The 54,129-nt window shown below is 66.7% G+C and carries 46 protein-coding genes, 1 tRNA gene and 3 pseudogenes; 23 read left to right on the top strand and 27 right to left on the bottom strand.

What is annotated here, in order from left to right:
- The 8 genes from A5692_RS26270 to A5692_RS26305 all read left to right on the top strand — a co-directional run.
- Window positions 1–1,348: MCE family protein (locus A5692_RS26270; RefSeq protein ID WP_067918336.1), on the top strand; the 1,348-nt coding region annotated here is incomplete at its 5' end.
- Window positions 1,349–1,388: 40 nt separating this feature from the next.
- Window positions 1,389–2,417 carry an MCE family protein gene (locus tag A5692_RS26275; protein WP_067918338.1) on the top strand — a complete coding sequence of 343 codons (1,029 nt, stop codon included), beginning with the start codon at window positions 1,389–1,391 and terminating at the stop codon, window positions 2,415–2,417.
- The gene (locus A5692_RS26280; RefSeq protein ID WP_067918352.1) at window positions 2,414–3,811 is read left to right on the top strand and encodes an MCE family protein; all 1,398 of its coding nucleotides are present in this window, start codon (window positions 2,414–2,416) and stop codon (window positions 3,809–3,811) included. Before A5692_RS26275 ends, A5692_RS26280 begins: the two co-directional genes overlap by 4 nt.
- Window positions 3,808–5,142, top strand: coding sequence for a virulence factor Mce family protein (locus tag A5692_RS26285; RefSeq protein ID WP_156764221.1), 1,335 nt, complete (start codon window positions 3,808–3,810; stop codon window positions 5,140–5,142). The genes A5692_RS26280 and A5692_RS26285 overlap by 4 nt, the downstream gene beginning before the upstream one ends.
- A complete protein-coding gene (locus tag A5692_RS26290) occupies window positions 5,139–6,296 on the top strand; it encodes a virulence factor Mce family protein (protein ID WP_156766297.1) in 1,158 nt (385 codons plus the stop codon). Before A5692_RS26285 ends, A5692_RS26290 begins: the two co-directional genes overlap by 4 nt.
- Window positions 6,297–6,300: 4 nt before the next feature.
- Window positions 6,301–7,779, top strand: a complete 1,479-nt coding sequence (locus tag A5692_RS26295; protein WP_067918342.1) for an MCE family protein — start codon at window positions 6,301–6,303, stop codon at window positions 7,777–7,779.
- Window positions 7,743–8,471: an Mce protein gene (locus A5692_RS26300; protein WP_067918356.1), complete on the top strand. Its 729-nt coding sequence runs from the start codon at window positions 7,743–7,745 to the stop codon at window positions 8,469–8,471. Before A5692_RS26295 ends, A5692_RS26300 begins: the two co-directional genes overlap by 37 nt.
- A 236-nt stretch (window positions 8,472–8,707) precedes the next feature.
- Window positions 8,708–9,310, top strand: coding sequence for a hypothetical protein (locus A5692_RS26305; protein ID WP_369830328.1), 603 nt, complete (start codon window positions 8,708–8,710; stop codon window positions 9,308–9,310).
- A gap of 1,270 nt (window positions 9,311–10,580) precedes the next feature.
- On the opposite strand, the gene A5692_RS26310 is transcribed toward A5692_RS26305, so the two are convergent.
- On the bottom strand, window positions 10,581–11,156 hold the full coding sequence (locus A5692_RS26310; protein WP_068062085.1) for a DUF6036 family nucleotidyltransferase: 576 nt from the start codon (window positions 11,154–11,156) through the stop codon (window positions 10,581–10,583).
- Window positions 11,156–11,644: a helix-turn-helix domain-containing protein gene (locus tag A5692_RS26315; protein ID WP_231984470.1), complete on the bottom strand. Its 489-nt coding sequence runs from the start codon at window positions 11,642–11,644 to the stop codon at window positions 11,156–11,158. The genes A5692_RS26310 and A5692_RS26315 overlap by 1 nt, the downstream gene beginning before the upstream one ends.
- Window positions 11,645–11,729: 85 nt before the next feature.
- Between A5692_RS26315 and A5692_RS28700 the strand changes: the two are divergent.
- Window positions 11,730–11,840, top strand: a pseudogene (locus A5692_RS28700) (GNAT family N-acetyltransferase); the annotation flags it as partial.
- A 136-nt stretch (window positions 11,841–11,976) separates the two neighbouring features.
- Here A5692_RS28700 and A5692_RS26320 read toward each other — a convergent pair.
- The 7 genes and pseudogenes from A5692_RS26320 to A5692_RS26350 form a co-directional block, all read right to left on the bottom strand.
- Window positions 11,977–12,049: transfer RNA gene (locus A5692_RS26320), tRNA-Arg, on the bottom strand.
- A 260-nt stretch (window positions 12,050–12,309) separates the two neighbouring features.
- Window positions 12,310–13,875 (bottom strand): annotated as a pseudogene (locus A5692_RS26325) (APC family permease); the annotation flags it as partial.
- 75 nt (window positions 13,876–13,950) lie between these two features.
- Window positions 13,951–14,172 carry a hypothetical protein gene (locus A5692_RS26330; RefSeq protein ID WP_067919022.1) on the bottom strand — a complete coding sequence of 74 codons (222 nt, stop codon included), beginning with the start codon at window positions 14,170–14,172 and terminating at the stop codon, window positions 13,951–13,953.
- Window positions 14,173–14,243: 71 nt separating this feature from the next.
- Window positions 14,244–14,696, bottom strand: coding sequence for a DUF5709 domain-containing protein (locus tag A5692_RS26335; RefSeq protein ID WP_068062178.1), 453 nt, complete (start codon window positions 14,694–14,696; stop codon window positions 14,244–14,246).
- A gap of 210 nt (window positions 14,697–14,906) precedes the next feature.
- A complete protein-coding gene (locus A5692_RS26340) occupies window positions 14,907–15,332 on the bottom strand; it encodes a hypothetical protein (RefSeq protein WP_067919023.1) in 426 nt (141 codons plus the stop codon).
- A 184-nt stretch (window positions 15,333–15,516) separates the two neighbouring features.
- A complete protein-coding gene (locus A5692_RS26345; RefSeq protein WP_142393493.1) occupies window positions 15,517–15,825 on the bottom strand; it encodes a hypothetical protein in 309 nt (102 codons plus the stop codon).
- A gap of 10 nt (window positions 15,826–15,835) precedes the next feature.
- The gene (locus tag A5692_RS26350) at window positions 15,836–17,248 is read right to left on the bottom strand and encodes a phosphoribosyltransferase family protein (RefSeq protein WP_082963103.1); all 1,413 of its coding nucleotides are present in this window, start codon (window positions 17,246–17,248) and stop codon (window positions 15,836–15,838) included.
- Window positions 17,249–17,362: 114 nt separating this feature from the next.
- Here A5692_RS26350 and A5692_RS26355 point away from each other — a divergent pair, with 114 nt between their 5' ends.
- Window positions 17,363–18,529 (top strand): CapA family protein, encoded by a 1,167-nt coding sequence (locus A5692_RS26355; protein ID WP_068062182.1) that lies wholly within the window; start codon window positions 17,363–17,365, stop codon window positions 18,527–18,529.
- On the opposite strand, the gene A5692_RS26360 is transcribed toward A5692_RS26355, so the two are convergent.
- The 5 genes from A5692_RS26360 to A5692_RS26380 are packed head-to-tail and all read right to left on the bottom strand — an operon-like array spanning window position 18,510 to window position 23,604.
- Window positions 18,510–19,334: an LLM class F420-dependent oxidoreductase gene (locus A5692_RS26360; protein ID WP_082963116.1), complete on the bottom strand. Its 825-nt coding sequence runs from the start codon at window positions 19,332–19,334 to the stop codon at window positions 18,510–18,512. The genes A5692_RS26355 and A5692_RS26360 overlap by 20 nt on opposite strands.
- 23 nt (window positions 19,335–19,357) lie before the next feature.
- The gene (locus A5692_RS26365) at window positions 19,358–20,413 is read right to left on the bottom strand and encodes a poly-gamma-glutamate hydrolase family protein (RefSeq protein ID WP_068062091.1); all 1,056 of its coding nucleotides are present in this window, start codon (window positions 20,411–20,413) and stop codon (window positions 19,358–19,360) included.
- On the bottom strand, window positions 20,414–21,661 hold the full coding sequence (locus A5692_RS26370; protein ID WP_156766298.1) for an Nramp family divalent metal transporter: 1,248 nt from the start codon (window positions 21,659–21,661) through the stop codon (window positions 20,414–20,416).
- Between the two features lie 50 nt (window positions 21,662–21,711).
- Window positions 21,712–22,788, bottom strand: coding sequence for a diacylglycerol kinase (locus A5692_RS26375; RefSeq protein ID WP_068062094.1), 1,077 nt, complete (start codon window positions 22,786–22,788; stop codon window positions 21,712–21,714).
- A 24-nt stretch (window positions 22,789–22,812) separates the two neighbouring features.
- Window positions 22,813–23,604: an SDR family oxidoreductase gene (locus A5692_RS26380; RefSeq protein ID WP_067919029.1), complete on the bottom strand. Its 792-nt coding sequence runs from the start codon at window positions 23,602–23,604 to the stop codon at window positions 22,813–22,815.
- 262 nt (window positions 23,605–23,866) lie between these two features.
- Between A5692_RS26380 and pstS (A5692_RS26385) the strand changes: the two genes are divergently transcribed.
- From pstS (A5692_RS26385) to pstA, 4 genes are all read left to right on the top strand, one after another.
- Complete coding sequence (pstS, locus tag A5692_RS26385) at window positions 23,867–24,979, top strand: phosphate ABC transporter substrate-binding protein PstS (protein WP_068062097.1); 1,113 nt, start codon at window positions 23,867–23,869, stop codon at window positions 24,977–24,979.
- Window positions 24,980–25,164: 185 nt separating this feature from the next.
- The gene (pstS, locus tag A5692_RS26390) at window positions 25,165–26,277 is read left to right on the top strand and encodes a phosphate ABC transporter substrate-binding protein PstS (RefSeq protein WP_068062100.1); all 1,113 of its coding nucleotides are present in this window, start codon (window positions 25,165–25,167) and stop codon (window positions 26,275–26,277) included.
- 60 nt (window positions 26,278–26,337) lie between these two features.
- Complete coding sequence (gene pstC, locus A5692_RS26395) at window positions 26,338–27,282, top strand: phosphate ABC transporter permease subunit PstC (protein WP_068062189.1); 945 nt, start codon at window positions 26,338–26,340, stop codon at window positions 27,280–27,282.
- On the top strand, window positions 27,279–28,187 hold the full coding sequence (pstA, locus tag A5692_RS26400) for a phosphate ABC transporter permease PstA (RefSeq protein WP_068062103.1): 909 nt from the start codon (window positions 27,279–27,281) through the stop codon (window positions 28,185–28,187). The genes pstC and pstA overlap by 4 nt, the downstream gene beginning before the upstream one ends.
- 20 nt (window positions 28,188–28,207) lie before the next feature.
- On the opposite strand, the gene A5692_RS26405 is transcribed toward pstA, so the two are convergent.
- The 5 genes from A5692_RS26405 to A5692_RS26425 form a co-directional block, all read right to left on the bottom strand.
- Window positions 28,208–29,116 carry a Ku protein gene (locus tag A5692_RS26405; protein ID WP_068062191.1) on the bottom strand — a complete coding sequence of 303 codons (909 nt, stop codon included), beginning with the start codon at window positions 29,114–29,116 and terminating at the stop codon, window positions 28,208–28,210.
- A 124-nt stretch (window positions 29,117–29,240) separates the two neighbouring features.
- Complete coding sequence (locus tag A5692_RS26410) at window positions 29,241–30,167, bottom strand: carbohydrate kinase (protein WP_068062112.1); 927 nt, start codon at window positions 30,165–30,167, stop codon at window positions 29,241–29,243.
- Window positions 30,164–31,576, bottom strand: coding sequence for a mannitol dehydrogenase family protein (locus tag A5692_RS26415; RefSeq protein ID WP_068062119.1), 1,413 nt, complete (start codon window positions 31,574–31,576; stop codon window positions 30,164–30,166). Before A5692_RS26415 ends, A5692_RS26410 begins: the two co-directional genes overlap by 4 nt.
- A gap of 109 nt (window positions 31,577–31,685) precedes the next feature.
- The gene (locus tag A5692_RS26420) at window positions 31,686–32,552 is read right to left on the bottom strand and encodes an HAD family phosphatase (RefSeq protein WP_068062121.1); all 867 of its coding nucleotides are present in this window, start codon (window positions 32,550–32,552) and stop codon (window positions 31,686–31,688) included.
- Window positions 32,549–34,066, bottom strand: a complete 1,518-nt coding sequence (locus A5692_RS26425) for a mannitol dehydrogenase family protein (protein ID WP_068062124.1) — start codon at window positions 34,064–34,066, stop codon at window positions 32,549–32,551. Before A5692_RS26425 ends, A5692_RS26420 begins: the two co-directional genes overlap by 4 nt.
- A 127-nt stretch (window positions 34,067–34,193) precedes the next feature.
- On the opposite strand from A5692_RS26425, the gene A5692_RS26430 reads away from it, so the two are divergent.
- Window positions 34,194–36,452 (top strand): ATP-dependent DNA ligase, encoded by a 2,259-nt coding sequence (locus A5692_RS26430; protein WP_068062127.1) that lies wholly within the window; start codon window positions 34,194–34,196, stop codon window positions 36,450–36,452.
- Entirely contained in the window at window positions 36,449–38,386 is a 1,938-nt protein-coding gene (locus A5692_RS26435; protein ID WP_068062130.1) for a fumarylacetoacetate hydrolase family protein, read from the top strand. Before A5692_RS26430 ends, A5692_RS26435 begins: the two co-directional genes overlap by 4 nt.
- Here A5692_RS26435 and A5692_RS26440 read toward each other — a convergent pair.
- The gene (locus A5692_RS26440) at window positions 38,383–39,300 is read right to left on the bottom strand and encodes an SAM-dependent methyltransferase (protein WP_068062133.1); all 918 of its coding nucleotides are present in this window, start codon (window positions 39,298–39,300) and stop codon (window positions 38,383–38,385) included. The two genes, A5692_RS26435 and A5692_RS26440, sit on opposite strands and share 4 nt — an antisense overlap.
- Window positions 39,301–39,375: 75 nt before the next feature.
- Here A5692_RS26440 and A5692_RS26445 point away from each other — a divergent pair, with 75 nt between their 5' ends.
- Window positions 39,376–40,182 (top strand): enoyl-CoA hydratase/isomerase family protein, encoded by an 807-nt coding sequence (locus tag A5692_RS26445; RefSeq protein ID WP_068062136.1) that lies wholly within the window; start codon window positions 39,376–39,378, stop codon window positions 40,180–40,182.
- Between the two features lie 79 nt (window positions 40,183–40,261).
- On the opposite strand, the gene A5692_RS26450 is transcribed toward A5692_RS26445, so the two are convergent.
- The 4 genes from A5692_RS26450 to A5692_RS26465 all read right to left on the bottom strand — a co-directional run bounded on the left by A5692_RS26450 (window position 40,262) and on the right by A5692_RS26465 (window position 44,567).
- Window positions 40,262–41,128, bottom strand: coding sequence for an LLM class flavin-dependent oxidoreductase (locus tag A5692_RS26450; RefSeq protein WP_068062139.1), 867 nt, complete (start codon window positions 41,126–41,128; stop codon window positions 40,262–40,264).
- 89 nt (window positions 41,129–41,217) lie between these two features.
- Window positions 41,218–41,982 carry an STAS domain-containing protein gene (locus A5692_RS26455; protein ID WP_068062142.1) on the bottom strand — a complete coding sequence of 255 codons (765 nt, stop codon included), beginning with the start codon at window positions 41,980–41,982 and terminating at the stop codon, window positions 41,218–41,220.
- A gap of 447 nt (window positions 41,983–42,429) precedes the next feature.
- Complete coding sequence (locus A5692_RS26460) at window positions 42,430–43,425, bottom strand: DUF4873 domain-containing protein (RefSeq protein ID WP_369830329.1); 996 nt, start codon at window positions 43,423–43,425, stop codon at window positions 42,430–42,432.
- 233 nt (window positions 43,426–43,658) lie between these two features.
- The gene (locus A5692_RS26465; protein ID WP_068062145.1) at window positions 43,659–44,567 is read right to left on the bottom strand and encodes a diiron oxygenase; all 909 of its coding nucleotides are present in this window, start codon (window positions 44,565–44,567) and stop codon (window positions 43,659–43,661) included.
- A 116-nt stretch (window positions 44,568–44,683) separates the two neighbouring features.
- Here A5692_RS26465 and cobF point away from each other — a divergent pair, with 116 nt between their 5' ends.
- From cobF to A5692_RS26480, 4 genes and pseudogenes are all read left to right on the top strand, one after another.
- Window positions 44,684–45,439, top strand: a complete 756-nt coding sequence (gene cobF / locus A5692_RS26470; RefSeq protein WP_068062151.1) for a precorrin-6A synthase (deacetylating) — start codon at window positions 44,684–44,686, stop codon at window positions 45,437–45,439.
- A gap of 5 nt (window positions 45,440–45,444) precedes the next feature.
- Window positions 45,445–45,687 (top strand): annotated as a pseudogene (locus A5692_RS30090) (DNA-formamidopyrimidine glycosylase family protein); the annotation flags it as partial.
- A gap of 153 nt (window positions 45,688–45,840) precedes the next feature.
- On the top strand, window positions 45,841–46,308 hold the full coding sequence (locus A5692_RS30095) for a zinc finger domain-containing protein (RefSeq protein WP_231984472.1): 468 nt from the start codon (window positions 45,841–45,843) through the stop codon (window positions 46,306–46,308).
- Window positions 46,309–46,360: 52 nt separating this feature from the next.
- On the top strand, window positions 46,361–47,110 hold the full coding sequence (locus A5692_RS26480; RefSeq protein ID WP_068062157.1) for an SDR family oxidoreductase: 750 nt from the start codon (window positions 46,361–46,363) through the stop codon (window positions 47,108–47,110).
- A 1-nt stretch (window position 47,111) separates the two neighbouring features.
- Here A5692_RS26480 and A5692_RS26485 read toward each other — a convergent pair whose 3' ends face one another.
- Entirely contained in the window at window positions 47,112–48,431 is a 1,320-nt protein-coding gene (locus A5692_RS26485) for an oxygenase MpaB family protein (RefSeq protein ID WP_068062160.1), read from the bottom strand.
- 92 nt (window positions 48,432–48,523) lie between these two features.
- On the opposite strand from A5692_RS26485, the gene A5692_RS26490 reads away from it, so the two are divergent.
- Window positions 48,524–49,099: a TetR/AcrR family transcriptional regulator gene (locus A5692_RS26490; protein ID WP_068062164.1), complete on the top strand. Its 576-nt coding sequence runs from the start codon at window positions 48,524–48,526 to the stop codon at window positions 49,097–49,099.
- A 6-nt stretch (window positions 49,100–49,105) separates the two neighbouring features.
- Here A5692_RS26490 and pgi read toward each other — a convergent pair whose 3' ends face one another.
- Window positions 49,106–50,770 carry a glucose-6-phosphate isomerase gene (gene pgi, locus A5692_RS26495; RefSeq protein WP_068062168.1) on the bottom strand — a complete coding sequence of 555 codons (1,665 nt, stop codon included), beginning with the start codon at window positions 50,768–50,770 and terminating at the stop codon, window positions 49,106–49,108.
- Window positions 50,771–50,833: 63 nt separating this feature from the next.
- Window positions 50,834–51,166, bottom strand: coding sequence for a chorismate mutase (locus tag A5692_RS26500; RefSeq protein ID WP_082963111.1), 333 nt, complete (start codon window positions 51,164–51,166; stop codon window positions 50,834–50,836).
- A 551-nt stretch (window positions 51,167–51,717) separates the two neighbouring features.
- Here A5692_RS26500 and pcrA point away from each other — a divergent pair.
- Complete coding sequence (gene pcrA / locus A5692_RS26505; RefSeq protein WP_068062176.1) at window positions 51,718–54,051, top strand: DNA helicase PcrA; 2,334 nt, start codon at window positions 51,718–51,720, stop codon at window positions 54,049–54,051.
- Window positions 54,052–54,129: the final 78 nt, after the last annotated feature.

Here is a 54,129-nt window from a genome sequence, read left to right on the forward strand (position 1 = left end):
CCTGATGTCGGATCGCTCAGGCCTGGTGATGGAACCCGGCGCGGCGGTGAAATTGCGCGGCGTCCAGGTTGGCCGGGTGTCGTCGATCCAGCCAGGTGATCCGGTGAGACTTCACCTGGAGCTCTACCCGGAGCAGCTCAGGTACATCCCGGCCAACGTGGGCGCCAAAATCACCGCCACCACGGCATTCGGTGCCAAGTATGTCGACCTGACCACGCCCGCGCACCCGACCGCTAAACGGCTCGCGGCCGGCGCGGTGGTCGAAGCAAGCAACGTGACCGTCGAGGTGAACACCGTCTTTCAGAACCTCGTGGGCGTGCTCGACCAGGTCGACGTCCCCAAACTGAACGCGGTGCTCACCGCGGTGGCCGACGGGTTTCGCGGGAAGGGCGAGGCGATCGGCGAAGCCACCACCGACCTCAACCAGGTCCTGCTGACGATCAATCCGCGCAGCGAGACCATCCGGGCCGACTACCGCGCCCTGAAGGGATTCAGCGACGCCTACGGCGCGGCCGCACACGACATCCTCACGACGCTGGACGCCGCCAGCACGACCGCCACCACCGTCACCAAGGACGCCAAGGAACTTGACGCACTGTTGCTCAACGTCAGTGGACTCTCCCGCGCGGGCACCAACCTGATCGGCCCGAACAAGGACAACCTCGTGCACGGCATCAACCTGCTGGAGTCCACAACGCGGCTGCTGATGAAGTACAACCCTGAGCTCACCTGCACGCTGGTCGGCGCCAAGACCGCCGCCGACAGGTTCACCGGCCCGGCCGGCGGCGACAACGGGTATTCGGTGATCCTGGACTCTGGCCTGCTCTTCGGGGAAGACGCGTACAAGTTCCCCGACAACCTGCCGATCAACGGCGCCAAGGGCGGCCCCGGTGGTCAGCCCGGGTGCGGATCGTTGCCCGACGTCGCCAAGAATTTCCCGCAGCGCTACCTCGTCACCAACACCGGGTGGGGCACCGGACTGGACATGCGGCCCAACCCCGGCATCGGCTTCCCGGGGTATGTCGACTATCTCCCCGTCACCCGGGGGACACCGCAACCGCCTAGCATTCGGCACCCCGGCGGCCCGGCGCCCGGCCCCGTTCAAGGAACGGATGGATACAACAGTCCGGCACCCTATGGGGCGCCGCGATACGCCCCGGACGGCACCCCGCTGTATCCCGGTCTGCCGCCGGCTCCCCCGCCGGGCAGGCCACGCGAACCGGGTCCTCCGCCGGCGGGTTCGGAACCGTTCGTGCCGCCGGTGCGCTCCGGGCAGCAACAAACCTGCGGCCTGGTCAACAACGACTGCGCACCGTTGCCACCGCCGCCTTATAGCCCGGCGCCGTGACCACCGAATGAGACACCAGCAGCGATAGAGGAAGGCAGACATGCGAGAGAATTTGGCCGGTGCCCTGTGGCGCCTGTCCATCTACTTGGTCGTATGCCTGCTCGGCGCGTTTGCGCTCATCGCAGTGTTCGCCCAGTTGCGCTTTCAGTCGGAGAAGACCTACAAGGCCCAGTTCGCGAACGTGTCGGGCCTGCAGGAGGGAAACTTCATCCGCGTCGCCGGGGTCGAGGTCGGCAAGGTCAAAAGCATCACCGTCCAGCCCGACTCCACCGTGCTCGTCGAGTTCACCGCGGCCGACTCGGTGGTGCTCACCGAGGGCACCAGGGCCGCCATCCGCTTCGCGGACCTTATCGGCGGCAGGTACATGGCCCTGGAGGAGGGCGCCGGGGGAGTCAAGCGGCTTAATCCGGGCACGACCATCCCGCTGGCGCGGACCGAGCCGGCGCTGGACCTCGACGCATTGATCGGCGGCTTCCGGCCGCTGTTCCGCGCGCTGGACCCGGACCAGGTCAACAAGCTCACCGGCCAACTCGTGGCGGCGTTCCAGGGGCAGGGAGGCACGATCGGCTCTTTTCTCACCCAGGCCGCGGCCCTGACCAACACGCTGGCCGACCGCGATCAACTGATCGGTCAGGTCATCACCAACCTGAATACCCTGCTCGGTTCACTGAGCGGCCAGAGCAAGCAGTTCGCCCAGGCGGTCGACTCACTGGCCGAATTGGTGCGAGGGCTCAAGGGCCGCAAGCAAGACATCAGCAACGGAGTTGCATACGCCAACGCGGCCGCCGGGTCGATCGCCGATCTCCTGTCACAGGCCCGTCCGCCGGTCAGGAAGGTGGTACACGAGCTCGATCGGACCGCCGCAAACGTGCTGGCAGACCACGACTATTTCGACAACTTCCTCAACACCTGGGCCGACGCGACGCAAATACTGAACAGGCAGGGCATGTACGGAGACTTCTTCAGCTTCTATCTGTGCGACATCCTGATCAAGGTCAACGGTAAGGGCGGCCAGCCGGTGTACATCAAGATGGCCGGCCAGGCCACCGGCAGGTGCACGCCGCGATGAAACCCTTCTCCGAACGCAATCCGTTGATCATCGGCCTCATCGGCGTCGGCGCCACCCTGGCTGTCGTGTTGATCTCCCTGAACTATGACAAGCTGCCGTTCTTCAGCAGGGGCAAGACCTATTCGGCGTACTTCGCCGAGGCCGGCGGCTTGGCACCGGGTGACCACGTCCAGGTATCGGGTTACCGGGTCGGGCAGGTCTTGGACGTTGCCCTGGACGGACCGCGGGTACTGGTCAAGTTCAGCGTCGCCAACAACGTCCGCCTCGGTGACCGCACCGAGGCGGCGATCAAGCTGAAGAGCGTTCTCGGCAGCAAACTCTTGGAGGTAACCCCGCGCGGCGATGGGCAGCTGGGCGGCCCGATACCGCTCGACCGAACCAGGCCGGCCTATCAACTGCCAGACGCGCTGAGCGATCTCAGCAATACCATCAGCGGGTTGGACACCCAGCAGTTGTCCACCTCGCTGGCCGTGCTGTCCGACACCTTCGCCGACACACCGCCCGACTTGAAGCAGGCGGTGCAGGGGGTGGCGCGCTTCTCTCAGACACTGAACGAGCGCGACGCGCAGCTGCGAAACCTGTTGAGCAGCGCCAACAAAGCAACCAAGGTGTTGGCCGAGCGCAGCGACGAAGTGGTCAACCTCGTCGCCAACACCAACGCGCTACTGGTTCAACTGAGAAGCCAAAGCAGTGCGCTGGGCCAGATCTCGAGCAATTTGTCCGCCGTGGCGCAGCAAATCAAGGGCTTCATCGCCGAGAACCGCAACACACTCAAGCCGGCGCTGGACAAGCTCAACGGGGTATTGGCCATCCTGGACAACCGCAAAGAACGCGTCCAGAAAGCGATCGTCGGCCTCAACAGATACGCCTTAGGGCTCGGTGAAGCCGTCAGCTCGGGACCGTTCTTCAAGGCGTATCTGGTCAACCTGCTGCCCGGGCAGTTCGTGGAGCCCTTCATCGACGCGGCCTTCTCCGATCTGGGCCTGGACCCCAATGTGCTGCTGCCCTCACAGCGCACGGACCCGCAGCGCGGGCAGCCGGGCACGCCGCCGCTGCCGATTCCGTTCCCGCGCACCGGCCAAGGCGGGGAACCACGCATGACCATTCCAGATGCCATAACCGGCAACCCGAGCGACCATCCATGCGGTGTGCCCGGCGTGGCGTTGCCCGGCCCTGGCTGCTATCCGTATCGGGAGCCGCTGCCCGCGCCGCCACCCGGCGGCCCGCCGCCGGGACCTCCCGCGCCGCCGGGCCCCGGCGAAGGACAGTCCATCCCGCCAGGGGGGCCCGTCGAACTACCAGCACCTGGTCAGATACCGCCGAGCCAACCGCCCGTGCTGAACGGACCCGGACCCATCGGCCCGTCCCAGCCGGCCGGAGGTGGTGGCCAGTGAGGTCCCGTTACGTCAAGCTCGGCGTGGCCATCGCCCTGGCGGTCGTCCTCGTCGGCGGCATCGTCACCGTCGTGGGGTTGGCGACCGGCATAGGCCACACGCAAGTCGTCGGCTATTTTGCGGACAGCACCGGCCTCTACACCGGGGACGACGTCGTTATCCTCGGCGTGCGCGTCGGCAGGGTCGAGAAGATCGAACCGCAACCCGGCCGCGTCAAGATCACCTTCTGGTACGACGACAAATACAAAGTACCCGCCGACGCTAAAGCCGTGATTATCTCGCCGTCACTGGTGACACCCCGAGCCATCCAGCTGACGCCCGCCTACACGGGCGGGCCGACCATGGCCGATCACGCGACAATTCCGCAGGACCGCACCGCCGTTCCGGTCGAATACGACGACTTTCGCCAGCAGCTAGAAAAACTGACTGAGACACTGCAGCCCACCAAGCCAGGCGGAACCAGCACGTTGGGGGCGTTCGTCGACACCGCGGCCGACAACCTGCGCGGCCAGGGGCCGGATATCCGTAACGCGATCATCAAGCTGTCACAGGCGATTTCCGCGCTCGGCGACCACAGCGACGACCTGTTCAGCAGCTTCAAAAACCTGTCCCTCCTGGTCTCCGCCCTGCACGACAGCAGCGACCTGCTGCGGCAACTGAACCAAAACCTGGCCGGGGTGACCGGCTTGTTGGCCAGCGACCCCGACGCGGTCGGCAACGCGGTCCGCGACCTCAACGACGTGGCCGGCGACGTCACGGACTTCGTCGCCGACAACCGTGAGACCCTGGGCGCCACGTCGGACAAGCTGGCATCGGTGACCACGGCGGTGAACCAGAGCCTCGACGACATCAAACAGGTGTTGCATGTCGCCCCGACCGCGTTCCAGAACTTCCTGAACATCTACAACCCCGCGCAGGGCTCGTTGACCGGCATCCTGGGCGTCAACCAATTCGCCAACACGATCCAATTCCTGTGCGCCGCGGTCGAAGCCGCGTCGCGCAAAAACTCCAAGGAGTCGGCCAAGCTGTGCGTGCAATACCTGGCGCCCATCATCAAAAACCGCCAGATCAACTTCCTCCCGCTGGGGGAAAACCTCTTCGTCGGCGCCACCGCGCGGCCGAACGAAATCACCTACAGCGAGGACTGGCTGCGGCCCGACTACGTTCCCCCGCCACCTCCGGGAGCGCCCGCACCGGCCGCCGCGCCGCCGCAGGAAAGCGCAACGGCGCCAGACGCGCCGGCCGCGCCACCGCCGGCCGCGCCGGTGCAGACCCCAGATCCGGCCGCCGGCTTGCGCGGAATGATGGTGCCGTCCGGGGGTGGACAATGAGCCGGGCACCACGCTGGTATCGCATGGCCGCGGGCCTGGTGACGGCACTTGCGCTGGTGCTATCGGGCTGCGGCTTCCACGGGGCGAACTCGTTCAAGCTGCCGGGAACCAAGGGCGGCGGGCCCGGTTCGTACACCGTTAAAGCAGAGATGTCCGACATTCAAAACCTGCAGCGGAACTCCCGCGTCCGGGTCAATGACGTCACCGTCGGCACCGTGAGCGACATCGAACTGCAGGGCTGGCACGCGTTGGTCACGATGAGCATCGAAGGGGGCGTGGACCTCCCGGCCAACGCGACGGCCACGATCGGCCAGACCAGCCTGCTGGGCTCGGTACACCTCGAATTGGCGCCACCCACGGGGGCGCCGCCTGTGGGCAAGCTCAAAAATGGGTCGTTGATACCGCTGTCTTCGGCGGGCGGCTATCCGTCAACCGAACGCACGCTGGCGGCGCTTTCCCTGGTGCTCAACGGCGGCGGCCTAGGGCAGGTCCAGGACATCACCAAGGCGCTGAGCACCGCGTTCACCGGTCGCGAGCAGGACCTGAGAAGCCTGCTGGGCCAGCTCGACAACTTCGTCGGCTACCTCAACGACCAAAAGGACGACATCATCGCCGCGACGAACAGCCTGAACAACCTGGCCGGTCAGTTCGCCGACGAAAAACCGGTGATCGATAAGGCGCTGAAGACGATCCCGGACGCCTTGGCGGTGCTAAAAGACGATCGAGAGGACCTTGCCAACGCGCTGGGTGACCTGAGCAGATTCGGCGCGCTCGCCGCCGACTCGGTCAACAAGACCAAGCAAAGCCTCGTGCAGGAACTTAACGACCTCGGCCCCGTGCTGCAGTCACTGGGCGACGCGGGGGTGTCGTTGACCCGCTCGCTGGGCCTCTTCGGCACCTTCCCGTTCCCCAAGGACACGTTGAGCAAATGGCTGCGCGGTGACTACGCAAATCTGACCGGCATCTTCGACTTGACCCTGAGCCGGCTGGACTCGGGGTTGTTCACCGGCACCCGGTTTGAGTGCAACCTGAGCGAGCTGGAGCTTCAGTGGGGCCGCACCATCGGCCAGCTGCCGAGCCCCTGCATGGCGGGAAGCCAGTACAACCCCGGTAACCCGTTGGTCGTGCCCTACCACTTCAACCAGGGGCCGTGACATCATGCTGAACCGACTCCCCCGACGCATCAAAATCCAGCTGGCGGTTTTCGCGACGGTCAGCAGCGCGGCGGCCGCCATCATGTTTTTCGCCTACATGCAGATACCGACCTTCTTTTTCGGGATCGACCGGTATGAGGTCACGGTCAAACTGCCGCAGGCGGGTGGCCTGTATGCCGGCGGGAATGTCACCTACCACGGCGTCGAAGTCGGTCGGGTGCAGGCGGTGCGCCTGACCGATGCCGGCGCCGAGGCGGTACTGCGGATGAACTCGGATTTCCATATCCCGGCCGATTCCGGCGCCCAGGTGCATAGCGTGTCGGCGGTCGGCGAGCAGTACGTCGAACTGCTGCCGCGCAGCACGACCGGGCCGCCACTGAAAGACGGCGACGTGATACCGGTCGACCGCACGTATGTCCCGCCGGACATCAACTCGCTGTTGGCGGCCACCAACCGCGGACTGAACGCGATCCCACGGGACAACCTGAAAACGGTGGTCGACGAATCGTATGTCGCAGTCGGCGGGCTCGGGCCGGAACTTTCCCGGCTGGTGAAAGGGACGACTGCGGTGTCGATCGACGCCCGAAAGAACCTGGACGCACTGGTCAACCTGATCGACAACTCCAAGCCACTGCTCGACAGCCAGATCGACTCATCGGCCGGGATCCAGGCCTGGGCCTCACACCTGGCGGCGATCACCTCGCAGTTGCGCAACAACGACTCCTCGGTTGCGGGCCTGCTACGCAAGGGCGGACCAGCCACCGCCGAGGCTCGCCAATTGTTCGACCAACTGAACCCCACCTTGCCGATCGTCCTGGCCAACCTGGTCAGTGTCGGGCAGGTAGGAGTCACCTACCGCGACAACCTGGAATCCCTTCTGGTGGAGCTGCCACAGGGTACCGCCGACATCCAGGCAATTGGCGTGGCCAACAAAGACACCAAGCAGCCCTACCATGCTCCCTTCCTGAGCTTCAAACTAAACGGCAACTGGCCGCCGCCGTGCACGACGGGATTCCTGCCGGCCCAGCAGCAGCGGGCGCCCAGTTACGAGGACTACCCGGATGTTCCCAAGGGGGACTTCTACTGCCGGGTGCCACAAGACTCGCAGCTCAACGTGCGTGGCGCGCACAATCTGCCGTGTGAGACCCGGCCCGGCAAGCGGGCGCCGACCGTCAAGATGTGCGAGAGCGACGAGACGTACGTTCCGCTGAACGACGGCTGGAACTGGAAGGGTGACCCGAACGCAACATATTCCGGCCAAGGTGTCCCGCAGTTCAGGCCGGGGGAGGAACCAGCGGGGCAGGTCCCCGCACCGTCGCCGCCCGGTCCGGAACCACCGCCGATCGCAGCCGTCCAGTACGACCCAGCCACGGGCATGTATGTGGGACCCGACGGGCGTATGTACACACAACGAGACCTGGCCCGTGGTGCCACAAAGGAGCAAACATGGCAAAGCATGCTGATGCCGCCCAAGACGAACTGAGCGCAACAGACCGTCCGTCTATGTCCGCGGCGACGCCGGGGCAAAGCGACGGCGACTCAACGCAATCGCCCAACAGGATCACCTCGAAAGACGACAACGCCGCGGCGGCACCCGCCTCGGACGAGTCCGATGCGGCCGACGACTATGACACTGCCGTCGATGAAGACGCCGACGACGCTTCCGAAGACGCCGCGCCGCCCAAAAAGAGGGCCACGCCGGTGCGGCTGGCGGCGGCGTTGGGTTTGGTGACGGTCGTGGCCTTGGGCGCGGTGGCCGGGTGGTTCGGGTATCGGGGATATCAGGCACGTCAGGCCCAACAGCAACGCGAGCTGCTGGTTCAGGTCGGGCGGCAAGGCGCGCTGAACCTGACCACAATCGACTGGCACCACGCCGACGCTGACGTCCAGCGCATCCTGGACTCCGCGACGGGTCAGTTCTACGACGATTTCTCCCAGCGATCAAAACCTTTCGTTGACGTGGTCAAGAAGGCGCAGTCCACGTCGGTGGGGACAATCACCGACGCGGGTCTCGAGTCGCAATCGGGCGACGAAGCCCAGGTACTGGTGGCTGTATCCGTTAAGACCTCGAATGCCGGTGCCGCCGAACAGGATCCGCGGCATTGGCGAATGCGGATAACGGTGCAGAAGGTTGGCGGTGGCGCAAAAGTCTCCAATGTCGGATTTGTGCCGTGAGCAGGCCGTTGTCCGGCAACCGCCGACACCACACTCTGCCAACCAGAAAAGGAACTATCGCAGTGCGGCTCAAAACCGATCGCAAGACCGATCCGGGTGCAACCGAGGTCTCGGAAGAGAAGACTGGGCAGGGCGCCAGCCAGACGAACGAACCCGAGGCGATCGGCGACGCGGTGACCGCCACCGACGACACCGAATACCGGGCCGAATCGGCCGAGGACACCAGCGACGGCGACGTGGAAGACGTTGCCGAATCAGGCGACACGTCCTCTAATGATGCTGAAACCGATGACATTGAAACCGAAGAAGATGTCAAAGACGTTGAGCCGCCGGGACGTAAACGCCGAATCAGGCGGATCAAATGGTCGCGGGTGCTTGTCTTCTGGGTGCTCCCCGTCGTGGGGATGGCGGTCGCCGCGGCGGCGGGTTATTTGAAGTGGCAAGACGCGTGGGTCCGGGATTCGGCGGTCGCCGGTATCGAGTCGGTCGCGGCCGCTAAGGATTCCACCGTGGCAATACTGTCCTACCAGCCCGACACCGTCGATAAAGACCTAACTGCCGCGCGGGACCGGTTGACCGGCAAGTTCAAGGACTCCTACGCACAATTGGTCCATGACGTCGTGATGCCGGGCGCCAGGAAGGACCACATTTCGGCGATCGCCACCGTTCCCGCGGCGGCGTCGGTGTCGGCGACTCCGAACCACGCGGTCGTCCTGGTGTTCGTCAACCAGACCGTGACTGTTGGCAATGATGCGCCCACGGACACCGCATCCACTGTCCGGGTGACGTTGGACAAGAGCGGCGGCCGTTGGCTGATCTCCTCTTTCGACCCCGTCTAGTCGGAAAGCGCGGTGGCCCAAGGGATATGTCGCTGCAGCATTACAGGGTCGTCTGTGTCGGGCCGAAATTCTGGCACAACGTGTACGGCGGCGTGATGGAGTCTGCACATCCTTGGGCCTTCACCACGTATGTCGCCCCAGGCCGGTAAAAGTAGTACATGCGCACCGTCTCCTGACCGGACTTGTATGCGCAATGCCCAGGCGAGCCGTCGCCCGCTATGGATACACACACCACCTGCATGTTGGGGACGGCTGCTACGGTGCACGGCCCCGGATGCATCGTGACCAACACCTTGCTCTCTCCGGATACCTGTACAACTTCAGGCGGTGTGAGCACAAAGGAGCACTGTCCGGATGCATCTTCCCCCGACGGCGATGCGTGCGAGACGCCGCCCGATCCGACGGGAACGAGCGCCATCCCCATAACCAGTCGCAAAGCCGCGAGACGGCGAGACATCTTCGAATAATACAAGTCAGAGCCCCGGCTAGGTAGGGTTTGAAGCGCACTGCTGGCGAGTCGAACCAAGTCTGCCCCACAACAGATTTCGAGCCCAGCGCGGTATCGAACCCCCGTGGAGACTCGGTGAGCTTCCCATTTTGCTGGCACGGCCACAGATCATTCACACGTGAGTGTTCTCGTATAGCGAGGTCATGGTCGCTGGACCAACCAGATAGATGTTCTCGGCCGCTTATGCTCACGGTTTATCGCTAGGGTTGATGAATTCGGGGCGGCCATCGGCAAGGTTCGGCAATGAATTTTGGCGAGGCGTTTGACTAATATCTCGGCGAGATGCGCCAGGGGCTTTTGGCTCAAGCCGCTACGCCACCGGCCAGCTCGCTCGTCCTGTGAGAACCTCCAAGCGGACGAGTCCGCGGGGTCAAAGCGCCTCTGGCCCCGCCATATTGGGCCATCTGACGCTACATCGCGCCACGGCGTGTCCCAGATTCACCGACCAAACACCGACCACGGATCAGCGTTGACGGAGGGTCGGCAGGACCAGAGCCGCCCTTGGCAGAGAAGCCGACTTGTCTCACGGTGACTGCCGCGACGCATTAGCACCTCTAACGTCGTCCCGAGCGACGTAGGGCGACATATCGGCGCCCCATCCGGTTGGCACGTCTGCGAGCGGCGGGCGAACGTGTAGCCGGAACCTGATGGATCAATAGCGGTTATCCATAATGTGGCAGTACTCGGAAGAAGTGCCTCGCGGCGAAGTGACATCCTTTCCCAATCCTGGCCAATCCCAACGCCGCGGCTGCGGTTCGCGAGCTACTCAACGCTGTTTGTGCGGTGAGCGAGCCAGGCGGCTGCGCGTTGGGAGGCTCTCCCAAAGCGTTCGGGTACGGTCGCGGGGCGCGTTGCGATCACTTGCGGGTCAACAAGATCAGCAGTGATCAGTGCGTCGACGAAGTTCAAGTCCTTCTCTCGGAGAGCACACAATTTCGCAACACACAGGTCTTCCTTGTCGAGGCACCATCCGATGAATTGAGGTTCGCCCGATGGGGGGGCGGTGTTCTCGTTCTGGACCTTGACCAGTCGATCGCGCCATCCGCCGGGCAGTGTCGAGGTCTGCAGGTCTACGGCGTCGATACTGAAGCCGTGAAGCTGCTCAAATGGGGAGAATTCGCCCGCTGCTCCTTCGATTTCGTCTGCGAGACGGGTGATTTCACCGGTGTTGTCGGCGATCGGGAGAACGTCGATTTCCGCCGATCTGGTGGCGTAGAAGGGCAGCTGATCTTCGGTGTAGGTGCCGAGGATCGCTTGGGAGCCGACGATGATCACTTCAGTCAGGCCCGCGATTTGGCAGGCAGTCCGGATAGCGTGCTCAAGCTGGTCGCGCCGCATCAGCGCACCGTGCGCAAAACGCGGATGCGCTCCTCATCGCGGAGCAGTCCACCCATCGGTGAGACTTCGCGCATCTCGATGCAATCGCGGCTGAGTCCAGTAAGGACGCGATGAAGGCCGGGTACGTCGCCGCTTCTCATGAGTGATTCCCAGCGGTCGAGGTTTCTCATGTGTGGCTGGCCGGTGACGCCGGACCGCAATCGTCGCAGGTTGTGCTCGATCGCGGGTTGCCATTGTGTGAGAGTCGACCGCCTCAGGTGCCTGGCCAGCTCGCGGTGCAGTTTCCACGAGCGGCGTTCGGAACGTGTCAGCTTGGGAGTGACCGGCTGGCGGGTGATTTCGAGTCGGTACCCCATACAGGACAGCAGTCGGTCGAGCTGCTCATCGCTGAGTTCAACCTTGTCGGAGAGGAACTGGCTGATGCTCGGCTGGTGCACACCGCTGAGCCGAGACAACTCGGACTGGGTGGTGCCTGTTTCGTGCATCACCGTCCGCAATACGTCACTCCGACCGCTCATGCCCAACTATAGCATTTTCTACTATAGATAGCGGGGGCCGTTTTGTGCGGTGCCGCACGATGAGGTCCGCACGTTCTACGCCAACTTCGAGTTTTGGGCGTCTTCGACCGATCCGCTGCATTTGATGCTGTTGATGAAGGACGCCCGCGCGCTCATCGTCGGCTGATGCAACGCGATTGACTATCGCGGGCCAGGCTGCGCCAGCTGACGCCAACCAATCACCGACCACAGCACCGACCAGAACCAGCCGAGGCCAGTCGGCAGACATCTGAAAACCATCGCTGAACTGCGCAAACACCAAGTGCCCCCGGCAGGATTCGAACCTGCGACACCGGCTTTAGGAGAGCCGTGCTCTATCCCCTGAGCTACGAGGGCGGGGGACGTCGTCGAATACCTGACTGAAACCTAGCTAGGCGGGGTTCAGCGGCGTTCGCGGCGTCCAGGTGCCATTCCGGACGATCAGCCTACGCGTCCTGATGTGGCGGGTGTGAGTGTAGCTGGTATGGCGATGACCACGTGACTTCTAGGTGGGGAGCCTCGTCGTGCCGGCTGGCGTTAGGGCGGCTCGCTCCCGACAAAGCTCATGGGCCTACCGGTTGGACGATGCCCTCACCGGAATCCGCTCCGGTGGGGCCGCGCGTGAGGGTGCGGCCGCGGAAGAAACCCGGGGCGATCGCCCACCAGCCCAGCATCAGGATCACTCCGAGCACCAGCGCGCCGACACCGACCGCCGCGACGGCCCCGAACCCGAGGATCGTGATGTGGTGGCCCTCGTCATCGGTCAACCACTCGGGCCTCGCGTACTGGATGAGCCCGTAGACGAAAACGACCAGTAAGACCACGCCGCCCAGCAACGGGACGACACCGCGCATCACAAAACCCCGGACCGAAGCGGTAAGGGTATGGCGGTAGTACCAGGCGCACGCAAACCCGGTAAGCCCGTAGTAGAACGCGATCATCAACCCGACCGATCCGATCAGCGCGGCCAGCAGGTTCTCGCTGACAAGCGTGAACAGCACGTAGAAGAGCACGGAGACTCCGCCGACCGCGAGTGTGGACGTGGTCGGCGTCAGGTAGCGAGGGTGGGTCTTCGCGAACGAGTCCGGTAACGCCCGGTACGCCCCCATCGACAGGGTGGTGCGCGTTGTCTTCAGGATCGTCGTCTGCGTCGACGCGGAGGCCGACGTCAGGATCGATGCCGCCAGCAACAGCAGTGCAACCTTCCCGAAGACGCCGTTGCCGAACAGTTCCGGACCGATGGAAGCGAACACGTCTTTCGAGTTGTGCGGGTTCCCCAGCCCGATGCCCGCCGTCCCGACACCGGCGAACGCCACGGCCGACACGGTGACCAGGGTGTAGGTCGCCAACAGCAGGAAAGTCGAGATGACGGCGGCGCGGCCAGGCGTGCGGCCGGGGTCGTCGGACTCCTCGTTGCAGGACACGGCGGTGTCCCAGCCCCAGTACATGAAGATTGCCATCAGAATTGCGGGGGCGGCGGTCGTCCCGAAATCAAGACCGCCCGGCCAGAACCAGGACAGCGACGGATGCAGCGAAAAGACCTGGGCGTCACGGGAATACGTCTTGACCAGCGCGACCATCGAAAACGCGACCAGCACCACGATTTGAATGGACAGCAGGGCGTAGAGCAGTCTGGCCGAGACCGCGATGCCGCGATAGCAGATGTACGTCATCGCGGCAATCCAGAAGACGCCCGCGACCGTCGACCAGAGCCTGCTGTTGGCCAGGTCCGCAACCGAATGCCACCCCATCTCGCCGGCCAACCTGAACGAGTACTTCCCGGCGATATCGACCAGGTTGGCCATCACAATCACTTCCGCGGCGATGATGCCCCAGCCGCCGAGCCATCCGACGACAGGTCCAAATGCGCGCGATGCCCATGTGAACGTGGTGCCACAATCCGGTTCTGCCTCGTTGAGTTCTCGGTAGGCGACGGCGATCAGGTAGATCGGGATGAATGAAAGGAGAACGACCGCCGGGGCTTTGACGCCGGCGAGCTGTCCACCACCACTGGCCACGATGAGACCCAATGTCGCGGCAAGGCTGTAGGCGGGCGCCATCGACGCCAGGCCGACCACGACGCCCGAGATCAGACCGAGCGCGCCACCCCGCAGGCCTTTGCTCTTGACGGCAGTCGCCGCGGCCTCGTTATCCGGGGCGGCCGTGGCCGTACCTTTGCTCATCGCGCCCCTTGTTTGAGCATTCCCGGGCCGAGACGGCGTCGAGAAGTCGCCGCGCCTACCGTCGCGGTGCGGCGACTATTGCCATCTGAGATCTTCGTCGAGTTGTTGGGCTCGTTCGTCGAGTTCGGCCGCGGGGCCGGTATCAATGGTGACCTCTTGCCAGTACGTCGGACTGTAGAGGTGAATGTCTTTGCCGCTATTGACCCTCAGCACGCCGCCCGTGAGTACTGCATAGGTGGCGCCGTCCGGATATTCGTGGTCTTCATCCCGGCCGCAAATCTGGATCCACATCTTCATACCGAAAAACCCTCCGCGTCCGCCGATCGAATTCTTGAGGCTACCGCTGCGACGGCGAGCGGGAGAGGGCCTTAATCTTCCTCGTCGATGACGTGCATGGCGGCTTCCTCGGCGGACGCCGCGCCTCCGCTGATTCCGACGTCCGTGGCGAACAGCTCCTCGTCGGCATCTTCGCCAAAACCCAAGTCCGGCGCGATAAGCCGGCCGGCTCGTGCGCTGCCCACCTCGCGCCGTTCCGGAAATTCGGCGTCCCGCTCGGAGGCGTCGCTGCGCCGCTGGTCGTCCTCGTCGAGGACGACGTTGATTCGCGACGCAGGATCTGGCTCTTCCTCCGCGAGAATCTGGTCCATGGTCTCGGCCGGGCCGAATGCGCCGCGCGCGTAAGGGTGCTCGGGCGGTGAGTATCCCTCGTCGAGGATGTCGTCCACGCCGCGATCCACCAGGGTGTCCTCCGGCTGAAGTTGGTTGTCATCCTCGACGCTGTATTCGCCGGCCGCGGGGCCGGTCTCGTAGTGAGCACTCATCATTCGCCTGCCATGTGATCGTCGTTACTGTCACGATATTCGCCGTGTGCGCACTTCAACAGTAAGGATTGCACCTTTTGCGGCATAGGGTCATTTGTCCTTTTCAGCCGAGGTATATCCGTCAATTACGCTGATTCCGGCTACCGACGGAGCGCGAATTCATCTGCAGCATAGAGCCTCCGGCTCGTCCGTCATCTCGGTCGAAGACACTCAGCCCAGTCGCTCGACCTCGTCGGCCGCCTCGGTCAGCGCCGCGGCGAGTTCGCGCGCGGCTGATGCGTCCAGCGCATTCAGGTGACGGGCGTGCACGGAGATCCACCGCCGCGTGGAGCCGTCGACCTGCTGTCGGCCGCAGATCTGCACGTGCGCAGACCCGCTACGGCGAGAGGTGCCCTCGAAGTCGCGAAACCAATTGCTGTCCAGGTGCCAGTCGAACGTGCGAACCGCACCGTCGGGCGGTCCGATCGCGTCGAATGGCATCCCGGCGGACACGTTCTTGGCCGCCCACTGCCGCGCCATGTCCAGCAGCGTCTGCGGTTCGTCGTGTTCGAGGCGCTCCAGCTGAGCGATTTGCGCAGCGGTGAGATGATCGGCCACGTCGCGCCAGTTTTGCGCGGTGTCGTCAGATGCGGTCATGGTTTGCAGTCTGTGCTGGTCTGCCGCCGTTGACGAGAGTCGAAAGTCATGTTGTGGTGGTCCGGCGGCACAGTGGGATCCCTGCGAATCGGTACGGGCCGGCCGGTCTCGGAATTCATGACCGCCGATCAGGCTTTGATTGGCTTGCGGTTCAGACGGTTTGGCGCCCCCGAACGGCCAGCGGTCAGCCGATACCGACGCGAATCCCTTCGTGCCGCTGCTCCAGCTCACTGCTGACTCCAGTGAAGAGATCGTGCGCGTCGGCGTTGACGCCGCGCAGCGTGACCGTCAATTTGCCCGGCTCACTATCGAGGACGATGCCGCCGGCCGGATGCAACGGATATTCGCGGGTCCCGGTGCCACCCGTCCCGGTTGCGGTCGCCAACTCGTAGCCGTGGTCGTCCCGGAGCCGGTCGGCGAGGGCTGTGACGATTTCGCTTGCCAGCTCGTCGGGATCGACTGTCTCCGGCACGGTCAATGTCAGTCTGGTCACCCGCACCACGCTATACCGGGTTCGTGCTCAGAGCTGCGGGGCTCAGGTGGTCGACGAACCAGTCGCGGGCCAGCATGGCGACCTTCTCGAGCGTCCCGGGCTCTTCGAAGAGATGGGTGGCGCCCGGCACGACGGTGAGTTTGCACGTGCCGGGGATCGCTGCTCGCGCTTGCCGATTCAGTTCCAGCACCACGTCGTCATTGCCGCCCACGATGAGCAGCGTCGGCGCGTAAACCCGGGCCAGGAACTGCCCCGCCAGATCCGGCCGGCCGCCCCGGGACACCACCGCCGCGACGTTCACGCGCGGGTCGGTGGCGGCGACCAGGGCCGCGCCCGCGCCGGTGCTGGCACCGAAGTAGCCCACCGGCAGCGCGGCCGTATCCGGCTGGCGGGTCAGCCAGCCGGTGACGTCGACCAGCCGTCGCGCCAAGAGCTCGATGTCGAAAACGTTGGCGCGATTTCGCTCCTCGTCGGGGGTGAGAAGGTCGAATAGCAGCGTGGCGAGACCCGCGGCGTTCAGAACGTCGGCCACGTAGCGGTTGCGGGGGCTGTGTCGGCTGCTTCCACTGCCGTGGGCGAACAGCACCACACCGAGTGGACGCTCGGGGATCGTCAGATGCCCGGCCACCGACACCGAACCGGCGCTGACCCTGACTTCCTCGTCGCGCAATGGCGGGTCGGCCGAGCCGGCATCGGCCAACGGGTCGCGAGAACCGTTTCGGGCCCGCTCGAGGAGTGCGACCACCTCGTCGTCAGAAGTCTGGGTGAAGTTCCGGTAGCCCTGCCCCACGGCGAAGAAGTATTCGGGCGTGTGCAAGCAGACCACTTCGTCGGCGTACCCGGCGAATCTTTCGAACACGTCGCGTCCGCCGATCGGAACTGCCAGCACCACCCGACTCGCGCCCTGGGCGCGAGCGACCTGGCAGGCGGCTTTCGCGGTCGCGCCGGTAGCGACGCCGTCATCGACGATCACCGCGGTCCGCCCCGCCAGCGGAATCGGATCGTGCCCGCTGCGGAACCGTTCCGAGCGACGGGCCAACTCGGCCCGCTGCTTCGCCTCGACCGCCGCCATCTCGGCCCCGGACAAGTGAGCTTCACGCACGATGGCGTCGTTGAGCACTCGCACTCCGCCCTCACCGATCGCGCCGAAGGCCAGCTCGGACTGGAACGGAACCCCGAGCTTGCGCACGACCAATACATCGAGCGGGGCCTGCAGTGCCTTGGCGACCTCGAAGGCCACCGGCACGCCACCGCGTGGTAGGCCCAATACCACAACGTCTTGGCCGCGCAAGGATTCCAAACTCTTGGCCAGCTGTCGTCCGGCGTCAACCCGATCGTCGAACAGTCTTTGTTCGCCCCGCAACGAAGCCAGCCGCTGGACCAGCGGTTGCCCCCACTCGCCATCGGGGTCCGTTTGTGCCATCCCCTGAGTGTGTCGCGAGCCGCCGGTGCGCCGAAGGGCCGTAAGGCCACTCCCGCGGGGACCAAGGCCCCTGACCGGCATTTTCTCCCAACGCCTAGCGTCGGCGTAGTGGAGATGGATCGCCCACTGGGCTCCTCGCATGACTCCGGTGTGGTGACGGTGCTGTTGGGTGGCGACGTCATGCTCGGGCGAGGCGTCGATCAGATCCTGCCCCACCCCGGCGATCCGGAACTGCGTGAGCACTATATGCGTGATGCCGGGGGATATGTCCGGCTGGCCGAGCGGGCACATGGGCCGATCCCGCGTCCGGTGGATTGGCGGTGGCCGTGGGGCGAGGTGCTGACGCTCCTGGACGAGTTCGCCCCGGAGGTCCGTTTGATCAACCTGGAGACAACGATCACCGGACGCGGTGAATTCGCCCACGGCAAAGCGGTCTGTTATCGAATGCATCCGGACAACCTGCCGGCCCTGGCGGCGTTGCGGCCGGACGTCTGCGCGCTGGCCAACAACCACATCCTCGACTTCGGCCGTCGCGGGTTGGCCGACACCGTGTCGGCTCTGACGGGTGCGGGAATCCGGGGCGCCGGGGCGGGGGCCGATTTGCCTACCGCACGCCAACCGGTGGTGCTCGACATTCCCAACAAACGCCGGGTCACGGTGGGCTCGGTGGCGATGCCGTCGGCCGGCGTTCCCGTGTCTTGGGCGGCGCACCACGATCGGCCCGGCGTGCGACTGATCCGGGACGCATCGGTACGCGGCGTCGCCGATGAGGTGGCCGCGGACGTGCTGGCAGACAAACGAGACGGCCAGATCGCCGTCGTTTCGGTGCATTGGGGATCCAATTGGGGCTATGCCCTGGCCGAAGGTGACGTCGCGTTCGCGCACCGGCTGATCGATGCCGGCGTCGACGTCGTGCACGGTCACTCCTCGCATCACCCCAGGCCGATCGAGATATACCGGGGCAGACCGATCCTCTACGGCTGCGGCGATGTCATCGACGACTACGAAGGCATCGGTGGGCACGAGGCCTACCGCGCCGATCTCCGACTGCTGTATCTGACCCGAACCGATCCGGCCACCGGCGAATTGGTGTCGCTACAGATGATCCCGCTGCGCGTGCGCCGGATGCGGCTCGAGCGTGCGTCTCGCGACGAGGCTGAATGGCTGCGCGCAACGATCGAGCAAGCCAGCAGCCGGTTCGGGCTGCGTGTTGTGACGCGGCCGGATGACCTTCTGGAGGTCGACTTACCCGGCAAGGCGCTCAGCGCAGCTCCGCGATGACCTTTGCGAAGTTGTCGACGTGGTTGTCCTGGACGGTGATGAACGTGACCCCGTACTTCTCCCGGTACTCCAGCAACGTGTCGGCCATCTCGCGCGGTGACCCGGTCAGGACGGAGTGCATGGCCAGGATCTCCTCGTCGGACAATCCCGCCGCGTACCGACGCGTCATCGTCAGGTCGGGCAGGTTCTCGCCCTCGGCCGGGACCGCCGTGACGGCGAGGTTCAATTCGAGCGCGTCGAATCGGTCGCCGGCGGCGTTGCGGACGAACTCGACCCGTTCGGTCAGCGGGTCGTCGGCCTCTTTCACCCTCGAACCGGTCAGCCCGATGATGTCGGCGTGCTGGGCGGCGATGGTCAGCACCCGGTCGCCGTTGCCGGCGATGAGGATCGGCGTCGTCGGGTGGTGCTCTTTCAGGTATTTCGTCATGTGGTTCAGGTAGTCGACCCGGGCGCCGGCGCTGGGGTAGGGGAGCTCGGCGGCGTCGAACTCTTCCTTGACATACCCGGTGCCGAGCCCGATTTCGAGGCGGCCGTTACTGAGCTTGTCCAAGTCGCCCAGGTCCCGGCTGAGCAGGGCGGGCTTGTAGAAGGCGGCGTTGAGCACATACATGCTCAGCTTGAGTTTGTCGGTGACCATGGCGGCCGCGGTCAGAGCCGGAATAGGGGCCACGGCGCCGAGATGGTCTGGCACGCAGAGCACATCGAATCCGATGTCTTCCGCCTGCTTCACCTTGTCGACGAATGCTGCGCGCGACTTGATGAAGCGCATGCTCATTCCGAAGCGAAAATCCTTGGTCACCAACAACTCCAATCAACAGATGAGGACAATTACCAACGACGTGCAGCTTCCGCCAGCCCCCGGATCAGCGCCGTGGTGACCGGCGAGAGGCCGTCGTCGCCGGGCAGCGGGCTGCGCGGGCTGATGCCGCGCACGCGGGGGGACAGCTCCAGCTGGGTCCCGCCGTCGCGCACCCGGTTCACGGGGTTGCCCGGATGCAGGCCCCGCAACTCCGGCGGGATGTCGTCGAGGTCGGTGACCACCCGATAGCCGGTCAACCGGATGTGCCGGGCCAGATGCGCGGCCAGTGCGCGGTTGCGGCCACCGGCCAGCAGTTGCGTGCTGCGCCCGATGCGGCCGTATCCGTGCAGCGACACCGCGACGTCGACATGGTCGAGGAACTCGGCGAGCCGTGGCGACTCGGCCGGGTCGAACGACGCCGACGGCAGGTGGTGAGGGTAGTGGTCGGGGTGACGCAGCACGTACACCGACGCGTGGGCGGCCTCGGCGGCGCGTTCCGCGATCACGTCGGTCATCTCTTCCAGCCCGCCGCCGTGGATGGCCAGAAACCCGAAACGCGACCGCAATCGGCTGGCCTCGCTCACCCCCTCCTCGCTCAGCAACGCCGAAAGTGATTGCGGCGCAGGCCCCGACGCCGACACGCGGCGTGGCCAGCGTGAGGGGTCCCAGCGCCGCAGGAAGTCGACCCAGCGTTGCGGCAACCCGTGCTGCACGGCACCGTCGATGATCTTGGGCAAGTAGCCCGGCCGGGGCGGGCCCGGCGTCACCCGATGGTCGATGTAGACCCAGGCCGGCGACGGCCCGTCGTCGGTGTGCACGGTCAGCCGGTCGCGCCGGTAGCGCACCGGCACGCCCTCGGCGCTGTCCAGGGTCGCCAGGTCCCCATCGGAGATCTGCCAGACCACGCCATGCACCTGGTTGCCGGCGCACGGCTCGACCGTGGCCACGCCGCGCTGGTTGATCAGCCAGTCATGATCGGACAGGATCGCCGGCCGCGGATCGGCGGCGTCGGGACACCGCAGCGCCATCTGCTTCACGCACAGGTTCGACCCGTATGCGAAATAGGCATGCCGGCGGGCCGGCATTTAGCCGGTCACCGTCAGCCAGATGAGGACCACGTTAAGCAGACTAATCATTACGCCGACGGCCCAGCCAAGAACCGTCGTGACGGGGTGGTTGGTGTCGTCGCCCATCAAGTCGCGGTCACTGGTGAGCTTCACCAGGGGAAGGACCGCAAACGGTATCCCGAACGAGAGCACGACCTGGGAGAGCACCAGCGCACGGGTGGGGTCGAACCCGACCGCAAGGATCACCAGGGCGGGGCACACGGTGATCAAGCGGCGCACCAGCATCGGAATCCTGCGGTGCAGCAGCCCCTGCATGATCATGGCGCCGGCGTAGGCACCCACCGAGGACGATGCCAGTCCGGAGGCCAGCAGTCCGACCGCGAACAGCACCGCGATGGTCGCGCCCAGGGTGTGGTGGATCGCGGAGTAGGCGCCCTCGATGGAGGCGCTGATGTCGCGATGCTGCAGGTTGATCGCGGCGACCAGCAGCATTGCGGCGTTCACCGTGCCCGCGACGGCCATCGCCAGCACGACGTCCAGCCGGGTGACCCGCAGGAGCAGTCGTCGATGCGCGCCCTCCGCCGGATGCCCGTGCCGGTCGAGGACCAGCCCGGAATGCATGTACACCGCGTGCGGCATCACGGTGGCGCCCAGGATGGCGGCGGCGAGCAGCACGCTTTCGGTGCCCCGGAATCGCGGCACCAGCCCGCCGAGCACGTCACCGGGCGGCGGCGTCTTGACGAAGAAGCTGGCCGCGAAGCCGATGGCGATGACGAGCAGTAGGCCGGTGATGACGCGCTCGAAGATGATCTGCCCGCGCCGGTCCTGGATCGCCAGCAGCAGCAGCGACACCAGCCCGGTGATGATGCCGCCGACCAACAGCGGCAGATCGAACAGGATCCGTAAAGCGATTGCCCCACCGACGATTTCGGCCATATCGGTGGCAATCGCCACCAGTTCGGCCTGGACCCAGTAGACCAGCCGGACCGGGCGGCTCATTCGCTTGCCGACGGCCGCCGGCAACGAGCGCCCGGTCACCAGGCCGAGCTTGGCCGACAGATACTGCACCAGCCCGGCCAGCGCATTGGCCACCACGATGACCCACAGCAGCAGGTAGCCGAACTGCGCGCCGGAGCTGACGTTGGCGGCGACGTTGCCGGGATCGACGTAGGCGATCGCGGCGACGAAGGCAGGCCCGAGCAGATACCAGCTGCTTTTCAGCGAGTCCTGCCTGCTCTGCGTCAACGCGTCGTCCCCTCGATTCACTCGGCCGAATAAGAAAGTGAGGGTAGCCGAAGACTCGACGCGCCCGTTGCTCACCCGGGCAGGTAGAGGCCCTTGCCGGTGATCAGGGGCAGGTCCAGCGTCGTCACGATGCCCGGCGGGGCGGCCACCACCGCGGGGATCGCGTTGACCACCCGCATCGCGGTGGCGACCAGCCCGGCGTGGTTGTGGTCGCCCTTGCGGCTGCTCAGGCAGACGTCCATGGCGTAGGACGGTTCGCCGGTCACCTCGATGCGGTAGGACCCGCCGGGCTGGGCGGGCTGCGGCCACTCGGGGCACAGGTCCTCGCGCAGCCGGGTCACGTGTTCGAGGACCACGACGGGGTCGCCGTTGACCATGCCGAACACCTCGAACCGCAGCGCCGCGGCGCTGCCCTTGGGGATGTGTCCCGACGCGATGTCGAAGTCCTCGGGCGCCGGCACGCGGACGTACTCCTGCGCGACCGAGTCGAGCGAGATGCCCAGGCCGGCCGCCAGTTGCCGTACCACCGACCCCCACGCCAGGCTGAGCACGCCGGGCTGCAGCAGCATGGGGATCTCGTCGAGGGGCTTGCCGAAACCCATCACGTCGAACATGACCGCGGCGCTGTCGTACGTGGCGTAGTCGACGATCTCCATGCAGCGGATCTGCTGGATGTTCTGGCAGGTGCCGGCCAGCGCCAACGGCAGCAGGTCGTTGGCGAAGCCGGGGTCGATCCCGTTGACGAACACGCTCGAATTGCCTTCGCGCGCAGCGTCTTCGATGGGCCTGATCAGCTCCTCGGGAATCACCTCCCACGGATACTGCAAGAACACCGGCCCGCTACCCACGACGTTGATCCCGGCGGCCAGGACGCGCCGGTAGTCCTCCAGCGCTTCGGGCAACCGGTTGTCGGCCAGCGCGTTGTACACGGCGCACTGCGGCCTGGTGGCCAGGACCGCGTCCAGGTCGCTGCTGGCCCGCACGCCGGTCGCATCGGGGAGCCCGGCGAGCTCCGCCGCGTCCTTGCCGGCCTTGGCGTCCGACGACACCCAGACGCCGGTGAGCTCGAAGGCCGGGTTGGTGATCAGCGCCCGCAGGGCGTGGATACCGACGTTGCCGGTGCCCAGCTGGACGACGGGTATTGCCATGACGGGCTCCTCAGCGGTCGGGGGTCACAGATCCGGGACGGGGATGTCGAGGTTCGGGTAGGTGAGGCCGCCGTCGACCTCCAGCGTCTTACCGGTCAGGAAGCTGCCCGCCGGGGACGCCAAATACACTGCGGCGGCGGCGATGTCGACGGGATCGCCGAGGCGGCGCATGGGGGTGGCCTTCTCCATCGGCGCGCGCAGCTCGTCGTTGGAGGCCACCACGTCCAGCGCGGAGGTGAGGATGGACCCCGGCGCGATCGCGTTGACCCGAATGCGGGGGCACAGGTCGAGGGCGGTCAACCGGGTGTAGTGCGACAACGCGGCCTTGGCGGTGCCGTACGCGGCGAAGCCGCGGCCGGCCAGCCGGCCCATGGTGGAGGTGATGTTGATGACGCTGCCCCCGCCGGAGTGCTCGAGCATCAGGGGCACCGCCGCGACGGTCAGCGCGTGGGCGGTGGCGACGTTGAAGGTGAATGCGTCCTTGAGCTCTTTGGTCGAGGTGGTCAGCAGCGTGTTGGGCATGGTCCCGCCGACGTTGTTGACGACGATGTCTAGCTTCCCGAAGGCGTCGACGGCCTGGCCGGCCAGCTCCGCGGTCACCTCCGGATGGGCCAGGTCGGCGGCGACGATGTGCGCGCGGCGACCGGCGGCGCGGACCTGTTCGGCGACGCCTTCTAGTTGCGATTGCGTGCGCGAGGCGATGAGGACGTCGGCGCCCGCCTCGGCAAAAGCCAGCGCGATGGCCGCCCCGAGGCCGCGGCCCGCACCGGTGATGACGGCGACTTTGTCATCGAGACGAAATCTGTCAAGGATCATTGCGGCCTCTCTTCGCCCATGTTGTCAGCCGACACGGTAGCAAGCCCCGCCGTCTCGGATGCGGCATTTCTGGAACAGGTTCTACTTTTGCATATGGGTGCGGCGATGTAACGCCCCACGCCCGGTTCCGGCTCTTCCGGACCGGTCGGCGTCCACTGCGAGAATATCCACCCGGCGCTAGCCTTAGTGCTGACCGTTTCGGTCGGCGCAGCGGCTATTGAATGGTGGCAATCGTGTTTGATGTTTCCCGTTGGGGATTCTATTGGGCCTGAATCGCTTTGGCGCTGCGCTGAGTGTCCTGACCGCTGCTGCCGTGGTGGTGGCGGCCTGCGGGACCAACGACAACGCGGCGGGGAAAAGCGCCGGGCCCGGCACGTCGCCCGTCAGGGTGAGCTGTGGTGGGACGAAGGCGCTGAAGGCCAGCGGCTCGACCGCCCAGGCCAACGCGATGACCCGCTTCATCAAGGCGTTCGAGCAGGCCTGCCCGGGCCAGACGCTGAACTACACGCCCAACGGTTCGGGCGCGGGGATCGGCGAATTCACCGGGAAGCAGACGGATTTCGCGGGGTCGGACTCGCCGCTGGCCCCCATCGAGTACTTCGCGGCACAGCAGCGCTGCGGTTCGCCGGCGTGGAATTTGCCGGTGGTGTTCGGACCCATCGCGATTACCTACAACGTTGCGGGGGTGACGTCACTGAATCTGGACGGCCCGACCGCCGCCAAAATATTCAAGGGCGCCATCAGCACGTGGAACGACCCCGCGATTCAGGCATTGAACCCGGGCGTCGCGTTTCCCGCCGAGCCCATCCGGGTGATCTTTCGCAACGATCAGTCCGGTACCACGGACAACTTCCAGAAGTACCTGGACTCGGCCGGCAACGGAGCCTGGGACAAGGGCATCGGGAAGACGTTCAACGGTGGTGTCGGCGAGGGCGTCAGAGGCAACGACGGCACGTCGGCTGCGGTCAAGGCCACCCAAGGGGCGATCACCTATAACGAGTGGTCGTTTGCCCTGGCGCAGAAGCTCAACATGGCCAAGGTCATCACGTCGGCCGGTCCCGAGGCGGTGGCGATCGACGCGAGCTCGGTCGGCAAGACGATCGCCGGCGCCGACTTCACCGAGGAGGGCAACGACCTGGTCGTCGACACCTACTCCTTCTACAAGCCGACCCAGCCCGGTTCGTACCCGATCGTGCTGGCGACGTATGAGATCGTCTGCTCGAAGTACGCCGATCCCCAGGTCGGCGCGGCCGTGAAGGCCTTCCTGCAGAGCACCATCGGCGCGGGGCAGAACGGTTTGGCGGACAACGGCTACATCCCCGTCCCCGACTCGTTCAGGTCCCGGTTGTCCGCGGCGATCAACGCCATCTCGTGAGCTGCTCGCAACGGCCTGCGGCCCACCCGCAAAGCTGTCCTGGCCAGCGACAATCAGCCGACAGCAATTTGCCCGTCGTTAACCTTCGTGCTGTTAGCTTCCTTGCTGCGAGCGACGGCTGGCCGCCCCACAGCGGCTGGCAGAACGTCGACAATCACGTTTCATCCCTACCGTTAGGAAGTGACTTGAAACTCAACCGATTCGGTGCCGCGCTGAGCGTCGTGACCGCCGGTGCGCTGGTGTTGTCGGGCTGCGGAAGTGACAACAACGCCAGTAGCGGAAGCGCGACCAGCGGTTCGTCGGCGGGCAAGGTCAGCTGCGGCGGGAAGAAGACGCTGAAGGCCAGCGGGTCGACCGCCCAGGCGAACGCGATGACCCGCTTCGTCAACGCCTTCGAGCAGGCCTGCCCCGGCCAGACGTTGAACTACACGGCCAACGGCTCAGGCGCGGGAATCAGTGAATTCAACGGCAACCAAACCGATTTCGGTGGATCGGACTCGCCGCTCGCCCCCAAGGAATACGCCGCGGCGCAGCAGCGGTGCGGCTCGCCGGCATGGAATCTGCCGGTCGTCTTCGGTCCGATCGCGATCACCTACAACGTCAAGGGCCTGAGTTCGCTGAGCGTCGACGGTCCCACGGCGGCGAAAATCTTCAACGGCGCCATCACGACCTGGAATGACCCGGCCATCGCGGCGCTCAACCCCGGTGTCACGCTGCCCGCCGAGCCGATCCACGTGGTGTTCCGCAACGACGAATCCGGCACGACGGACAACTTCCAGAAGTACCTCGACGCCGCCTCCAACGGCGCCTGGGGCAAGGGCACCGGCAAGACGTTCAAGGGCGGCGTCGGCGAGGGCGCCAAGGGCAACGACGGCACGTCGGCGGCGATCAAGGCCACCGAGGGGTCCATCACCTACAACGAGTGGTCGTTCGCCCAGGCGCAGAAGCTCAACATGGCCAAGGTCGTCACGTCGGCCGGGCCGGACGCCGTGGCGATCAGCGCCGACTCGGTCGGCAAGACGATTTCCGGAGCCAAGATCAGCGGGCAGGGCAACGACCTGGTCCTCGACACGCTCTCCTTCTACAAGCCGACCCAGCCGGGGTCTTACCCGATCGTGCTGGCGACGTATGAGATCGTTTGCTCGAAGTATCCCGATCCCCAGGTCGGCACCGCGGTGAAGGCATTCCTGGAAAGTACGATCGGTGCGGGGCAGAATGGCCTGGCCGACAATGGGTACATCCCCATCCCGGATTCGTTCAAGTCGAGACTGTCGGCCTCAATCAACGCCATCACGTGATCTGAGGTGGTCGTGACCCGTGGAGCGGTAGCCAGCCCGTCGACCCCGAAAAAGCCCGAGCTGAAGACGCTGAGTGCGCCGTCGACTCGGCAGGGCGACCGGCTTTTCAAACTCGCGGCTGCCGCTGCCGGGTCGACGATCGTGGTCGCGATCCTGCTGATCGCGGTCTTCCTGCTGATTCGTGCCGTTCCGTCGCTACGGGCCAACCACGCGAACTTCTTCACCAGCGCGCAGTTCAGCACCACCGACGCGGGGAAGCTCGCGTTCGGCATCCGCGACCTGTTGATGGTGACCGTGCTGAGTTCGCTGACCGCCCTGGCGGTGGCGGTGCCGGTGGCGGTCGGGATCGCGGTGTTTCTCACCCAGTACGCGCCCAAGCGGCTGGCCCGCCCGTTCGGGGCCATCGTGGACCTGCTGGCCGCGGTGCCCTCGATCATCTTCGGGTTGTGGGGCATCTTCGTGCTGGCGCCCAACATCGAGCCCATCGCGGCGTTCCTCAACCGCAACCTGGGCTGGTTCTTCCTGTTCAAGCAGGGCAACGTGTCACTGGCCGGTGGCGGCACCATCTTCACCGCGGGCATCGTGCTGTCGGCGATGATCCTGCCGATCATCACGTCGGTCTCGCGCGAGGTGTTCCGGCAGACCCCGCCCATGCAGATGGAAGCGGCGCAGGCGCTGGGCGCCACCAAGTGGGAGGTGGTGCGGATGACCGTGCTGCCGTTCGGCCGCAGTGGTGTCATCGCGGCGTCGATGCTGGGGCTGGGGCGCGCGCTGGGTGAGACCGTCGCCGTGCTGATCATCTTGCGCTCCGCCGCACGCCCGGGCAATTGGTCGCTGTTCGACGGCGGGTACACGTTCGCCTCGAAGATCGCCTCCGCGGCGGCCGAATTCAGCGAACCTTTGCCCACCGGGGCCTACATCGCCGCCGGGTTCGCGTTGTTCGTCTTGACGTTCGTCGTCAACGCGCTGGCTCGCGCCATCGCCGGCGGGAAGGTCAACGGATGAGCTCCGCGGTCGAAACCTTTGACCGGCCGGTCAAGGCCCAGGCGTTCCGGCCCGTCAGCATCCGGCGCCGGCTCACGAACAACGCCGCGACGGCCTTCTTCGTCGCCTCGTTCCTGGGCGCGCTGGTGCCGCTGGTCTGGGTGCTGTCGGTCGTGGTGGCCCGGGGCTGGTACGCGGTCACCCGGTCGACGTGGTGGACCCACTCGCTGCGCGGAATCTTGCCGGAGCAATTCGCCGGTGGCGTCTATCACGCGCTGTACGGAACCGTGGTGCAGGCGGGGGTGGCCGCCCTGCTGTCCGTCCCGCTGGGGTTGATGACCGCGGTCTTCCTGGTGGAGTACGGGTCCGGCCGGCTGGTGCGTCTCACGACGTTCATGGTCGACGTGCTCGCCGGGGTGCCCTCGATCGTGGCGGCGCTGTTCATCTTCAGCCTCTGGATCGCGACCCTAGGCTTCCAGCAGAGCTCGTTCGCCGTGTCGCTGGCGCTGGTCCTGCTGATGCTGCCGGTGGTGGTCCGGTCCGCGGAGGAGATGCTGCGGTTGGTGCCCGACGATCTGCGGGAGGCCAGCTACGCGCTCGGCGTTCCCAAATGGAAGACCATCACGCGGATCGTGTTCCCGATCGCGATGCCCGGCATCGTCTCCGGCATCCTGCTGTCGGTCGCGCGGGTGATCGGCGAAACCGCCCCGGTGCTGGTGCTGGTCGGCTACAGCCGATCGATCAACACCGACATCTTCCACGGCAACATGGCCTCGCTGCCGCTGCTGATCTACACCGAGCTCACCAACCCCGAGCACGCCGGCTTCCTGCGCATCTGGGGTGCGGCCCTGAGCCTGATCCTCATCGTCGCGGTGATCAACCTGATCGCGGGGGCCACCCGCTTCTTCGCCGCTCGAAGTCGCTGAGCGCCCGCGGGGGATACGCGTCAGGCTTTGGATGCGGCCTTCTTGGCCGGTGCCTTCTTCGCCGTGGCTTTCTTCACCGTGGTCTTCTTGGCGGCGGTCTTCCTGGCCGGTGCCTTCTTGGCAGGAGCCTTGCCGTCGCCGGAGCGCGCCTTGACGCTGGCCTCCAGCTTGGCCAGCAGGTCGGAGACGTCCTCGGTCTCGTCGAGCTCCTTCGGTTGCTCCTCGGTGGTGAACGCCTCGCCGCCTTCGAGTTTCGCGTCGATCAGCTCCTGCAGCTGCTCCTGATAGGTGTCGTGATAGCGGTCGGGGTTGAAGTCCTCGGCCATCGACTCCACGACCTGGCCCGCCATCTTCAATTCCGCGGGCTTGATCTCGACCTCCTTGTCGAGCACCGGAAAGTCGGGGTCGCGGATCTCGTCGGGCCACAGCAGGGTGTGCACCATCATCACGTCCCGCTTGCCGAAGTCCTTGACGCGCAACGCCGCCAGCCGCGTCTTGTTGCGCAGCGTGAAGTGGACGATCGCCATCCGATCGGTCTCGGCGAGCGTTTTCGCCAGCAGCACATAGGATTTCGACGACTTGGAGTCCGGCTCCAGGAAGTAGCTGCGGTCGAACAGCATCGGATCGACCTCCTCGGCGGGAACGAACTCCAGCACCTCGATCTCGCGGCTGCGTTCTTCGGGCAAGGTGGAGATGTCGTCGTCGGTGATGATGACCATCTGGCCGTCGTCGGATTCGAAGGCGCGGGCGATGTCGCGGTATTCGACGACCTCGCCGTCCAACTCGCAGACGCGCTGGTACCGGATGCGGCCGTTGTCCTTGGCGTGCACCTGATGAAACTTGATGTCGTGGTCCTGGGTGGCGCTGTACACCTTGACCGGGACATTGACCAGCCCGAACGCGATCGAGCCCTTCCAGATGGAGCGCATGTAAGTCAGTATGCCCACACCGGCGCTGGGAAAACAGCGTGACAGGCCAATGACCTGGGATTCTGCGGCATTCCGCCGGGATTCGCCGGGCCGGATTGGCCCGGTGTAGTACCCCGGCGTAGGGCTACGTGAAACCGCCAGAGGCAGAGGTCAATTGAGCCCGAAGGGCGGCCCGATCCGGCAGGTCGGCGCCGGCCCGGGCGACTGTCAAAGCCGACACGGCGCTGGCCGTCCCGAGGGCGGCGGTCAGGGCGTCGGGCTCGATCCGGGCCAGCGCGGCCCGCCGGTCGGCGCCGAGCAGGTTCATCTCCCACATCGAGTCGAGCAGGCCGACCATGAAGGCGTCGCCGGCACCGACGGTGTCGACAACCCTGGCCCGTTTCGCCGCGACCTGGACCTCGCCGGCCGCGCAGAACGCCCGCGAACCGCGGGCCCCCATGGTCACCGCGATGACCGCGGGTCCCGATGCCAACCACCCCCTGGCCGTCTGTTCCGGCTCGTGACCGGGCTCGATCCAGCGCAGGTCCTCGTCGCTGACTTTGACGATGTCGCTGCGCGCGACGAGGTGCTCGACCCGCGCACGCGCCAACGCGGGGTCGGCGGTCAGCGACGGGCGCACGTTCGGGTCGAAGGTGACCGTGGCGGAATCGCGGTAGGTGTCGATCAACGCCGCGACCGCGAGGCAGCCCGGCTCGCGCGTGGCGGCGATCGACCCGGTGTGCACGAACAGCGGCGGCGCAGCCGCGGGTGCGCCGGAGAGCCGCCAGTCCAGATCGAACACATAGTCGGCAGACCCGTCCTCGGCGATGGTCGCTACGGCGGTCGGCGTCCGGGTGGCCGCAATGCTGCCCGAAACAAGGCGCGCGCCAGCTGCTTTCACGTGTTCGGCGATGCGCCGGCCGTACGGGTCGTCGGCGATGTGGGTCAGGAAGTCGACCTCACGGCCCAGCCGTGCGAGTCCGACGGCGACGTTGAGCGGACTGCCGCCGACGTACTCGTCACCCTCGACGATATCGATCAGCGACTCGCCGATCACCAGCCCGCGGGTCATCGCACCAAAGCCTCCAGCGTCGCCCGAGCTCCCTTGCCGTGCAACGAATCCAGCGCCCAGCGGTACGCCTCGACAAACCGTGGCTGGTGGGGGAGATCGCAGAACATCGCGGTGACCTCAATGAACGCGGTGGGGTTCTGGTATTGCGACCTGGCGATCGGGATGAGCGAATCCGCAAGCTGATCCACCACCTCGTACGGCCTGCCCCATTCGTCGGTGCCCTCGGCGTAGCGCGCCCAGCTGGCCACCGCGGCGGCCGCGAGTCGAACCGGTCCGTCGGCGGCAAGGTTGTCGCAGATGACCGGAAACAGCCATTTCGGGATGCGGTCGGACGAGTAGGCACACAGCCGGGCGACGGTGTCGCGCACGGCCGGATTGGCGAACCGCTCGACCAGCGTGCGGGCGTATTGGTGTAGGTCGATTCCCGGCACCGGCGGCAGCGTCGGGATGGCCTCGTTGTCGAAGTAGGAGAGCAGGAATTCGGCGAACAGCGGATCGCGCGCCGCCTCGTGGACGTACTGGAAGCCGCACAGGTGGGCGAAGTAGGCCAGGCACTGATGCCCGGCGTTGAGCAGCCGCAGCTTCATCAGCTCGTACGGGCGTACATCGTCGACCAGCAGCACCCCCGCTTGCTCGAGCGGGGGACGGCCGTCGGCGAAGTCGTCCTCGATCACCCAGGCGCTGAACGGTTCGGCCACCACCGGCCACCGGTCGTCGACGCCGAAGTCGCGCCGCACTTCCGCGGCCATCTCCAAAGTCGTTGCGGGAGTGATGCGGTCGACCATCGAACTGGGGAAGCGGGCGTGTTCTGCCACCCACTCGGCCAGCGTGGGATCTACGCGTTCGGCGCTGGCAAGCACGGTGCGCCTGGCGACCTCACCGTTGTTCTCGATGTTGTCGCAGGAGACGATTGTCGGCGCGGGGATTCCGCGATCGCGCCGTTTGGCGAGCGCCGCGGTGATCAACGTGAACGCGGGCCCGTCCGGGTCGCGGTACCCGCCTTCGGTGATGGTCAGCGAGATGATCCGGGTGGATGCCGCGGCGAGCACCTCCAACGCCGATTCCGGGTCGTCGGGGGCGTAGCGGTAATCCACGATCGAGCCGATCACCTGGGCGTCCCGGCTGCCGTTGGGGTTCTCCAAGATCAGCGTGTACAGCCCGTCCTGACCGTTGAGGACGTCGCGCATGGTCCAGTCGGAGGGCATCACCCCTATCCCGCAGATGCCCCAATCGCGCGCCAGGCCCTGCTGCAGCAGCAGGTTGATGTAGGCGGCCTGGTGCGCGCGGTGGAAGTGCCCGGCGCCGATATGCGCGATGCCGACGGTCACGCTGCGCCGGTCATAGTTGGGCGCCTCGATCGGCAGTTTCGAAAGCGACGCGTTGTTCAGGCTGATCGCGCTAGCCACCATTGGCCAACTCCTCACCGGCCCACCGCCCGGATCGTCACCGGGCGGTGGCACCTCTCGACGGTATGACAGCCGCGGGCCGAAGCCCAGCGACAAACGACCGGCCGAAGCCCTACGTGAGCGCGGAACCGCCGGCCGGCACGGCCGACGACAACAGGACGTCGGCTAGAGCGCGCCACGAATCGGTTATCGCGACTGCGCCGGCGTCGATCAAATCCGCTCGGCGGCAATCTTGTTCGTCGGGGGGGACGAACATCAGGTTGCCCACGGTCGCATAGCCGGCTGCGATCGCGGAACGCACGCCGGCCACGGAATCCTCGATGGCCAGCCCTTGTTCCGCCGCGACGCCCATCACCTGACCGGAATGCAGATACACCGCCGGGTCGGGCTTGCTGGTCGGTGTCGGCAGTGAATCCTCGGCGCTGAAAGTCACCGCCTCCGCTATGAGCGCGTCGATGCCGGTGGCGGCGAAGCAGGCACGCAGGCGCCCGGTGGCGCTGGAGCTGACGGCCGCCAGCGCGTAGTGCGGCGCCAGGTCGCGCAGCGGCTCGAGCACCCGCGGGTCGGGCGTCAGGGTCACCGCCAGATGCGCGGTGACCCGTTCGCGCTCTTCGCGCACCCACTGCTCGAGTTCGTCGGCGGACAACGCGTTGCCCTCCGCCGCGTCACCGACTGAGGCGACCACCGCCTCGGGAAGGCAGCCGGCCAACGTCTGATCGAGCGGCAGGCGGCACTGGACCGCCAGGTCCAGAGCCATGGCGCGGAAGTTCTTCCCGACGGCCCGCTTACGCAACTCCTCCGAGTCGAGCGGAGCGGTCACGCCGAACCTGGCCAGGAAACGATTCATCACCTCCGTCGACGCCTCGAACGCCGGCCGCTCCGAGGCGAACAGGTTGTCGTCGGCGTCGCACAGCAGGGTCGTGATCGGCGCAGGATCGAATGTGCGCACAAAGGTCAGCCCAGAGAGTTCATTGCTCATCGTGACACCAGCTCCCGCTCGTCGTTGCGCATCCCGTCACGCAGCGTGGGCACCACACCGCGTGTGTCGATACGCCTGATCATGTCGCCGAGGCGCTCCGCAAACCCCGGAACCGCCCGTAGCTCGGCGAACATCGCGTGCCGCAGCAGCGGATCAGGTTTGTTGCCTGCCATGTTGGCCAACCTGCCCACCGGTATCGCCTGTGAGTCTTCCAGGCGGAGCTTGCGCCCCTGCAGGTCGTGCCCGCGCATGTACCGGGCCCAGCCGGCAACGGCCAACATCAGCAGCGTATGCGGCCTCCCCTGCGCGATCGCATCCTGCAGGGAGGGCAGCACAAACGACGTAATCTTGCTCGTTCCCCGCCTGGCCAGCCGCGACAATTGGTCACTCATCTGGGGATTGCCGAGCCGATCGAGCAAGCTGGCCCGGTATTCGGGTGTGTTCATCCCCGGGACGGCGGGCAGCAGTGGCTGAATCTCGTCGCGCAGGAGCTTCTCGACGTAGTCGAATATCACCCGGTCCCGCATCGCTTCGTCGGTGCGCTGGTAACCGGCCAAGATGGCCAAACACGCGAGCGCGATATGGGTGCCGTTGAGAAGACGCGTCTTGATCAGCTTGTGGTCGCTGACATCGGCGACGAATTCGGCACCGACCTCCTCGAGCGGCGGCCGCCCGTTGCTGAAGGAATCCTCGATCACCCATTGGCGATACGGCTCGGTCACGACCGGACACCTGTCGGCCACGCCGAACGTCTGCTCGACGAACTTGCGCTCCGACTTCGAGGTTTGCGGGGTGATGCGATCGACCATTGTCGACGGGAACGCGACATGCTTCTCGATCCAATGGGCAAGCCCGGGGTCCTTCAGGGCGGCGAACGACACCAGCGCGGTTCTCGCCGGCCGGGTGTCGCCGGGAACGTTGTCACAGCAGAGCACGGTGAACGGCGCCACGCCCGCGCGGCGGCGCCGGTCGAGAGCTTCGGCCAGATATCCCCACGCGGTGGCGTAGCCACCGGACGCGACGAGGTCGGCGCGGACGTCGGGGTGGTCGGCATCGAACTCGTCGGTGACCGGATCCAGGAAGTATCCGGTGTCGGTGATGGTCAGGCTGACTATGCGGGTCTGGGGATCTGCCAGCGCGGCACGCACCGCCGCGCAATCGTTCGGTGCGTAGTGCACCGAGCCGATCGAGCCGACGACGCGGGCGCTCTGGCGGTCGTGGCCGCGCTGCACCACGGTGTAAAGCCCATCCTGCGCGGACAGCAAGTCCTTGGCAGTCGGGGAGTGGAGGCTGACGCCGGTGACCCCCCACCGATCCGAAATGCCCGCGCGGGCAAGGTCATCGAAGTAGACGGCCTGATGCGCGCGGTGGAAATTGCCCGCGCCGATGTGAACGACGCCACGCTGGAGGGCCGATCTCTCGTATGTGGGTACGGCGATTCGCCGGGAGTGCAGTCGGAGGGTGGCATTGCTGAGGGGGACGCCACATTCTGGACGCCGGGACAATATGCGCATCCGTCTTCGGTGCCCGGCCTTTCGGCGCGTCTAACCCCTTCGTGGTTGACGTCACAAAAATTTACGTTTGAGACATATGCAGTGGTGGGAACGAGTAAGCGCTGCTCACACGCGTAAGTTGACTCTCATGGCACCGCGGGTGAAGCTGACCAACGCCGACAAGGTGCTCTACCCCGCCACCGGGACCACGAAGCGGGACGTCTTCGACTACTACACCCGCATCGCCGAGGTGATGATCCCGCACATCGCGGGGCGCCCGGCCACCCGCAAGCGCTGGCCCAACGGCGTCGAGCAGGACGCCTTCTTCGAAAAGCAGCTGGCCGCGTCGGCGCCGGACTGGCTGCCGCGCGGCAGCGTCACGCACCGCTCCGGGACCACGACCTATCCGATCATCGATAGCCCCGAGGGTCTGGCCTGGATCGCGCAGCAGGCCGCGCTGGAAGTGCACGTGCCGCAGTGGCGGTTCGTCGCCCAGTGGACCCGGAGCAAGGCCGAAGAACTCAAGCCCGGCCCGGCGACCCGATTGGTCTTCGACCTCGACCCCGGCGAAGGCGTCAGGATGGCCCAGCTGGCCGAGGTGGCCCGTGCCGTGCGCGACCTGATCGACGGGATCGGGCTGACCCTGTTCCCGCTCACCAGCGGCAGCAAGGGCCTGCACCTCTACGCCCCGCTGGCGGAACCGGTGAGCAGCAAGGGCGCGACCGTGTTGGCGAAACGGGTTGCCCAGCAACTGGAGAAGTCGATGCCCGAGCTCGTCACATCCACGATGACCCGCAGCTTGCGGGCGGGCAAGATCTTCCTCGACTGGAGCCAGAACAACGGATCGAAAACGACCATCGCACCGTACTCGTTGCGCGGACGCGAACACCCGACGGTCGCGGCGCCGCGCACCTGGGCGGAGATCGACGACCCGGCATCGCTGCGCCAACTGCGCTACGACGAGGTGCTGGCCCGTGTCGCTCGCGACGGCGACCTGCTGGCGGCCCTGGACAACGACGTCGCCGTCCCGGACCGGCTGACCAGGTACCGCAGCATGCGGGACGCGTCGAAGACCCCCGAACCCGTCCCGCGGACGAAACCCGCTACCGGTCACGGCAATACGTTCGTCATTCAGGAACACCACACCCGCCGGCTGCACTACGACTTCCGGTTGGAGCGCGACGGCGTGCTGGTGTCGTGGGCGGTGCCGAAGAACCTGCCCGAAACCACCTCGGTGAACCATCTGGCGGTCCACACCGAGGATCACCCGCTGGAGTACGCCGCCTTCGAGGGCAACATCCCCAAGGGGGAATACGGGGCCGGGAAGGTGGTCATCTGGGACTCCGGCACCTATGAGGCGGAGAAGTTCCGTGAGGACGAGGTCATCGTCAACCTGCGCGGCAGGAGGGTCTCCGGGCGCTATGCGCTGATCCAAACCAAGGGTGACCAGTGGTTGGCGCACCGGATGAAGGACCAGAAGGTCTTCGACTTCGACGGGATAGCGCCCATGCTCGCCACCCACGGCTCGGTGGCGAGGTGCAAGGCGAGCCAGTGGGCCTTCGAAGGCAAGTGGGACGGCTACCGGCTGCTGGTCGAGATCGACCACGGAGACCTGCGGGTGCGGTCCCGGCGGGGCCGGGAGGTCACCGGCGAATACCCCCAATTACGCGCTCTGGCAGCCGATCTCGCCGAACACCACGTGGTGCTCGACGGGGAGGCCGTCGTCCTGGACGCCGCCGGGGTGCCGAGCTTTCATGCGATGCAGAACCGCGGCCGCGGCAGCCGCGTGGAGTTCTGGGCGTTCGATGTGCTGTATCTCGACGGACGTTCGCTGCTGCGGGCCCGCTACCAAGACCGCCGGAAACTGTTGGAGACGCTGGCCGGTGGCAGTGACCTCATCGTCCCCGAGCTGTTGCCGGGGGATGGGAAACAGGCGCTGGAGCACTCCCGCGAGCACGGCTGGGAGGGCGTGGTCGCCAAGAAACGCGACTCCACCTATCAGCCGGGCCGACGCTCGGCGTCCTGGATCAAGGACAAGCATTGGAACACACAGGAAGTCGTCATCGGCGGCTGGAAGGCCGGGGAGGGCGGCCGCAGCAGCGGCATCGGCTCGCTGCTGATGGGCATCCCCACCGAACGGGGGCTGCACTTCGCCGGGCGGGTCGGCACCGGGTTCACCGAACGCGACCTGGCGAGCCTGAAGAAGACGCTGGCGCCACTGCACACCGACGAATCTCCCTTCACCCCGCCGCTTCCCCGTAGCGAGGCCAGGGGTGTGACCTATGTCGAGCCGGTGCTGGTCGGCGAAGTGCGCTACAGCGAATGGACCCCGGATGACCGGTTGCGCCAATCGAGTTGGCGTGGGCTGCGGCCGGACAAGGACCCGAGTGAGGTGGTGCGGGAATGAAATGGGTGACCTACCTTGGCGCCGACGGTGAACGCACCGGGGTGCTCTCCGGTGACGCCATCCACGCGATGCCCGCGGGCGTGACGCTGCTCGACCTGGTCGGCCGCGGCGCCGAGGGATTGCGTGCGGCCGGCGAGGAGGCGCTGCGCGCCCCGGCGGCGACAGTGCCCGTGGGCGAAGCGCGGCTGTTGGCGCCGATCCCGCGCCCACCGTCCATCCGCGACTCGTTGTGCTTTCTCGATCACATGCGCAACTGCCAGGCCGCGCTGGGCGCCGGGCCGACGCTCGCCGACACCTGGTACCGGATACCGGCGTTCTATTTCGCCTGCCCCGCAACGGTTCTGGGGCCCTACGACGATGCCCCCACCGCCCCCGGAAGCGCTTGGCAGGACTTCGAATTGGAGATCGCCGCGATCATCGGCGCCGGCGGGCGGGACTTGACCGTCGACGAAGCCGAGCGGGCGATCATCGGCTATACCATCTTCAACGACTGGTCGGCACGCGACCTGCAGCAACTGGAGAGCCAACTGGGCATCGGGCAGGGCAAGGGCAAAGACAGCGGCGTCACCCTGGGCCCCTACCTGGTGACACCCGACGAACTCGAGCCGTACCGGCGGGAGGGCAGGCTGGACCTGCGGGTGACCGCCCTGGTCAACGATGCCGTGATCGGGACGGGTTCGACCGCCCAGATGGATTGGACCTTCGGCGAAGTCATCTCCTACGCCTCGCGGGGCGTGACGCTCGTCCCGGGCGACGTCATAGGCTCCGGAACGGTGCCAACCTGCACGCTGGTCGAACACCTGAACCCGGTGGCGCTGGACTCGTTCCCCGGCTGGCTGCACGACGGCGACGTCGTCACGCTCCAGGTCGAGGGACTCGGGGAGACCCGACAGACCGTGCGCGCCAGCGCCGCACCGCATCCGTTGGCGGCCCGACGCAATCCCGACGCCGAGCCAGCGGCGCCGCGGGTGAATCGGGCGCCCGCGAAGGTGCCGTACACCCGCGGCCTGCACCGGGTCGCCGATCGGGTCTGGGCGTGGACCCTGCCCGACGGCGGTTACGGGTGGAGCAACGCTGGGCTGGTCGCCGGCGACGGTGCGTCGCTGCTCGTCGACACCCTGTTCGACCTGGCGTTGACCCGCGAAATGCTGGGCGCCATGCGGGACATCACCGCCGCGGCACCCATCACCGAGGCGCTGATCACCCACTCCAACGGCGACCACACCCACGGCAACCAGCTGCTCGATCCCTCGGTCCGGATCATCGCCGCGCGGGGCACGGCCGACGAGATCGCGCACGGGATGGCACCCGAGATGCTGGCGATGGCGCAGACCGCGAACCTGGGCCCGGTCGCTACCCCCTACGCCCGAGACCGCTTCGGGCACTTCGACTTCAGCGGCATCACGGTGCGCAACGCGGATCAGACGTTCGACCGCGAGCTGACCATCGAGGTGGGCGGGCGGCGCATCGACCTGCTGAACTTGGGCCCAGCGCACACCGCCGCCGATTCGGTGGTGCACGTGCCCGACGCGGGTGTGCTCTTCGGTGGCGACCTGCTGTTCATCGGCTGCACCCCCATCGTGTGGGCCGGGCCGATCGCCAACTGGATCGCCGCGTGCGACGCGATGATCGCGCTGGACGCGCCCACGGTGGTGCCCGGCCACGGCCCCGTCAGCGACCCCGACGGAATCCGCGCTGTGCGTGGCTATCTCGCGCAGGTCTCCGAACAAGCCGAGGCCGCCTACCGCCGCGGACTGTCGTGGTCGGAGGCGGCCGACACGATCGACCTCGGCGAGTACGCGACCTGGCTGGATGCCGAGCGCGTCGTCGTCAACGTCTATCAGCGGTACCGCGAACTGGACCCGGCGACCCCGCAGCTGGAGGTGATGGCCCTGCTGGTGATGCAGGCCGAGTGGCTGGCCAAGCGCGGCTAGAGCCGCACGGCCCGCACGAATTTGATGGTGGTCGCCGGGACCTGCTCCGCGGCGGGCCCCAACTCCGGCAGCCCGGCGGTGGAGAACAGGTCGGTGAGCCCGGATTCGGTGGTTTCCCAGCCGTTTTCGTGCAGATGCGCGGCGACGTCGGTGTGCTCGCCCGGATACGTCAAGCTGGTCAGGTCCATCTCGAGGCCGTGTCGCCGCCAGCCCTCGGTCATGAGCCTGGCCTGCTCCCGGGCTGCCGGCGACGTGCCGGTCACCGTGCCGTAGTCGGCGGCGAACCGGCTGCCCTCGGCCGACAGCGGGATGATGGAGTCCAGCAGCCGAATCTCGGCCTCCGGCGGGAGCCATCCGATGAGCACGCCCTCGGCCAGCCATGCCGTGGGATGGGCCGGATCGAAGCCCGCCTCCTGAAGCGCCGCCGGCCAATCGTCGCGCAAATCGATGCCGACCTCGCGGAGCTTGGCGGTGGGTGCCGCCCCGATCTCCGACATCGTCGCCGCCTTGAACGCGATGACCTCGGGCTGGTCGATCTCGTACACGATCGTCCCGATCGGCCAGCGCAGCCGGTAGGCGCGGGAATCCAGGCCCGAGGCCACGATCACCACCTGGAGCAGGCCCGCCTGCCCGGCCGCGGCGAAATAGTCGTCGAAGTACCGCGCGCGGGCGGCGAACGTGTCGACCATGCGGGCAAACCCGACGCTTCGCTCGAGGTCGTCGGGATCGAGTTCGCCGCTGGCCAGCCTGGTGAACACGTCCAACCCGACGGCGCGCACCAGCGGCTCGGCGAAGTCGTCGGTGATGACCGGCTGCGGACGCTTGCTGGCGGCGGCCCGGGCGGCGGCGACCATGGTGGCCGTCGCTCCCACGCTGTTGGCCAGGTCCCAGCTGTCACCTTCGGTTCGTGCCATGGCTTCTCCTTCGATGTGGGGGCCAAACCACGGTATGCCCCGTCGGTGAAATCCGCGTCGCCTACCGTTTCAGCCATGCCCGCAGTGGAATTGGAAACCGTCGAAGACGGCATCGCCCGCATCACCCTGAACCGGCCCGAGCGCCTCAACGCCATCGACGGCGCGTTGATCGACGGCGTGGACCACGCCCTGGACGTGCTCGGCGACGGCGAGTTCAGGGTGGCGATCCTGACCGGCGCCGGACGCGGATTCTGCGCGGGGGCCGACTTGAGCGGCACCGGCGAGCCGTGGACCAAGCCCAGGCCGTCCACCCCGCCGTTCAAGGTCAACTACGACTCCCAGGTCCGCCTGGCCGACCTGTTCACCCGGATCTACGAGCTGCCCATTCCGATGATCGCCGCGGTCAACGGTGTGGCCGTCGGGGGCGGGCTGGCCTTCGCGCTGGTCTGCGACGTCCGCGTCGCCTCCGACCGGGCGCGGTTCTCCTCGGCGTTCATCAAGGCGGGCTTCTCGTCGATGGACATGGGCACCAGCTACCTGCTGCCCAAGATCGTCGGCGCGGGAGTGGCGCGCGAACTCATGCTGACCGGCCGCATCATCGACGCGGCCGAGGCCTACCGCATCAACCTGGTGCACGAGGTGACGGCCCCCGACGACTTGATGCCGGCCGCGCTGAAGGTGGCCCGCTCGATCGCCGAGAACAACGCCTACGGCGTCTGGCAGACCAAGATCGGGCTCAACGCGGCACTGGATGCGCCCAGCCTGCGGCATGCCATCGAGATCGAGAACCGCACCCAGATCCTCACCGGCTTCACCAACAACCCGGTCGAGGCGGCCAAGGCGCACCGCGAGAAGCGAGCCCCGAAATGGGATCCGCTGTGAGGGTCAGCCCGATTGCGGCGGCCCGCTGCGCCCGGCCGCGCCGCGCTTGCGACCGCCGCGGCCGCGCTTGCGACCGCCGCTAGACCTTCGCGATGACGTTCTCGGCGAACATCTCGAGGTTGCGGATCTTGTTCTCCAGCGGCTCGGGGTCCTTGCCCTTGATGTAGGGGATGCGGAAGCCGACGATCGCGTCGGTGACGCCCTTGTCTTCCAGGCGCTTGATGCCATCCACGGTGTAGGCGTCGGCCGAGATGACGTGAATCTGGAAGGGCCCGGTCTTGCCGGCCTCTTCGCGATACCGCTTGAGCTTGGCGATGAGCCCGTCGAGTTCTTCCGGGTCGCCGCCGCCGTGCATCCAGCCGTCCAGCCGGGCCGCGCGGCGCAGCGCGGCGTCGGCATGCCCGCCGATCAGGATCGGGATCGGCTCGGTGGGAGCCGGCGTCATCTTGGTCTTCGGGATGTCATAGAACTCGCCGTGGAATTCGAAGTAGTCGCCGCTGGTGAGTCCCTGGATGATTTCGATGCATTCATCCATGCGCTTGCCGCGCTTGGCGAACGGGACGCCGAGCAGCTCGTAGTCCTCCGGCCAGGGGCTGGTGCCGACGCCGAAGCCCACCCGGTTGTTGGTCAGCGCCGCCAGCGAACCGATCTGCTTGGCCACCAGCGCCGGCGGCCGGATGGGCAGCTTGAGGACGAAGAAGTTGAAGTGCAGCTTGGTGGTCACTGCGCCCAACGCCGCTGTCAGCACGAAGGTTTCGATGAACTCCTTGCCGTCCAGGAACTCGCGATCCCCGTCGGGCGTGTAGGGGTACTTCGAGTCGGACTCGAAGGGGTAGGCGATGCTGTCGGCGATCGTCATCGCGTGGTACCCGGCCGCCTCGGCCGCCTGGGCCAGCGGGATGTAGTACCGGTGATCGGTCATCGCCTCCGCGTAGGTGAACCGCACGTCATCTGCCTTCCTGGAAACGGGTCGTGACACGAGATTAGAACGTGTTCTAGTTCTACCCGTGCGCGGGTTCCCAGCACAATAAGGCGTCAGAGCTGGTTTTCGGGGCCGATCACCGCCCACACCGTCTTGCCGGTCGCGGTGGGAGTGCTGCCCCACGCGCGTGAGAGCGCGTCGACGATCGCCAGGCCGGACACGTCGATGCCGTTCGCCGGGGACGGCAGCCGCAGGGCCGGGGCGTGGCTGCTGTCGGACACGGCGATGGTCGCCGTCGCGCCATGGCTCTCGATCCGCACCACGGGGACGCTCGCGGTGTGTTCCAGCACGTTCTCGACGAACACGTTGACCACCACCAACGCGACGGGGATGAGCGTGGATTGCGACCAGGCGGTGAGCCACTCGCGGACCAGGCGGCGTGACTCGCGCAGGCTGGTCAGGTCGGCGGGAAGCCGCGCGTCGGCACGACGCACGGCACGCCGGCTCTGCTGGCTGAGTGCCTTCGTCGCCGCCTTCTCGGTCGAGTACACCGGCATGAAGTAGGCGACGCCGCTGCGGGTGATCGCCTCGCGTGTTCCGCGGTGCGCGCACACCAGGACAACCGGAACATGGGAATTGCTGCGGATCTGCCAGTACGCGCCGATGAACGTCGACCACGCCAAGTCGGCGAGCACCTTCAGCGCGGAGATGTTGACGATGACGGCTGCGGGCTCGTCCAGGGTGGCCTGCAGGATGTGGTCACGCAGCCCCGCGGAGTTGGCGGTGTCGAGCACGCCGTCGACGGTCAGAATGGCGACCGATTGGTCCGTGCGCGTCGCGACGGCCAGTGAGCTGGGGGATTCAGCCACCGAGCTCACCTGCGCGACCCCTTCCCCGTCGGGGGCCTACGGCGTCGAGGCGCTGGGATCACCGGCCGGATCACAAACCGAGGAGATGTCACAATCCGGCTGCCCAGCGGGGTACTGCCGTCCGGTTCCATCGCTGCTCCTCGAATTACTGCCGGGCCAACTGCTTGAGTATCCGCCCTCAGCGGCAAAAGTCGAATGCGGGTCGAGCGGCCTGCAAGCCGCCGGAATGCGCAGCCCACGAGGGTCATGTCCCGGACGCGCGCGGCACGCGGCGCGGTAAGAGTGAGGCGCGTGCCCGTCCCCACCCGTTCGAGGCCCCCGCCTCTACCGCACCGAACCTGACGTTCGAATCCGCTGCGCAGCACGCGCATGTCCCGAAGTTACCACCTTCCGGGGCCATCCGAACGCCTGGATGCCCCCGGAAATGGTTCGATGAGCAGCGCAAAAAGGGAGCGGTCAGGTGAGCGCGTACGGCGGAGCACCCACCCCGGCGACCGAATGCGTCCCCCACGGCGTCCGCTCGACGATCCGCGCGGCGGCGCTGCGCCCGCCCACCGTCAAGGTCGCCGTCCGGGTTTGCCTGAGCGCCTCGTCCGGCAACGGCCGCGATGGCGAACCGAACAGCGTCCCCTGCCAGTGGTAGCGGCCGTCGATCGGGTCCAGATGGCCGGTGAGCCGGACTCGCACCGGGTGGGTGCCGCCGGCGATCTCCAGCGTCGCCGCGCCGTCGTAGGTGTCGTCGCGCTCAGGCGCGGCGGACGACAGGTCGAAGGCGGACGCCACCGGGGGCGCCTGGTCGGGTGTGAGCCGGGCGCGCTCGTTGAACACCCGCAGACTGCTGGCGCGCACCTCGATGCGGCCGCTGGCCGTGCGGTCCATCACCCGCAGGCACTCGGCGATATAGCGCGCCTGAGCCTCGACGTCCGAACCGGTGAGAAAGAAGTAGTTGGGGAAGCCGCGAACCGCCACCCCGTAGAACGGCTCCATACCGTCGTGCCACGCCCGCCGGATGGGCAGCCCGCCGGCACCGACGAGCGTCGCGTCGCCCGGCTCGTCGAGGACCGAGAACCCGGTGCCGTAGACGATCGCGTCGACGCGGTGGTCGACGCCATCGCGGGTGCGGATGCCCGACGCGGTCACCGCCTCGATCGCCGACCCGGCCACCGCGACCGAGCGGCGCTCGGCTGTGGGTGCGATGCGCTGGCGCAGCCAGCGCTTGGCCCGGGTCGACCACAACGGGATCTCGGTGACCACCCGGCGCGGTGCGTGGGCGAAGACGGTGACCGACGCCGCCGCCCGGACCAACCGGCGCATGTGGTGGCCGGCGGTGGCGTCGGCGCCGACGACCGCGACGCGCTTGCCGGACGGATCGAAGCCGGGGACCCACGTGGCCGCGTGAAACGACTCGCCGAGGAAGTCGTCGCGGCCCGCGATGTCCGGCAGCCACGGCACGAAGGGCGGCCGGCCGGCGGCGATGACCGCCCTCGCCCGCAGGCCCTCGCCGCCGGCAGTCGTCAGCAGCCAGGTGTCGGTGCTGTCGTCGAACCTCGACCGTAGGTCCGCGGCCGGCCCGTCGAGGACGACGAAATCGGTGACGCCGGCGGCCAGCAACGCCGACCGGGCGCCGGGGTGCGCGCCGACGACGGCGATGGGGTGGCGGGGCTCGGCGGGGTCGCGCGGCCGCGTCACAAAAACCTGCTGCGCTTCCAGCCGCGGCGGGCGATGGGTCCCATCAGGCCCACCTCGGTCAGGAATGCCGCCAGCGGTGCGAAACCGGCGACCTGCATGTCGCGGCGATGCGGGCTGCTCCGCGCGACCCGCCGGGCCCGCTTCGGGTCCAGGCCGGTGCGCGCATAGGGGATCGGGTTGCTGAACAGGTAGTTGAAGAAGTACCCGCCCAGCCCGTTGATGTTCGCCATGAACCAGCGGTTGAACCGGGGCATCTCGGCGACGCGTTTGCGGGCGCCGTCGCGGGCGAACTGGATGTGGCGCGCCTCCTCGGTGACGTGAATCCGCATAAGCCGCTGGATGATTGGCTGCAACTCCGGGTCGTCCATCATCTGCCGTTGCAGCGAGTCGAAGATCTCCTCCCCGATCAACGCGGCCACCCACAGCATCGAGCCCCGCTGGAACGCCAGTGGCAGGGCGTTGATGATCATCCGGTGGAACAGCCGCGGCCGCACCGGTTTTGCGCCGATGCGCTCGATGGCCTTGCCGAACATCACCATGTGGCGGGTCTCGTCACCCAGCTCGGTCAGCTTGTAGTGGGTCGAGGAGCTGGTGGGGTCCTCGTGCAGGATCGTGCGCAACAGCGACTGGTTGAGCATGTTCTCGAACCAGATGCCGGCCGAGAGCGTGTTGACCAGCTCCTGGCGGGATAGCTCGATCTGTTGTTCGCGGGTCATCTGGTCCCACATCGGCGTCCCGTACAGCGACACCAGCCGAGGCGGCAGATAGAACTTGTCCGGGTCCAGCGGCGCATCCCAGTCGATGTCGACGACGGGTTCGTAGGACTTTCTCACCGAGCCCTTGAGTAGGCGGTCGGAAAACTCCTCACGACTTGGCCCACTCGATTTGACCGCAGTGGTGGTCATCGCTGGCGTCCCTTCATTGGGTTGCAGACGGTACCCATGGTACTGGGTACTTTCGGCCCCGACTAGGCCCTTTAGGTTGCAATTCGGCAAGCTGATTCACGCAACGAGGAGGTTTCTTGGGCCGGCACATCCACGTCATCGGCATCGGCGCCGGTGATCCCGCTTACGTGACCGTCCAGGCGATCGACGCGCTCAACGACACCCAGGTCTTCTTCGCGATGGACAAGGGTGAGGCGAAAAGCGACCTGGTGGCGCTGCGACGGCAGATCTGCGCCCGGTTCATCCGCGAGCCCGGCTACCGATTCGTCGAGCTGCCCGACCCCAAACGGTCGGCCGACTTGGGCTCTGACGGCGCCTACCGCGAGGCCGTGTCGGACTGGCACGCGGCGCGGGCGCGGGTCTGGGCGGCGGCCATCGCCGCCGAACTCGGCCCCGACGGCGTCGGCGCGTTCTTGGCGTGGGGCGACCCGTCGCTGTACGACAGCACGCTGCGCATCCTGGACGCCGTGGCGAGTGAACTGGAGTTCACCTTCGATGTCATCCCGGGCATCACCGCGGTGCAGGCGCTGACGGCGCGGCACCGCATCCCGCTCAACGAGGTCGGCGAACCGGTACTGATCACCACCGGCAGGAAGCTGCGCGAGCAGGGGCTGTCGGGGGCGGCCGTCGTGATGCTCGACGCCGAGTGCTCCTTTCAGGCGTGTCCGCCCGATACCGAAATCTGGTGGGGGGCCTACCTGGGCACCCCGGACGAGCTGCTGGTGGCCGGCACCGTCGGCGAGGTCGGCACGCGCATTGCGGCGCTGCGGGCCGAGGCCCGGGCGCGGCACGGCTGGATCATGGACACCTATTTGCTCAGACCGGCAGACTGAAAGGCGTGCCCGAACTGCCCGAGGTCGAAGCGCTGGCCGACCATCTGCGCCGCCACGCCGTCGGCTTGACGATCGGCCGCGTGGACGTCGCCGCGCTGTCCGTACTGAAAACCTTCGACCCGCCGCCGAGCGCGTTGCACGGCCGGACCGTGACGGGGGCCCACCGCTGGGGCAAGTACCTGGGGCTGCAGGCCGGGGAGCTGTTCCTGATCACTCACCTGTCCCGGGCGGGTTGGCTGCGCTGGTCGGACAGGCTGGCCGCGGCGCCGCTGCGCCCCGGCAAGGGCCCGATCGCGCTGCGGGTGCACCTGGGCACGCCCGGCGAGGCGCCCGGCTTCGACCTCACCGAGGCGGGCACCCAGAAGCGGCTCGCCGTGTGGCTCGTCGCCGACCCGCAGGCGGTGCCCGGGATCGCCGCCCTGGGCCCCGATGCGCTGGAACTGAGCGCCGAGGATCTCGGCGGGCTGCTGGCCGGCAACACCGGCCGGATCAAGACCGTCATCACCGATCAGAAGGTGATCGCCGGCATCGGCAACGCCTACAGCGACGAGATCCTGCACGTCGCCAAGATCTCCCCGTTCGCGACGGCCGGGAAACTGACCGACGAGCAGCTCACCACCCTGCACGACGCGATGGTGTCCGTCCTGCGCGACGCGGTGAGCCGGTCCGTGGGGCAGGGGGCGGCCACGCTCAAGGGGGAGAAGCGCTCCGGGCTACGGGTGCATGCGCGCACCGGGCTGCCCTGCCCGGTGTGCGGAGACACCGTGCGGGAAGTTGCCTTCGCGGACAAGTCTTTTCAGTACTGCCCGACGTGTCAGACCGGCGGCAAGGTGCTGGCCGACCGGCGGATGTCGCGGCTGCTCAAGTAGGCCTCAATAAGGCGATGCCCCGCGACTTGACACCTGTCGATATGCTGCCCGGGTGACTCGTCAGAAGATCCTCATCACGGGTGCCAGCTCCGGTCTGGGCGCCGGCATGGCGCGTGCGTTCGCCGCCAAGGGCCGCGACCTGGCGCTGTGCGCCCGGCGCACCGATCGGCTCGACGAGCTGAAAGCCGAACTCTCGCAGAAGTATCCGGGCATCAAGATCGCCGTCGCCGCGCTGGACGTGAACGACCACGAGCAGGTGCCGAAGGTCTTCGGCGAACTCAGCGACGAGCTCGGCGGCATCGACCGGGTCATCGTCAACGCCGGCATCGGCAAGGGCGCGAAGCTGGGCTCGGGCAAGCTGTGGGCGAACAAGGCGACCCTCGAGACCAACCTGGTCGCCGCGCTGGTGCAGATCGAGACCGCGCTGGAGATGTTCAACAAGAGCGGGTCGGGCCATCTGGTGCTGATCTCGTCGGTCCTCGGCAACAAGGGGGTGCCGGGCGTCAAGGCCGCGTACGCCGCCAGCAAGGCCGGGCTGAGCTCGCTGGGTGAATCGCTGCGCGCCGAGTACGCCAAGGGCCCGATCAAGGTATCGGTCATCGAGCCGGGCTACATCGAGTCGGAGATGACGGCCAAGTCGAACAGCACGATGTTGATGGTGGACAACAAGACCGGCGTCAATGCGCTCGTCGCCGCCATGGAACGCGAGGTGGGACGGGCGGCGGTGCCGTGGTGGCCGTGGGCGCCGCTGGTGCAGGTGATGCGGGTGCTGCCGCCCCCGCTCACCAAGTGGTTCGCCTGAGTCAGTGCGGTACCGGCGTGTAATGCGCCGCGTCGCTGGTGAATTCGGGTTTGCCGTAGGTCGCCAGCCGTAGCTTGAGAAGCCCGATGACGTAGGCGTCGGTGACGTCCCGAAGCACGGGGATGCGACTGGCGTGGCTCACCGCGGTGAAACGACCGAGGATGAAGGGAGCGGTGAGGGCGACGCGAACGAGGTCCGTCGGCCCCATCGAGACGCCCATGGCTTCGGCGATCTCACGATTTCCATTGCAGAAGGTGCGAACGAAAGTCAGCTTGCTGAAACTCTTTTCGACCGCTTCGGCGCAACGATCGAACAGAGTGGTGTCGGGCCGCAAGTAGGCCGCCATCGTGCCGCGGACGAGTTCCTGGCAGATGCTGTCGAATCCGTCGCGCAGCAGTGCCGAGCGCGCGTGCATGACGTGGATGATGTCGGCCGGTTCGGCGGGCAACAGTTCTTCCGGCAGGCCGAGCAAAAAGCAGCGATACCTCGCGAACTCGACGACGGCGCGCTCTTGCGCGGTGAACTTCGTCCGGCCCTGTTGGCGCGCCTTGCGGGCCAACAGGTACTGGCCGATCATTCCGGCCGGCATCTGGTCGACCTGCGGCACCGGCATGCCGTACACGGCGGCATCCCACTTGTCGGATTTCTTGAGGGCGTTGTAGCGGACCATCGAGTGCATCAGCCGGACCATGGCGGCCGCTTCGAAACCGGGGCCGAAACGGTCCAGCGCCCCGGGCAGGGTGGTGACGGCGAAGAAGCTGGCAGTCTCGTTCACCCGCCGGGCGGCCCGCTTGCCCGAGAGTGCGCCGGTGAGGGCCATCGGCAGCGCGGCGTAGGTGTTGGTGAAGGTCGCGATGAAGGCCCCCCGCGTGATGAAGGGGGCCAACAGCGCTGCGGGGATTCGCTCCTGGCGGGCGCCCTCACGGACCAGGTCGAAGTCGATCCACTGCGGGGTGGCCTCCATGGCGGCGATGAACGAAACCAGCTCCGGGGGCGCGTCGGGCACCGCCTCGATTCCCTCTCGGCAGGCCGTCTTGAGCATGTCGATGAGCTGGGCGACGCTGCGCGAAGCCATCAGTGCCGCATAGGGATCCGCGACGACGTCGCCGAGCAGGGTGGCCGTGCTCATCAGCTCGACCACGCGGTCGTCCTGCAGGATGGGTGCTCGGTCGGCGATCCAGGCGGGCAGGGCCGAGTCGACGTCCGGCTCCGTGGCCAGACGATCCGGCCGCCGGTCGAAGTCGAAGTCTCCATACAGCTGGGGCTGCAATTCGCGCTGGCTGCGGACTCGCGCGGCGAGTTCGGGGTAGTTCGTGACCATCGCTGCCTCCCATTAACTAACAGTTCGTGAGCAATACTCACAACTTGTTAGTTATGCTGTCAAGCATGAGTGCGGGCCACCCGAAGCGGCGCATGACCGCCGAAGGCCGGCGCGAGCAGATCCTCGACGTCACGCACGCGATCGTCGACGCCGATGGATTCCACGCGGCGACGCCGAACCGCATCGCCGAGGCGGCCGGCATCAATCGGTCGTTGATTTATCAGCTGTTCGGTGACCCGGCGGGACTCTTCGTCGCCCTGATCGACCGTGAGGCGGCCCGGGCCGGCGCTCAGTTCGCCGAGGCGGTCTCGGGGTTGGATGCCGTCGCCGAGGACCGGTCGCTGGTCGTCGCATTCGACGGCGTGCTGGCCGCGGTCGATGCCCACCCGGCAACGTGGCGACTGTTCCTGTTCCCGCCGCAGGGCGCGCCACCGGAGTTGTACGCGCGGCTGGCTCAATCTCAGGCCGTGGTGCTCGAGTTCTTCGTCCGTGAACTGTTGCGCCACAATCCCCATGTGCACGACCCCGAATACACGGCGCGGATCCTGCACGCCGCCGGACGCGAACTGTTGCAGCTGCACCTCAGCGAGCCGCAGACCGCGACCGTGGAACGCTTGCGCACCTTCGTGCGGCGAGTGGGCTCCGACGTCGTGAGCCGCACGGGTTGAGGGCTGTTAGCTGGTGCGTCCGCGCTCGGTCCGATAGCGGCGCACCAGCGCGTCGGTCGAGCTGTCCGACTGCGGCGCCGGCGAGGCGTCGGACGTGATCACCGGGAGCAATGCCTTCGCCTGGGTCTTGCCCAGCTCCACGCCCCACTGGTCGAACGAGTCGATGCCCCACACGACACCCTCGGTGAAGACCTGATGCTCGTAGAGCGCGATCAGCTGGCCCAGCACCGACGGCGTGAGCCGGTCGGCCAGGATCGAGGTCGACGGCCGGTTGCCCGGCATCACCTTGTGCGGCACGACGTCGGCCGGCGTGCCTTCGGCGGCGATCTCCTCGGCTGTCTTGCCGAAAGCCAGCACCTGGGTCTGGGCGAAGAAGTTGCTCATCAGCAGGTCGTGCATGCTGCCCGTGCCTTCGACGGTGGGCAGGTCGTCGAGGGGCTGGCTGAAGCCGATGAAGTCGGCCGGCACCAGCCGGGTGCCCTGATGCAGCAATTGGTAGAAGGCATGCTGGCCGTTGGTTCCCGGCTCGCCCCAAAAGATTTCGCCGGTGTCGGTGGTGACCGGGGTGCCGTCGGCGCGCGTCGACTTGCCGTTGGATTCCATGGTCAGCTGCTGTAGGTAGGCCGCGAATCGCGCCAAGTCGTTGGAATACGGCAGCACGGCGCGCGACTGGGCGCCCATGAAGTTGGAGTACCACAGCCCGATCAGCCCGAGCAGCGCGGGCGCATTGGACTCCAGCGGGGCGGTCCTGAAATGCCGGTCCACGATGTGGAACCCGGACAGGAAGTCGGCGAAGGCCTCCTTGCCGATGGCTGCCATCACCGACAGGCCGATCGCCGAGTCGACCGAGTACCGTCCGCCGACCCAATCCCAGAAGCCGAACATGTTGTCGGTGTTGATGCCGAAGTCGTCGACCAGCCGCTTGTTGGTGGAAACGGCCACGAAGTGCTTGGCCACCGCGGCGTCACCGAGCGCGTCGGTCAGCCAGCGGCGCGCCGCGGTCGCGTTGGTCAGGGTTTCCAGCGTGGAGAACGTCTTCGACGCCACGATGAAAAGCGTTGTGGCGGGGTCCAAGTCGGACAATGTGGCGATGAGGTCGGCCGGGTCTACGTTGGAGACGAAGCGGGCCGAAATTCCCGCGTCGGCGTAATGGCGCAGCGCCTGGTAGACCATCACCGGACCCAGATCCGACCCGCCGATGCCGATGTTGACCACGGTGCTGATTCTTTTTCCGGTGGCCCCGGTCCATTCACCGCTGCGTAACCGGTCGGTGAAGTCGCCCATCCGGTCCAGCACGGCGTGCACGTCCTCGACGACGTTGCGGCCGTCGATGATCAACTCGGCGTCGCGGGGCAGTCGCAGCGCGGTGTGCAACACCGCCCGATCCTCCGACACGTTGATGTGAGCGCCGGCGAACATCTGGTTGCGGCGCTCCTCGAGGTTAGCTGCGTGCGCCAGATCGATGAGCAGCCGCAGGGTTTCTCGGGTGACGCGGTGTTTGCTGTAGTCGATGTAGAGGTCGCCGACCGAGACGGTGAGCTCGCGGCCGCGGTCGGGATCCTCGTCGAAGAACTGGCGCAGATGGGTCGTGCCGATTTGTTCGTGGTGCCTGCGCAGGGCATCCCACGCTGCGGTGGCGGTGATGTCGGGGAGGCTTGGCACGGAGGTCATAGTTCGACCCTAATCGCGTGCGCGGCGCCGGGGGCAGCTCCCCGGACGTCGCGAGGGCAGGCCTCAGTGACCGAGCCGGCCCCTGCCCAACCGCAGCAGCAGGATCGCCAGGTCCTTACCGTCGGGACCGAGCTCGCTGTAGCGTTCGATCACCTTCATCTCGCGGCTGTGGACGAGCCGCGTGCCGCCGGATGCCATCCGGGCCTTGCCGATCGCCTGGGACACCTCGGTGCGCCGCTTCACCGCGGCGAGGATCTCGGCGTCCAGGCGGTCGATCTCGTGGCGCAACTCGTCGATGCTCAACTCGTCGGCGTCGGCGGCTTGTGGGGTTTCCACCGTCTCAACCTTCATCTCTGCTAACTCCGCATTGTCGGGATGTGGGGGTTCTGGTCTCATCCGGTTTCGGGCCTCACAACGAGACGAGCCCCGATCTCCGGAAGTGGACCACGGGGCTCTGGCGAAAGCAGTTAGACCACGGGGACCGCTAACCGGTACCCGTAGAAAAATCGGCGGCAGTTCGGGGTGCAGAGCTGCCGATGGCGCTGCGCGTCGAGCACAAAACGAGTGTGCCATTAGAAAGAGGTCCGGCGCAAAAACGTCTTCGCGAGCTGGCCAACATGCGCCGCGGCGGGCGGCAAGCCTCGGTGTTCACCGCGCCGACGCCCCAGGCCGCGGTTGCCTGCCGGTGTGGAATTCCGTAACGGGGGGTGAAATTGAGTGTTATCGCCGATGGTGAATGATTTGACGAAGACGCAAACTCCGGCGCGATTATGACGATCTTTTTAGACGCGGGTGTAATTGGTCGGCATTTTCAAACCGGCCGCCTATTGGATTGCGAAAGACCCGTTTTGTAGACGGGATTTGGCCCCAGACCCGCCGCCGCGGCGCCAACCCGGTCGGGCGTCTTGGCACGTTGCGTCGGTGGCCGGCGGTAAGTTTGGACCAACATGAGTGTGTACGTAACCGACGCCAATCTGAGCTCCGAAGCAGATCAGCTGCTCGACGGCCTCAATCCGCAACAGCGCCAGGCGGTGGTGCACGAGGGCTCGCCGCTGTTGATCGTCGCGGGGGCCGGCTCGGGCAAGACCGCGGTGCTGACGCGCCGCATCGCCTACCTGATCGCCGCGCGGGGCGTCGGGGTGGGCCAGATCCTGGCCATCACCTTCACCAACAAAGCCGCGGCCGAGATGCGCGAACGCGTGGTACGGCTGGTGGGCAACCGTGCCCGCGCCATGTGGGTGTCCACCTTTCACTCGACGTGCGTGCGCATCCTGCGCAACCAGGCGTCGTTGATCGAAGGCCTCAATTCCAACTTCTCGATCTACGACGCCGACGATTCGCGTCGTCTGCTGCAGATGATCGGGCGCGACATGGGGCTCGACATCAAGCGCTACTCGCCCCGGCTGCTGGCCAACGCCATCTCCAACCTGAAGAACGAGCTGATCGACCCCGCCGAGGCGGTGGCCAAACTGACGGACGATTCCGACGACCTGGTCCGCACCGTGGCCTCGGTGTACGGCGAGTACCAGCGGCGGCTGCGCGCGGCGAACGCGTTGGACTTCGACGACCTGATCGGCGAGACGGTCGCGGTGCTGCGGGCCTTCCCGCAGATCGCCCAGCACTACCGCCGGCGGTTCCGTCATGTCCTGGTCGACGAGTATCAGGACACCAACCATGCGCAGTACGTGCTGGTGCGGGAGCTGGTCGGTCACGACGTCGCCGAATCCCCGGACGACGTGCCGCCGGCGGAATTGTGCGTGGTCGGTGACGCCGATCAGTCGATCTATGCGTTCCGCGGCGCCACCATCCGCAACATCGAGGACTTCGAGCGCGACTATCCGGACGCGACAACCATTCTGCTGGAACAGAATTACCGCTCGACGCAAAACATCCTGTCCGCGGCCAACTCGGTGATCGCCCGCAACGCCGGTCGCCGGGACAAGCGGCTGTGGACCGATGCGGGCGCCGGCGAGTTGATCGTCGGCTACGTCGCGGACAACGAGCACGACGAGGCCAGGTTCGTGGCCGAGGAGATCGATGCGCTCGCCGATCGGGGCGAGATCACCTACAACGACGTGGCCGTGTTCTACCGCACCAACAACTCCTCGCGGTCGTTCGAAGAGGTGTTCATCCGCGCCGGGATTCCCTACAAAGTCGTTGGGGGAGTGCGCTTCTACGAGCGCAAGGAGATCCGCGACATCGTCGCCTACCTGCGCGTGCTGGACAACCCGGGCGACGCGGTCAGCATGCGGCGCATCCTCAACACCCCGCGTCGGGGCATCGGGGATCGTGCCGAGGCCTGCGTCGCGGTGTACGCCGAGAACACCGGCGCCAGGTTCGCCGACGCGCTGGTGGCCGCCGCCGAAGGCAAAGTGCCGATGCTCAATTCGCGCGCGGAGAAGGCGATCGCCGGTTTCGTCGAGTTGCTCGATGAGCTCAGGGGGCGCCTCGACGAGGATCTCGGCGACCTGGTCGAATCGGTGCTCGAACGGACCGGTTACCGGCGGGAGCTGGAATCCTCCACCGATCCCCAGGATCTGGCCCGCCTGGACAACCTCAACGAACTCGTCAGTGTGGCACACGAATTCAGCACCGACCGGGCCAACGCCGCCGCGCTGGGCGAGTCGCTGCAGGCCCCGGAGGACGAAGACGTACCGGACACCGGTGTGCTCGCGGAATTCCTGGAACGCGTCTCGCTGGTGTCCGACACCGACGAAATCCCCGAGAACGACGCCGGCATGGTCACCCTGATGACGCTGCACACCGCCAAGGGGCTGGAGTTCCCGGTGGTGTTCGTCACCGGCTGGGAGGACGGGATGTTCCCGCACATGCGGGCGCTGGACGACCCGGTCGAACTGTCCGAGGAGCGGCGGCTGGCCTACGTCGGCATCACCCGCGCCCGTCAACGGCTGTACTTGAGCAGGGCCATCGTCCGGTCCTCCTGGGGGCAGCCGATGCTGAACCCGGAATCCCGTTTCCTGCGGGAGATTCCGCAGGAACTCATCGAGTGGCGGCGCACCGCGCCGGCCCCGTCGTTCAGCGCGCCGGTGAGCGGCGCCGGCCGGTTCGGTACGCCGCGCGCGGCCCCGACCCGCTCGGCCGCGGGCAAGCGCCCGCTGCTGGTGCTCGAGCCGGGCGACCGGGTGACCCACGACAAGTACGGGCTGGGACGGGTCGAAGAAGTTTCCGGGGTCGGCGAATCCGCCATGTCACTCATCGATTTCGGCAGCGCGGGGCGGGTCAAGCTGATGCACAACCACGCGCCGATCAGCAAGCTCTAGCTGTACCCGGCTCGAACGTTGTTGACGGTTTGACTGTGAGAAGGGAGGACCTCCGGGCTTAGTGGAGATGTCTGACGT

This window comes from Mycobacterium sp. E342 (assembly GCF_001667665.1).
GTDB lineage: Bacteria > Actinomycetota > Actinomycetes > Mycobacteriales > Mycobacteriaceae > Mycobacterium.

Bases quoted from the DNA above. Each gene is read 5' to 3' on its own strand.
- A5692_RS26410 (WP_068062112.1), bottom strand. From the start codon at position 30,167: ATGACCCGCGGGCTGGTGATCGGCGAGTCGCTGATCGATATCGTCGAG.
- pstA (WP_068062103.1), top strand. From the start codon at position 27,279: ATGAGCTCCGCGGTCGAAACCTTTGACCGGCCGGTCAAGGCCCAGGCG.
- A5692_RS26500 (WP_082963111.1), bottom strand. From the start codon at position 51,166: ATGAGACCAGAACCCCCACATCCCGACAATGCGGAGTTAGCAGAGATG.
- A5692_RS26445 (WP_068062136.1), top strand. From the start codon at position 39,376: ATGCCCGCAGTGGAATTGGAAACCGTCGAAGACGGCATCGCCCGCATC.
- A5692_RS26290 (WP_156766297.1), top strand. From the start codon at position 5,139: ATGAGCCGGGCACCACGCTGGTATCGCATGGCCGCGGGCCTGGTGACG.
- pgi (WP_068062168.1), bottom strand. From the start codon at position 50,770: ATGACCTCCGTGCCAAGCCTCCCCGACATCACCGCCACCGCAGCGTGG.
- A5692_RS26490 (WP_068062164.1), top strand. From the start codon at position 48,524: ATGACCGCCGAAGGCCGGCGCGAGCAGATCCTCGACGTCACGCACGCG.
- A5692_RS26300 (WP_067918356.1), top strand. From the start codon at position 7,743: ATGGCAAAGCATGCTGATGCCGCCCAAGACGAACTGAGCGCAACAGAC.
- A5692_RS26350 (WP_082963103.1), bottom strand. From the start codon at position 17,248: ATGGCACAAACGGACCCCGATGGCGAGTGGGGGCAACCGCTGGTCCAG.
- A5692_RS26330 (WP_067919022.1), bottom strand. From the start codon at position 14,172: ATGAAGATGTGGATCCAGATTTGCGGCCGGGATGAAGACCACGAATAT.
- A5692_RS26415 (WP_068062119.1), bottom strand. From the start codon at position 31,576: ATGGTGGCTAGCGCGATCAGCCTGAACAACGCGTCGCTTTCGAAACTG.
- A5692_RS26405 (WP_068062191.1), bottom strand. From the start codon at position 29,116: ATGCGCTCCATCTGGAAGGGCTCGATCGCGTTCGGGCTGGTCAATGTC.
- A5692_RS26425 (WP_068062124.1), bottom strand. From the start codon at position 34,066: ATGCGCATATTGTCCCGGCGTCCAGAATGTGGCGTCCCCCTCAGCAAT.
- A5692_RS26365 (WP_068062091.1), bottom strand. From the start codon at position 20,413: ATGCCGGCCCGCCGGCATGCCTATTTCGCATACGGGTCGAACCTGTGC.
- A5692_RS26335 (WP_068062178.1), bottom strand. From the start codon at position 14,696: ATGAGTGCTCACTACGAGACCGGCCCCGCGGCCGGCGAATACAGCGTC.
- A5692_RS26440 (WP_068062133.1), bottom strand. From the start codon at position 39,300: ATGGCACGAACCGAAGGTGACAGCTGGGACCTGGCCAACAGCGTGGGA.
- pcrA (WP_068062176.1), top strand. From the start codon at position 51,718: ATGAGTGTGTACGTAACCGACGCCAATCTGAGCTCCGAAGCAGATCAG.
- A5692_RS26420 (WP_068062121.1), bottom strand. From the start codon at position 32,552: ATGAGCAATGAACTCTCTGGGCTGACCTTTGTGCGCACATTCGATCCT.
- A5692_RS26310 (WP_068062085.1), bottom strand. From the start codon at position 11,156: ATGCGGCGCGACCAGCTTGAGCACGCTATCCGGACTGCCTGCCAAATC.
- A5692_RS26380 (WP_067919029.1), bottom strand. From the start codon at position 23,604: ATGATCCTTGACAGATTTCGTCTCGATGACAAAGTCGCCGTCATCACC.
- A5692_RS26485 (WP_068062160.1), bottom strand. From the start codon at position 48,431: ATGGTCACGAACTACCCCGAACTCGCCGCGCGAGTCCGCAGCCAGCGC.
- A5692_RS26375 (WP_068062094.1), bottom strand. From the start codon at position 22,788: ATGGCAATACCCGTCGTCCAGCTGGGCACCGGCAACGTCGGTATCCAC.
- A5692_RS26275 (WP_067918338.1), top strand. From the start codon at position 1,389: ATGCGAGAGAATTTGGCCGGTGCCCTGTGGCGCCTGTCCATCTACTTG.
- A5692_RS26435 (WP_068062130.1), top strand. From the start codon at position 36,449: ATGAAATGGGTGACCTACCTTGGCGCCGACGGTGAACGCACCGGGGTG.
- A5692_RS26355 (WP_068062182.1), top strand. From the start codon at position 17,363: ATGGATCGCCCACTGGGCTCCTCGCATGACTCCGGTGTGGTGACGGTG.
- A5692_RS26295 (WP_067918342.1), top strand. From the start codon at position 6,301: ATGCTGAACCGACTCCCCCGACGCATCAAAATCCAGCTGGCGGTTTTC.
- A5692_RS26430 (WP_068062127.1), top strand. From the start codon at position 34,194: ATGGCACCGCGGGTGAAGCTGACCAACGCCGACAAGGTGCTCTACCCC.
- A5692_RS26465 (WP_068062145.1), bottom strand. From the start codon at position 44,567: ATGACCACCACTGCGGTCAAATCGAGTGGGCCAAGTCGTGAGGAGTTT.
- A5692_RS26280 (WP_067918352.1), top strand. From the start codon at position 2,414: ATGAAACCCTTCTCCGAACGCAATCCGTTGATCATCGGCCTCATCGGC.
- A5692_RS26340 (WP_067919023.1), bottom strand. From the start codon at position 15,332: ATGACCGCATCTGACGACACCGCGCAAAACTGGCGCGACGTGGCCGAT.